The organism is Rathayibacter sp. PhB152, assembly GCF_003751395.1.
Lineage (GTDB): Bacteria > Actinomycetota > Actinomycetes > Actinomycetales > Microbacteriaceae > Rathayibacter > Rathayibacter festucae.
Map to the genome: position 1 here is coordinate 224,401 of NZ_RJUT01000007.1, position 52,209 is coordinate 276,609.

A 52,209-nucleotide genomic window follows, 5' to 3' on the forward strand; every position below is an offset into this window, starting at 1 on the left:
ATGCCGACGATCATGTTCGAGTCGATGAACGGCCCGAGGATCCGCGCGGCCGACAGCGCGACGCGCTCGAGCCGGTCGATCTCGCTGGTGTGATCGGGCACCGGGACGATGTGCGCCGTGATGTCGAAGTGCGCGCGCACCTCCGCCGATAGGGCGCTCGCCCGGTCGAGGGGGGAGCGGATCTGGATGTCCACCAGTCCCGTCGCGCGGGCGTGCGAGAGCAGCCGCGACACCGAGGAGCGCGAGGTGTGCAGCTCGTGCGCGATGGCATCCATCGTCAGGTCCTGCATGTAGTACAGCTGCGCGGCCCGGAGCGCGTCGCGCGTCTTGTCCGGGTGGGTCGCGTGCGTCGTCTCGTCCAGCTCGACGACCGGTCGGACAGGGGTCATTGCCACTCCTTGCACGTATTTCCACCCGTCTTGACCGGATGTGTTGTCGGGTCAAGGATGGCTGTATTCCCTCGCGATATCAACCGTCCATCTGGGGCGGCCACACTCGCACGAGGCATTCGACGCAACACCTACGACACGAAGGCGAGTACGAAGTGGCACAGTCTGTCGGAACTCCCGGAAGCTCCTCTCTCCGCGAGAGCGTCTCCGCACTGCGGGACACCCCCCGCGCGACCGTCCTCGTGATCGGCGGTGGCATCAACGGCATCGGGACGTTCCGCGAGCTCGCGCTGAACGGCGTCGACGTCGCTCTCGTCGAGCGCGGCGACTACGTCTCGGGCGCGTCCAGCGCCTCGAGCCACATGATCCACGGCGGCATCCGCTACCTCGAGAACGGCGAGTTCCGCCTCGTCAACGAGGGCGTGCACGAGCGCAACGGCCTGCTCAAGATCGCCCCGCATTACGTGAAGCCGCTGCAGACCACCATCCCGATCTACTCGACGTTCTCGGGCATCCTGGCCGCGCCGCTGCGCTTCCTCACCCACAAGTCGGGCAAGCCCCAGGAGCGCGGCGCGCTGCTGATCAAGGTCGGCCTGACCCTGTACGACTTCTTCTCCCGCGACGGCGGCGTCGTCCCGCGCCACCAGTTCCACGGCCGCAAGCGCTCGCTGAACGAGCTGCCCAAGCTCGACCCGAAGATCAAGTACACCGCCACCTACTTCGACGCCTCCGTGCACGAGCCCGAGCGCCTGGCGCTCGACGTGCTGCGCGATGCGCTCGTCGGCGGCACGAAGGCCCGCGCGGCCAACTACGTCGAGGCCGTCGGCACCTCCGAGGGCGGCGTGCTGCTGCGCGACCGCGAGAGCGGCGAGGAGTTCGCCTTCCAGGCGGACGTCGTCGTCAACGTCTCCGGGCCGTGGACCGACTTCACCAACACGGCGCTCGGCACGACCACGACGTTCATGGGCGGCACCAAGGGCTCGCACATCGTCCTCGACAACCCCGAGCTGGTCGAGGCCTGCGAGGGCCGCGAGATGTTCTTCGAGCACAGCGACGGCCGCATCGTGCTGATCTACCCGCTCAAGGGCCGGGTCATGGTCGGCACCACCGACATCGAGGCCGACCCCAACGAGCCGGCCGTCTGCACCGAGGAGGAGATCGACTACTTCTTCGACCTGGTGAACCACGTGTTCCCCTCCATCCCGGTCACAAGCGAGCAGATCGTCTTCAAGTTCTCCGGCATCCGCCCGCTGCCCCGTCACGACGACGAGACCCCCGGCTTCGTCTCCCGCGACTACCGCATCGAGCCCTCGACCCTCCCCGGCGGGAAGACCCCCGTGCTGAGCCTGGTCGGCGGCAAGTGGACGACGTTCCGCGCCCTGTCCGAGCACCTCTCGAACGAGGTCTTCAAGCGGATCGGCGTCACCCGCCGCGTCTCGACCGTCAAGACCGCGATCGGCGGCGGCAAGGGCTTCCCGCGCACGGACGCCTCGCGCGCCCAGTGGATCAGCCAGCACCGCTCCGGTCTTTCCTCGGCCCGCACCGGCCAGCTGCTCGAGCGCTACGGCACCCGGGCCCAGGAGGTCATCGAGGCCCTGGCCGACGGCCACGACGAGGCGCTCGACTTCGACAAGGACTTCACCACCGGTGAGATCCGCTACCTCGCCCAGCGCGAGAGCGTCGTGCACCTGATCGACCTCGTCATGCGCCGCACGAACCACGCCTTCACCGGCGGCCTCAGCCGCGAGCTGCTCGAGGAGCTCGCCCAGCACACCGGCGAGGTCCTCGGCTGGGACGAGGCGGAGCGCGCCCAGGAGGTCGACGCGACGATCGAGCACCTGAAGAAGTACAACGGCGTCGATGTCGGCGGCACCTCGGTGCAGGCGCCGACGGCGGTCGCAGCCTCCTAGCGGGGCGACTGGCGCGGATCGACGGGAGTCCCGGTTCGAGGAGTGATCTCGAGCCGGGACTTCCGTCGTCACAACGCACAAACGTGCACGCGGCGTTCCTTGTCCCCGGTACGGGGCGCCGATAACTTCACACCGTCGGGCATCGATGCCCGTCGCGGGCGCGTTCGCGCGTTCCGACCGATGAAAAGGAAAAGGTCAACGTGGACAATCTCGGAGTGGTGTTCCTCGCGGAAGTCGTGGGAACGGCGATGCTCGTGCTCCTCGGCTGCGGCGTGGTCGCCAACGTCGCGCTCGTGAAGAGCAAGGGTCTCAACGGCGGGACCCTGATGGTCAACTTCGGCTGGGGCTTCGCCGTCTTCGCCGGTGTGATCGTCTCCTACAACTCGGGTGCTCACCTCAACCCGGCCGTCACGCTCGGCCTCGTGGCCAGCGGAGCGACGGAGTTCGGTTCGAACGTCCCGGTCAACATCGTCTCGATCCTGATGTACATCCTCGCCCAGATGATCGGTGCGATCCTCGGCGCCGTCTTCTGCTGGCTCGCCTACAAGCAGCACTTCGACCAGGAGCCCGACCCGGCCAACAAGCTCGGCGTCTTCTCCACGGGTCCTGCGATCCGCAGCTACGGCTGGAACTTCGTCACCGAGGTCATCGGCACCTTCGTCCTCGTCTTCGTCGTCATCGGCTTCGGCCGGAATGGTGACGCAGGCGGACTCGCGGCGCTCGGCGCCCTGCCCGTCGCCATCCTGGTGATCGCGATCGGCGCCTCCCTCGGCGGCCCGACCGGCTACGCCATCAACCCGGCCCGCGACCTCGGTCCCCGCATCGCCCACGCGCTGCTGCCGATCAAGGGCAAGGGCTCCAGCGACTGGAGCTACGCCTGGGTGCCCGTCGCCGGCCCGATCGTCGGCGGTGTCCTCGCCGGCCTCGCGTCGACCGCGCTGCTGCCGATCCTCTAGCCGATCCCCCGACCGGACTCGCGGGCCGCTGCGGCTCGCGATCCGCACTCCACTTCACCCGTTACGAAGGAGTAATCATTCATGGCTGACTACGTCATCGCTATCGACCAGGGGACCACGTCGTCCCGCGCGATCATCTTCGACAAGAAGGGCTCGATCGTCTCGACCGGGCAGAAGGAGCACGAGCAGATCTTCCCCCGCGCGGGCTGGGTCGAGCACGACCCGATCGAGATCTGGAACAACGTCCGCGAGGTCATCGGCCAGGCGCTCTCCCGCGCCGACCTGACCCGCCACGACATCGCCTCCGTGGGCATCACCAACCAGCGCGAGACCGCGGTGGTCTGGGACAAGACCACCGGCAAGCCCGTCTACAACGCCATCGTCTGGCAGGACACCCGCACGCAGTCGATCGTCGACCGGCTCGCCGGCGACGAGGGCGCGGACCGCTTCAAGTCGATCGTCGGGCTCCCGCTCGCGACCTACTTCTCCGGCACCAAGATCGTCTGGATCCTCGAGAACGTCGAGGGCGCCCGCGAGAAGGCGGAGGCCGGCGACCTGATCTTCGGCACCACCGACACCTGGGTCCTCTGGAACCTCACCGGCGGAGTCGACGGCGGCGTGCACAAGACGGACGTCACCAACGCCTCGCGCACCCTCTTCCTCGACCTCGAGACGCTCGAGTGGCGCGACGACATCCTCGAGGCCTTCGGGGTGCCGAAGTCGATGCTCCCCGAGGTGTGCTCCTCCTCCGAGGTCTACGGGCAGGTCGAGTCCTCCTCGCTGCTGCGCGAGGTCCCGATCGCGGGCATCCTGGGCGACCAGCAGGCCGCGACCTTCGGCCAGGCGGCGTTCGATCCGGGCGAGGCGAAGAACACCTACGGCACCGGCAACTTCCTGATCTTCAACACCGGCACCGAGATCGTGCACTCCAAGAACGGGCTGCTCACGACGATCGGCTACAAGCTCGGCGACGGCGAGGTGCACTACGCGCTCGAGGGCTCGATCGCGGTCTCCGGCTCGCTGATCCAGTGGCTGCGCGACAACCTGGGCCTCATCGGCTCGGCCCCCGAGGTCGAGGCACTGGCCGCGACGGTCGAGGACAACGGCGGCGCGTACTTCGTCCCGGCGTTCTCCGGTCTCTTCGCGCCGTACTGGCGAGCGGACGCGCGCGGTGCGCTCGTCGGCCTCACCCGCTACGTCAACAAGGGGCACATCGCCCGCGCCGCGCTCGAGGCGACGGCGTTCCAGACCCGCGAGGTCCTGGACGCGGTCAACGCCGACTCCGGCGTTCCGCTGCAGGAGCTCAAGGTCGACGGCGGCATGATCGCCAACAACCTGCTCATGCAGTTCCAGGCCGACATCCTCGGCGTCCCGGTCGTCCGGCCGGTCGTCGCGGAGACCACCGCCCTCGGCGCCGCGTACGCCGCGGGCCTCGCCGTCGGCTTCTGGGAGAACCTGGACGACCTGCGCCAGAACTGGCAGGAGGACTCGCGCTGGACCCCCCAGATGGACCAGGACGAGGCGGCCCGCCAGTACCGCCTCTGGAAGAAGGCCGTCACGAAGACCTTCGACTGGGTCGACGAGGACGTGCAGTAGTACCGCACCACTGAACGACGAGGGCCTGCGCACGTACCGTGCGCGGGCCCTCGTGCGTGGATCTCGAGACGCGCGCTGCGCGGGCCGCGCGGCCAAGAAGCGCGAGGAGCGCCCACAGACATGCTGGTCGAGTAGCGCGCAGCGCGTATCGAGACCCGCCCGGCGGAGCTCCGTCAGAGCAGCGGGCGCCGACGCCCCGTCGCGACCGCGACGAGCGCGAGCACCAGCAGCCAGGCCGGGCCCGCCAGCACGGCCGCGACCGTGGGCGACGCGGACGCCGACAGGGCGGCGAGGGGCACGACGTCCTCGAGGGCGGTGCCGCTCGCGAAGGTCGCGGCGCTGAGCGGCACCAGGGCCGCGAAGAGCACGAAGAGCGGTGCCCGGACGATCGTGCCGACCAGCGCACCCCAGATCGCGCCACCGACACCGGCCACGGGGACGAGGGCCACGACGCCGACATTCGGAGTGACCCTTCCCGCCGAGACGATCGCGACGCCGGCGACTCCGATCGCGACCGCCGCCGTCGCGAGCACCGCACCGGCACCGGCCGCCACCAGGAACCGGGCCGCGAGCGCCGGCCGAAGCCCCGACGAGAGCACGTCGCGTGCGAGGATCCCCTTCTCGAAGGCGCTCGCCGTCCGCAGTGCTCCGAAGGCCGCCGCGCCGACGACGCCGCCCTGCAGCAGCGCCGCCGTGATCGCGTGCTCGAGTGAGGCCGCTTCTCCGGGCGGGAGCGCGCCGAGATCGACCTGCGACACGGCGACGAGGAGGGGGAGCACGGGCAGCAGTCCGAAGACCAGGCCCCAGAGCGGTGTCCGGCTCGCGACCACGCGCCGGAACTCGGCGGTGACGGCGCGGGTGAACGGTGCTTTCGCGGCCGCGTCCGTCACCGCGCCCGCCGCTGCTCGAGGAGCCGTGCGCCGCCGATCGCCAGGAGCGCCCAGGCGGCCAGGACGGCCAGCGCGAGCGGCGCCGGAAGCATCCCGTCGACCGGCGCCCCGGTCGCTCCGGCGACGGCTCCGATCGGGAGCAGCCGCCCGGCGCCGCGGGCGACGCCGAGGAGCGGCACGGCCAGGGCGGCGGGCAGGACCAGCACGATCGGGATGCAGGCGTAGTAGTTCCGCACCGTGTAGCCGACGCCCACGCCCAGCACGCCGCTGAGGGCGCACGCGAGGACGACGCCGAGCGAGGCGGACAGGAGCGATGCGTCGACCGTGACCCGGCGGCCGGCCGTCGCCAGGACCACCGTGGTGATCGGCCACCAGCCCACGACCGCCACGACCCCGAAGACCGCGCCCGAGACCGCGCCGGCCAGCGCCTTCGCCGCCAGGATCGCGTCCCGGCTGCCGAGCAGCAGTGTCCGGTCGAGCGAGTGGTAGTACGTCTCCCGGGTGTAGGCGTAGGACCCGTAGAAGCACGCGCCCAGGGCGGCGCAGGCCGCGAAGCCGAAGACGAAGCGGCTCGCCGGAGCGTCGTCGAGGCTGCTGAGCCGATCCGTCGTGCCGGGCATGCTCAGGGCGAAGACGGGGATCAGGATCGCGTAGACGAGGAGGACCGGGAACGACGAGCCGCTGCGGGAGCGCAGGATCTCGGCCCGTGCGAGCGCGCCGGCCCCGGTCATCGGCCGGCCTCGCCGTCGACGAGGTCGAAGTAGCCGTCCTCGAGACTCCGCCCGCCCGAGCGGGTGAGGTCCTCGAGCGGGCCGTGGAAGAGCATCCGGCGCCGCAGGACGACGACCTCGTCGACGGTGTGCTCGAGCTCGGCGAGCTGGTGGCTGGAGACGAGGACCGTCCGTCCGCGCTCGGCCTCGGCGCGGATCAGGCGCCGCAGCCAGCGGATCCCCTCGGGGTCGAGCCCGTTCGCCGGTTCGTCGAGGACGAGGATCTCGGGATCTCCGGCGAGGGCGGTGGCCAGACCGAGGCGCTGGCGCATCCCGGTCGAGTAGCCGCGGACCGGCCGCCGCGCCGCCTCGGCGAGGCCGACCGTCTCCAGCAGCTCGTCGACGCGGGAGAGCGGTGCGCCGACCGCGCGGCCGACGATCGCGAGGTGCCGACGGCCGGTGATGCCGTTCTCGAAGCCGAGGCCGTCGAGGTGCACGCCGACGACCCGCGCGGGAGCGCGCAGCTCCGCGAACCGGTGGCCGCCGATCCGGGCCTCACCGGAATCGGGGCGCAGCAGTCCGACCAGCCCGCGGAGCGCCGTGCTCTTGCCGGCGCCGTTCGGGCCGAGGAGCCCGACGACCGTCCCCTGCCGCACGGAGAAGCTGAGGTCGTCCACGACGCGGCGGCCGCGGAAGGTCTTGGTGAAGTGCTGGAAGTCGAGCGCAGAGCTCATGGGCGGACCTTTCGAGGGAGGGGGGTCATCGTCGTCGAGCGGTCGTGCCGCCGGCGCCGAACGGTCGGGCGGTCAGGTCGTCGAGGAGCCGGTGCACGGGGTCGACCAGCGTCGGGTAGTCGCCGGAGACCGATCGCGCGAGCACCTTCGCGGCGGCGAAGGCGAGGGCGGGCAGTGCTGCGTCCGAGTGCAGCCGCTCGCCGAGCACCTCGATGAGGGAGCGCCGGGCGTCCGGGGCGGCGAGGCTGTGCACGTAGAGGGTCGCGACGTCGAGGTGCTCGGGTCCGCGCCCCCAGGCCTCCCAGTCGGCGAGACCGAGCGGTGCGACGAGCAGGTTGCCGGGGTGCAGGTCGCCGTGCGCCGTCGTCCAGCACGGGGTGCCGCGCGGGAACCGGTCGCCGAAGAAGCTGTGCAGCAGCCGGTCCACCGTGGCGGGGACGGTCGATTCCCGCAGCGTCGGGACGGCGGCGAGCGCGTCGAGGATCCCGCCGAGCTCGACCCAGACCGCCGGATCGATGTCGGTCCCCGGCGCGAGCTCCGCCGTCGGGGACAGGGCACGACCGGGCAGGCGGGTCATCAGCTCGGCGCGGAGCCGGAACCCCTCCACGGAGGGCGGGTCCCACTCCTCGACGGCGAGCACGACCGGCTTGGGCAGGGCCGGGAGCACGGCGCTGTCCGCCGTGCCGGTCCACCACGTCCCGTGGGCGAGCGCCGAGGGGGAGCTGACGAGGCGGAGCCAGAGCGGCTCACCGCGGCGCCGGACGGGACCGGAGAGGCTCCTGCCTCGCCAGCCGAGGACCGTGTCGCCGTCCCTCACGACGGTGAGCGCGCGCAGGGCGTGCTCGAAAGCGCTCTCGAGCGCACTCCCGGCGGTCACCGGCCGACCCCCAGGCGGCGGAGCGCGTCCCCGGCGACGAGGTCGAGCACCGCGCCACCGATCGTGCCGCCGCCGAGGGAGACCGAGGCGCCGCCCACCGGGGGAGTGCTCGCGGAGTCGGGCAGGGCGAGGGGATAGCCGACGGCGGGCACGTCGTCGAGCCCGGTGAGGGGCGCGAGCGCGGCGATCGGGGCGAGCAGCGGCTCCGCGGGACCGCTGATGACGGCCGTCGACCGCGGGGACCGCACCGCGATCCCGTTGCTGGTCAGCCGCACCGGGATGCCCGGCACGATCCTCGGGTCGGCCGAGGTCCGCACGAGGAAGGCCTCGCCGTTGCGGACGACGTAGCCGGCCTCGATGCGCTCCTCGAGGGGGAGGGCTGCGACGCCGACGAGAGCGGCGGCGAGGACAGTGGACGCGACGGCGACCCGGAGTGCTCCGACTCGCGCCTCCTTCGCGGCTCGCGCGAACCGGACGACGGAGACGACGAGCGCGCCGAGGAGCGCCGCGGCGAACACCAGCGCGATTGCCGCCCCCGGCTCGGTGAGGATCAGGACGGGGACGCTGCGGACGTAGGCCCAGCCGACCAGGAGCAGGGCGAAGCCGCGGCAGCCGACCCCGAACAGGACGAGCCAGGGCGAGGCGCGTGGCGCGGTTCCACCCAGCAGGCGCAGGACGGCGTCGCCGACGGCTCCGATTGCGGCTCTGCGCAGGAACGGCCGGTCGAGGACCGCGACCAGGGCGAGATAGCCGTCGAGGTGCACCAGGGGGATGAGGTTGGTGACCGCGCTGAGCGCGGCCGCGACGACGAAACAGGCGAGAGCAGGCCGGCCCGTCGGCGCCCAGAGCAGTGCGGTAGCGGCGCTCGCCGCGAGGACGAGGTGCACCGCCGGGCCGGCCAGCGCGACCGCCGCGCGGGAGCGCCGGTCGCCCAGGCGCCAGCCGTCGGTGACGTCGCAGAAGAACGCGGGCGCGAGGTAGAAGATCATCACCCCGGCACGCCGCGGCCGTCCACCGAAGGCCGCGAGGGACACGGCATGACCGGCCTCGTGCACCGCTCCCGCGAGCAGGAACGCGACCGAGACCGCGAGGAGCGAGGGCAGGGGCAGCGGCTCGCTGAGGACGGCGGCGATCTCCGCCGAGTGCGCGATCGCGCTCGCGGTGCCCAGGAGCAGCACGGCGCCGACCGCGGCGACGGCGAGCAGTCGGACCGGCCGCCTCCGCAGGAGCCGCGCGAGCGCGAGCGCCGGCTGCGTCGCATCGAGCAGGGTCAGCTGCAGACTCGCCGGCGGCCGGAGCTGCAGCCGGCGCGACCGGGGCTCGCGGCGCTCCGAGCCGACCAGGAGCCCGGCCGCCGCGAACTCGCGGAGCAGAGCGGCCGTCTCCTCGTCCGTCAGCGGCGTGCTCCTGGTGCCGTCCGTCTCGTCCGTCTCGTGCGCGCTCGGGCGGAGCCCGGCGGCGAAGGTCGCCACCGCGGGGCCGACCCGTGCGCGCGGGACGCCCCGCACCGAGAGGATCCACGGAGCGCCGGGCGCGATCGGCTCGTCGATCGTCACGGTGTCCGCCAGCCGGGGCGCGGGATCGCTCATGCCCGGACCAGCTGCAACAGCGTCGAGTCCTCGGTCTCCACCAGCGCCGTCCTCGCGACGAGCCGGAGTCCCGCGCGCTCGGCCTCCACCGCGACCTGGTCGGCGTCGACGACGTTCACCCGCGAGCGGAAGAAGCGTGCCGCCGCACGCCCCTCGGAATCGAGACCGAGCTGCACGACCTCGACGTCCCGGTGGAGACCGTCGGGGGTGACGGCGGACGTCACGACGGCCGCTCCCGGTCCGCCGGACGGCCCGGGCACGGCGCGGATGCGCGAGCTGCGGCTTCCGGCGATGTAGGCGTGGTCGGGGCTCGACGCGGTGATCAGGAGGACGCCGTCCGCTCCGAGGTGCTCGCGGGCGGCTCGGAAGAACGCGTGCCGGCCGGCGCGGTCCAGGAGAGCGACGGACGTCGCCCCGAGGACGACGGCGCCGAACCGGTCCGGAAGGTGGAAGCAGGTCATGTCGCCGACCAGCGCCCGGGAGCCGTCGGCGATCCTGGCGGCGGGCAGCGCCGCGATCCGCGACCGGAGGATGTCGATCATCGTCGGCGAGAGATCGAGGCCGACGACGGGACGGCCGAGGCCCAGGAGGGGCACGGTGAGGCGTCCGCCGCCGCAGGCGAGCTCGAGGATCGGCCCCTCGGTCCGGCGGACCGCCGCGAGCAGGGGGCTGATCTCGCTGCGGTCGTCGGCGGTGAAGTGCTCGTAGACGACGGACCCGGCGGGTCCGTAGAGGTCCTCAGGAGTCGCGGGGACGGTGGTGAGGGCGCCGAGGAGGGCGGCGCTCGCCGCGGTGAGCGGCTGTGTGTCCGAGGGGTGCTGCATGGTCGCTCCAGGGGTGAGGGCGGTTCCGGGCGCTCGCGCGCCCGGAACCGCCGGTTTGAATCGCTCAGGTCGCGACCAGGACGATGCCGCCGAGGGCGACGAGGATCTTGAGTCCCGTGTCGGCGACCCGCCAGCCGTCGGCCGGGGCGACCGCGGGTTCGATCTCCTCGAACAGATCTGCTCTCGTCATTGCTCACCTCCTTCGAGGTGTGCTCGGGATCGGGACATCGGGCGCTAGGTCAGGACGATGGCGCCGAGCCCGAGCCCGACGGCGATTCCGAGCTTGGCGGCGATGTACCAGTCCGAGTCGGGCGCCGCCATCGATTCGATCTCCTCGAATCGCAGGTCTGCCGATGGGTGCATGTCTTCTCCTCTTCCTGAGGGGCTGATGGGGTGCGTCGTCTCGTGCTCGTTCCTGGTCAGGTGAGCATTCCGATGAAGACGGCCGCCACGGCGAGGCCGGTGATGAAGCCCGCCGCCGCCGACTCCCAGTCGGGAGCGACCGCCGCCTCCAGCTCGTGGAACGCGAGTTCGTTCTGTGTGTTCATGTGTTCACCTCCTTCGTGACGTCGAGGGGCCTGCGCCGGCAGGAACGCCGCGCGCAGGAGTCGGAGGGCGTCGTCGAGCGCCAGGCCGGGCAGCGCCGAGCGGCCCCAGCGGGCGACGATCGCGAGTGCCGCGTCGCGGAGGGCGCGGTCGTCGACGGCGGGGACGGGAATGCCCCACCGCTCGGACCACTGGGCGCTGCCGACGACGGGATCGGCGTCGAGCCCGAGGGGAGCGGCGAACCACTGCCAGACGGCCCGTCGCCGCGCGCGACGCTCCGGGGAGTCGCGACTCCACAGGACGGGCAGCAGCGGCATCGTCGCCGGTACCTTCCGCAGGCCCGCGCGACTGCTCACCTCGTTCGCGAGGTACCAGTGCGTCGCCGCGAAAGGATCCGCGGTCGCCGAGCGCAGCACGCCGTGACTGCCGGCGCTCGCCGCAGCGAGCGTCGCGCGGTCGGCGCGGCGGACGAGCCCGGCGCTCTCGGCGACGCGGCCGCCGGCCTCGCCCAGCGACCCCAGCAGTCGCCTCGACCGATCGTCGGCGGAGCGGTCGGCGGGCGACCCGGACCGCGAGCCGATCAGCCGCAGGGCCGCCTCCGCCGCGCCCTCGAGCACGGACGAGCGGGTCAACGTCGCCGTGAGCTCGGCGTCGAGCACGGCGGCATCGGCCCGGAGCGCTTCGCCGACCACGACGGAGCGGAGGCCGCCGATCTCGCGGCAGGCCGCGGCGCTCGTCTCGCTGCCGGGCCCGATCGTCGTGGGCACCAGGACGAGACGGGGCACCTCCGTCGACGCGGGGAGGTCCGGTGCGAGAAGGCCTCCGTGCCTGCCCAGCAGTCCGTCGAGGCGCGATCGGAGGGCGCGGTCGACGGCGAACAGGCGCGCCAGCGCCGCCACGTCGTGCAGCCTGCCGCCGCCGATGCCGACGAGGCGGTCGGGACGGACAGTGCGTAGGTCGCGGTCGACGGCGTCGAGCAGACGACCCTGCTCGGACGCGACGTCGAGGACGACCACCGGTCCGCGCAGTCGCTCGGGCTCGACGGCTCCGCACCGGACGAGCGTGCTGTCGAGCACGAAGAGGGTCCGCCGGGAGCCGGTGATCGCCGCATCCGACGCCAGACCGGACCGCAGATCGGTGCTGCGGACGCTCATGCGTCGAGCGCCGCACTGATGAGGCGCGGGATGTCTGCGAGGTCGTGGTCGCTGGACACCGCCGCAGGGAGGAACTGGATCCCGCCCGGCGCGGGATGCACGACCGCTCCGCGCTGCCGGATGTCCTCCACCAGGCCGAGGACCTCCTCGGCGTGGGCGACCCCCTCGATCCGCAGGGCCCGGAAGGACCCGGCACCGGAGGATCCGAGCACCCGCGGATGCGCGGACAGCGCGGCGACGGCCCGGTCGAGGCCGGTGCTCACGCGCGGGAAGCCGTCGGCTCCGAGCAGCTCGGGGAGCAGCGCGAGGCTCTGCAGGACGGCGGCGCAGACCGCGGGGGTCCCCGCCTGCGTCTCCGCATGGACGAACGGGGCATCCGCGGCATCGATCTCGGCGAGGAGCCGCTCGCCGACGACCACGGCGGCCGCCGCGAGCGTGCCGTTCGTCAGCGCCTTCGAGAGGACCACCGCGTCGGGCGCGAACGGCCAGCGCGAGGAGGCGAGGAACGGGCCGGTGCGGCCGAAGCCGGTCGCCACCTCGTCCGCGACGACGGGGACGCCGTCCTGGGACGCGCGCTCGAGCACCGCGAGGAGTGCGTCCGAGAGCGGGAGAGCGCCGGAGCCGAGGACGGGCTCCACGACGATGCCGCAGATGCGCCGTCCCTCGCGGCGGAGGAGCGACTCCAGGGCGTCCGGGTCGTCGTGCGCCACGTGCCGGACCCCCGAGCGGTCGACGCCGTAGAGGTCCTGGCCCAGCTCGTCGCCGCTCAGAGCGTGGGCGCCGTAGGTGAGCCCGTGGTAGCTGCCGGACAGGCCGACGACCAGCCGGCGCTCCGGTCGCCTGAGGAGCGCGGCGCGCTGGCGGAGCAGCTTCATGACCGCATCGTTCGCGCTGCCGCCCGAGGTGGTGAGGAGGACGCGCCGGAAGGAGGCGTCCGGGAGCGAGTCGCCGACGGCCGAGAGCAGTGCCGAGGCCGCCCGCTCCGCCCAGGGGTGACTCCGCCGGAAGAGGGAAAGGTAGGAGGCCTCGGTCAGAGCCGCGGCGATGGCGGCGGTGAACTCCGGCCGGCCGTAGCCGAACGGCACGTTCCACAGCCCGCTGGTGAGGTCGATCGCCTCGACGCCGTCGGCGAAGCGGACGCGTGTCCCCGACGCGCTCACCGCCGCAGCGGTCGTGGCCGCCGTCGTCGGAGAGACCAGGGGCACGACGACCGGCGAGGCCGTCACGCTCCTCTCCGGAGGTGGACGCCCGCGTGCTCGAACCGCTCGACGAGCCGTGCGACGAAGGCCTCGTCGGCCGGCGTGCGCGTCTCGTCGTCCGGGCCGTCGCTCAGCAGCCGCTCGACGACGACCGCGGTGGCGGGTGCGAGGGCGAACCGCCGCAGAGTCCGGGGCTCCACCAGCACGCGCTTGTCGCCCCGGTGCAGGAGGATCAGATCGGAGCGCGTGAGCGTCGCCACCTCCCCGTCCGGTCGGAGGGACGTTCCGAGCCCGGCCACCGACCACGCCGGGCCGGTGTCGTCGGCGGCGGCGAAGGCGAGGCCGGCGCGGTACAGCGCCAGCCAGGGGCGGCGCGCGATGTCGTCGGCGACATCGCCGCCCAGCACGGCGAGCCGGTCGAGCGGACGGTGTGTCCGGCCGAGGGCGGCCGCCAGACCGTCGGGGTCTCGGGCGTCGCCGAGGACCAGCCCGTCCGGACCGAGCCTCGCGACCCCGTCCTGGTCGACATCGACGGCGGAGACGGGTCCGGCAGCGGGGTCGTCCGTCAGCGGCAGACCGCTCACGGCGACCGCGGCTCCCAGGAGCTGCGGGACCAGCCTGCCGGAGGCGCGGGCGGCGTCGGCGTCCTCCAGATACGCCTGCCAGCCGTGCGCATCGCGGAGCCGTGCGGTCGTCGCACCGGTGACCGGGAGGAACGCGATCGAGGCGTAGTCCTCCGTCTGGACCCGCAGCTCGCCGAACCAGGCGACGTCTCCCGGCTCGTCGAGTCCACCGCGGTAGGTGAGGACGGCCACGCCGTCGCAGGTCGGGGCCTCGCAGGTCACATGGTCGTCGGTCGCGCTCTCGGCCGGGAGGAGCAGGACGTCCTCCGGCCCGAGCAGTGGCTCCACCGCTCCTCGCCACCGCCGGTCGGCGAGGCGCACGACCCGTCGAGCGTCGACCCGATCACCCGTCACCCACTGGAGGACGGCCCGGGCGACTCCGCGTCGATCCACCGCGGTCGCTCGCGTGCCGGCGTCGGCGGAACGGGACGGAGTCGAGAGCGCCGTTCGCGAGCCGCGGTCGCCGGAATCGGGGGAGCGCGTCGCGTCTCCGTCGGAGCGGATCGGTCGTGGGTCGTAAGCCATACGCGGATGGTAACCGACCGAAGCTCACGTCTGTCAAGCGCGACTCGCCGACCGGCTCGACGATCGCTGCTGTGCGCCACTGGCGGGGCTCGGCACGCGCCTCCGGCCCCTCCTGTCTGCGTCGGTGCTAGACATACCGGTATGAAAATCGCAACAGCAAGCAGGCGACTCCTGGGACGGCAGTGGCTGTCGTGAGATCCCGTTCCGACCTCGTCGTCCTCGTCGTGCTCGGTCTCTACGGCCTCGTCCGGGTCGCCCTCGACGCCCCTGCGGTCATCGCATCGCCGAGCGCGCTCGGGATCGTGTCGCTGTGCACCTCCGCCGTGCTCCTCGTCGTGGCGATCGCGGCGCTCGCCCTCGAGCTGCGGCACAGACGGAGGAAGCGTGCCGCTGCGACCTCGCCCGCCGCCGCCCAGACGGGCCGAGAGGCCGGCGGCGGGCAGTAGAGCCGGAGGCGTCGGCCCGCCGACCCGCGTCAGCGCCCACCGTGCGCCGATCTCTCATCAGGCTGGTCGAGTAGCCCCGCAGGGTCGTATCGAGACCCACCCTCCTCCGAAGGCCGGTTTGCAGTCTCGTCCTCGGGCGCGGGTGGATCTCGACACGCCCGCTGCGCGGGCTACTCGATCAGCATGGACACCGTGCAGCGAGTCCACGCATGCTGGTCGAGTAGCCCCGGAGGGGCGTATCGAGACCTCACGTCCTCAGCGCGGCGGGTGTGCAGACCCGTCCTTCCGGCACAGGTGGATCTCGATACGCCCGCGGTGCGGGCTACTCGATCAGCATGGACACCGTGCGGCGAGTCCACGCATGCTGGTCGAGTAGCCCCGGAGGGGCGTATCGAGACCCACCGTTCTCAGAAGGGCGGTTTGCAGGCTCGTCTTCCGGCGCAGGTGGATCTCGATACGCCCGCTGCGCGGGCTACTCGATCAGCAGGGTGACTTCTGGGCGGGCGACGGACCGCTCCGCAAGTGCCGGGACGCCGGACCGCGGCCGCTCAGCCGACCAGCCCCGCGATCGCGTCCAGCTCGTCCAGCGAGCCGATGCGCCGCACCCCGAGCTCGACGGCCTCCGCCGGCAGCTCGCGCCCGTGCTCGGGCCCGCCGACCCGGTCGAGCCACACCCCGCGCAGCCCGGCGCGCGCCGCGCCGATCGCATCGGTGCCCAGCCGGTCGCCGACGTACAGCGCGTCGGCCGGAGCGACGCCGAAGCGCTCGCACGCGACGTGGAAGATCCGCGCGTCCGGCTTCGTCACGCCGACCTCGCCCGACGCCACGAGGTGCTCGACCCGCTCCGTCAGACCGATCGCGTCCGTCTTCATCGTCTGGAAGTCCACATCGCCGTTGGTGATGACACCGATCCGGACGCCCGCCGCCTCGAGTCGATCGAGCACGGGCAGGGCGTCGTCGTGCAGCGTCCACGCGGCGACGTAGTGCCCCAGGTAGCTGGCGAACCACTCGCTCGCCTGCTCCGGCGTCAGCTCGACGCCCGCGTCCGCGGCGAACGCGACGGCGCGAGCGCGGCGCTGACCCTCGTAGTCGAGCTCGCCGGCGAGGTAGCGGTGGTAGTGCTCCTCCTCCAGCGCGTACCAGCGCCGCTGCAGCGCGCCCGCCTCGCCCGCGTACGCGTCGCCGAGCGTGGCCGCGTACGCGACGATCCCCTCGCGCACCGCGCGGGCGTGCGCGAAGAGCGTGTCGTCGAGGTCGAAGAGGGCGAGCCGGATCATCGAGGGCTCAGCGGCTGCGGCGCAGGAAGCCGACCCGCTCGTACACGGTCGCGAGCGTGCGCTCGGCCGTCTCCGAGGCGCGGTCCGCCGCGCGGGAGAGCACCCGGTCCAGTTCGGCCGGGTCCTCGAGCAGCTCGGCGGTGCGCGCGCGGATCGGATCGAAGGTCGCCGCGACGACCTCGACCAGGCCCTTCTTGAGATCGCCGTAGCCGCGGCCCGCGTACTCCTGCTCGAGCGACTCGATCGTGCGGCCGGCGAGGACGGAGTAGACGGTGAGCAGGTTCGAGACGCCCGGCTTCGCCGCGCGGTCGAAGCGCACCTCGGACTCGGTGTCGGTGACGGCGCGCATGATCTTCTTCGCGGTGACCTTCGGCTCGTCGAGCACGCTCAGGAGGCCCGCGTCCGACTCCGCGGACTTCGACATCTTCGCGCCGGGGTTCTGCAGGTCGTAGATCTTCGCCGTCTCCTTGGCGATGTACGGCTCCGGGATCGCGAACGTCTCGCCGAAGCGCGTGTTGAAGCGGCCCGCGAGGTCGCGGGTCAGCTCGAGGTGCTGGCGCTGGTCCTCGCCGACCGGCACGGCGTCGGTCTGGTACAGCAGGATGTCGGCGGCCATCAGGATCGGGTAGGTGAAGAGGCCGACCGAGGCCGCCTCCGCGCCCTGCTTCGCCGACTTGTCCTTGAACTGCGTCATCCGGCTGGCCTCGCCGAAGCCGGTCACCGTGTTCAGGATCCAGGCCAGCTCGGCGTGCGCCGGGACGTGCGACTGGATGAACAGCGTCGAGCGCTCCGGGTCGATGCCGGCCGCGATGTACTGCGCGGCGGTGGCGCGGGTGCGCGCGCGCAGCTCGGCGGGCTCCTGCGGCACGGTGATCGCGTGCAGGTCGACGACGCAGAAGTGGGCGTCGAAGTCGTCCTGCATCGCGACCCACTGGGTGAGGGCGCCGATGTAGTTGCCGAGGTGCAGCGAGCCGGAGGAGGGCTGCATGCCGGAGAAGATGACGGGCTTCGCGCCCGGAGTGCTGGGGGTCATGGTGAGGCCTCGTGAGTGACGGCGGCGCGGTCGGCGCCGGGGGAGAAGGGGGTCAGAGCTCGTAGTCGACGACGACGGGGGCGTGGTCGGACCAGCGGGTGTCCCACGCGCTGGCGCGGTCGATCTCGTAGCTGCGGGCCAGGGCGGCGAGCTCCGGAGTCGCGAGCTGGTAGTCGATCCGCCAGCCGGTGTCGGTGTCGAACGCCTGGCCGCGCTGCGACCACCAGGTGTAGGGCCCGGGCACCTCGCCGGCGAAGCGGCGGCCGAGGTCGACCCAGCCCATCCCGGCTCCGGCGTTGTAGCCCTCCTCGCCCTCGGCGCCGACGAAGCGGTCGAAGTAGGCGCGCTCCTCGGGGAGGAAGCCCGCCTTCTTGACGTTGCCCTTCCAGTTCTTGATGTCGAGGGTGCGGTGGCCGACGTTGAGGTCGCCCATCACGACGGCGAGCGGGTTGTGCGCCTGCAGCTGGGGGAGTCGCTCGATCATCGCGTCGAGGAAGCGCATCTTCTCGTCCTGCTTCGGCGTGCCGACGCCGCCCGAGTGCACGTAGGTGGAGACGACGGTCACGGTGCGGTCGCCGACCTCGTAGTCGGCCTCGAGCCAGCGGCCCGCGGAGTCGAAGTCGTCGGCGCCGAGCGCGACCCGGTGGATCGTCGCGCGCTTGCGGGAGGCGAGCGCGACTCCGGCGCGGCCCTTGGCGGTCGCCTCGTCGTGCAGCACGTCCCACTCGTCGCCGAGCAGCCCCGTGAGGTCGTCGGTGGAGGCGCGGACCTCCTGCAGGGCGAGGACGTCGACGTCGCGGGCGGCGAGCCAGTCGCCCATGCCCTTGCGGAAGGCGGCGCGGACACCGTTGACGTTGACGGAGGCGATGCGGAGCGGCTTTCGAGTCACCGGAGCAGTCTACGGAGGACCGCCGACACGGAGCGGCACGCGGGGGAGCGGCGATGCGGTGCACCCCGGACACGCAGAAGCCGGCGGCCCCGCCCCGCGCCGCCCCCTCGGAGGAGAGGGGCGACGCGAGGACGGGACCGCCGGCGGGACCGCTCAGGACGGTCGGTCGGTGCCGATCAGACGGCGACGGGGCGGGCCGTGGCCGGCTCCGGGACCTCGGCGACGATCGGCGCGCGCTTGATGCTCTTCGCGATGATCACGCAGACCGCCGTGACCACCATGCCGACGAGGATCGCGACCAGGTAGAGCAGCGGCTGCCCCACGAGTCCGGTCACCCAGATGCCGCCGTGCGGGGCGCGCAGCGTCGAGCCGAACAGCGCGACGAGGGCGCCGGTGACGGCCGAGCCGATCATGGCGGAGGGGATCACGCGCAGCGGGTCGACCGCGGCGAACGGGATCGCTCCCTCCGAGATGAAGGAGGCGCCCAGCAGGTAGGCCGCCTTGCCGTTCTGGCGCTCGGCGTCGGTGAACAGGCGCTTGCGGAGCGAGGTCGCGAGGGCAAGGCCGAGCGGCGGCGTCATGCCGGCCGCCATCACGATCGCCATCACCTTGAACTGCACCGAGTTCGGGTCGCCGTCCGCGGGGACCGAGGCGAGACCGGTGGTCGCGAAGGCGTAGGCCACCTTGTTGACCGGGCCGCCCATGTCGAACGCCATCATCAGGCCGAGGATGATCCCCAGGATGATCAGGTTGCCGCCGGTGAGGCCCGAGAGCCAGGCCGACAGTCCCTCGCTCAGCGCGCGCAGCGGGGCGCCGAGGACGACGAACATCAGGAAGCCCGTGATGAAGGTCGCGATCAGCGGGATGATGACGACCGGCATCAGCGACTTGAAGGCCGCCGGCAGCTTGATCCGCGAGATGTAGAGCGCCGCGTAGCCGGCGATGAAGCCCGACGCGAGGCCGCCGAGGAAGCCGGCGCCGACGGTGACCGCCACGGCACCGCCGAGGAAGCCGGGCGCGATGCCGGGGCGGTCCGCGATGCCGAAGGCGATGAAGCCCGAGAGCACCGGCACCAGGAACGCGAAGGTCGCGCCGCCGATCAGGAACATCACTCCGGCCCAGTCGGTGATGTTCGCGATGTTGAAGCCGTTGTCGATGATCTGCTGCGGCGTGTAGCTGACGATCTGGTAGCCGCCGAAGAGGAACGACAGCGCGATCAGCAGACCGCCCGCCGCGACGAACGGGATCATGTACGAGACGCCGGTCATCAGGTTCTGGCGGATGCGCGTGCCGACGCCGACCTTCTTCGGGGCGGCGGGCGCCGCGGCCGGAGTCGAGCGGGCGGCGGACGGAGCCGTGCCGGTGCCGCGCAGGGCGAGCGCCCGGTCGAGCACCTCGTCCGGCTTCGACAGCGCCTCGGCGACGCCGACCTGGAGGATCGGCTTGCCGGCGAAGCGGTCCTTGCCGCGGATCTCGAGGTCGGCGGCGAGGATGACGACGTCCGCGGCGGCGATGTCGCTCGCGGTCATCTCGTCCGAGCCGGCGGCGCCCTGGGTCTCGACGTGGATCGGGTAGCCGCGCTTCTTGGCGGCCTGCTCCAGCGCCTCGGCCGCCATGTAGGTGTGCGCGATGCCGGCGATGCAGCTCGTCACCGCGACGAAGCGCGGGGCGCCCGTCGAGGCGGCGGCGGGAGCGTCCTGGACCTTCGCGGCGGCGCGGTCGATGACGTCCGCGGCCTTGGCGAGCGCCTCCGAGGTGCCGACCTCGAGGGTCGGCTTGCCGGCGAAGCGGTCCTTGCCGCGGACCTCGAGGTCGGCGGCGAGGATCACGACGTCGGCGTCGGCGATCGTCTGGTCGGACATCGGGTCGGAGCCGGCCGCGCCCTGGGTCTCGACCTGGATCTGGTAGCCCTTCTTCTTGGCGGCCTGCTCGAGGGCCTCGGCGGCCATGTAGGTGTGCGCGATGCCGGCGATGCAGCTGGTGACGGCGACGATCTTCACGAGACGACGACCTCTCGGGCGATGATGTCCGCGACTTCCTGGCCGCTGGACGCGGCGCGGAGGGATCCGGTGAAGGACTCGTGGATCAGCTTGCGGGCGAGCTGGGCGAGGATCTTGAGGTGGGCCTGGTCGGCACCGTCGGGGGCGGCGATGAGGAAGATCAGGTCCGCCGGGCCGTCGGGGGCGCCGAAGTCCACACCGGACTTCGCGATGCCGACGGCGACGCTGGGCGAGACGACGTGCGAGGAGCGGGCGTGGGGGATCCCGATGCCGCCGGGCATGCCGGTGGCCATCTGCGACTCGCGGTCGCGGACGTCGGCGAGGAAGCCGTCGAGGTCGGTGACGCGGCCGGCGTCGGCGAGCGTCTTCGCGAGCTGCGCGGTGGCGTCGTCCTTCGTGGCGGCGGTGAGGTCGACGATGACCGTCGACGCCTCGGTGAGAGCAGTCATGCGCTCAGTTCTCCAATCGGGAGGGTGGGGTCGGGGTTCTCGACGACGGAGACGTCGTCGAGGCGGAGGGAGTCGGGACCCGGGGCTTCACTGCCCGGGAGGGTGACGGCGGCGGTGCCCCAGGCGACGGCCGTCCGCAGACGGTCCGCCTCCGAGGCGTCGGTCGCCGACAGGTAGCCCGCGAGGGTGCTGTCGCCGGCGCCGACGGTGCTGAGGGGCACGACGGGGGGTGCGCCCGCCCACCACGACGAGTCCGCCGTGACGAGGAGGGCGCCGTGCTCTCCGAGGCTCACGAGCGCTCGCGCGTCCGGGAGGCGGAGGAGTGTGCGGGCTCCGTCGACGACGTCGCCGACGGTCGCGAGGGAGCGGCCGAGGAGCTCCTCGAGCTCCTCGAGGTTGGGTTTCACCAGCGTCGCGGTGCCGGCCGCGATGATCGCGGTCAGCGGTGCTCCGGAGGTGTCGACGGCGAGGGGGACGCCGAAGTGGGTGGCGAGGCGGCCGAGCGCGGGGTAGAAGTCGTCGCCGAGTCCGGGCGGGACGCTGCCGCAGGCGACGAGCCAGCGCGGGGCGGAGACGACGTGGTCGCAGATCAGGTCGGAGAGCGCCTTTGCCTCCTCCGGGGTGACGGCCGGGCCGGGCTCGTTGATCTTGGTGGTCCGGCCGGTCGCGTCGTCGACGACGGTGATGTTGGTGCGGATCGGCTCGGCGATCGCGGCGCTGGCGGAGGCGACTCCGGCCGCCTCGAGCATGGTGCGCAGGTCGAGGCCGGTGGAGGCGTCGGCCGGGTAGATCGCCGTGGCCTCGACGCCGTTGCGGGCGAGGGCCCTGGCGACGTTGACGCCCTTGCCGGCCGGGTCGCGGCGGACGCCGTGGGCGCGGTTGACCTCGCCGACGGCGAAGCCGCTCGTCGAAAGGGTGACGTCGATGCTGGGGTTGGCGGTGACGGTGACGATCATGCGCGGACGACCTCCGGGCCTGCCGATTCGATGTCGTCGGCGAGCTCGTCGTCGACCCCTCGATCGGTGATGACGGTGTCGATCGCGGACAGCGGGGCGACGTGCCCGAAGTCCTGGCGGCCGAACTTGGAGTGGTCGGCGAGGACGACGACCCGGCGCGCGGCGGCGATGAGCGCGGTCTTGACGACGGCCTCGTCGAGGTCGGGGGTGGTGAGCCCCCGCTCCCGGCTGATGCCGTTCGTGCCGATGAAGGCGACGTCCACCGAGACGGTGGGGATCACCTGGGCGACCCACGGCCCGACGGCGGCCTGCGTGACGCCGCGCAGGTGCCCGCCGAGCAGGTGGAGGTCGATGTTGGGCCGGCCGACGAGCGCCACCGCGACGGGGAGGGAATGGGTGACGACCGTCAGCCGGCGGTCCAGGGGGAGCAGCTCCGCGAGGCGGACCGTGGTGGTCCCGGCGTCGATGGCGATCGAGCCGCCGTCGGGGACCTCGGCCAGCGCGGCGGTGGCGATGCGGTCCTTCTCCGCGGCGAGGTGGCCCTCGCGGGCGGCGACCTCGGGCTCGATGCCCAGGCGCTCGACGGGGATCGCGCCGCCGTGGGCCCGGCGCAGCAGGCCGCGCTTCTCGAGACTGGTGAGGTCCCGGCGGATGGTCTCGGGCGTGACCGCGAGGGACTGCGCGAGGTCGCGGACCTCGACCCGCCCGTCGGTGCGGGCGCGGTCCAGGATCGCCTGGTGCCGCTCCGGTGCGTACATGTGGACTCCGTCGTCTCGCGAGATGCTACGCCTCGTCCGCGATGTCGGTGTCGACCTCGGATCTGCGTTTACATCTTTTTAGACCCGTTCGTGTCCGTTGTCAACAGAAACGGACATGTTCGACAGACGTCGTTCCGCGCCAGGGCTCCGGCGGCCGCATCGGCGTCGAGGGGAGCGTGGGTCGCGGCGTCAGGCGGCCGCGTCGGCCAGCTCGTCCTCGAGGCGCGAGAGCTGCTTCTCCAGGCGGCGGCGCTTGAGCAGTGAGGCGTCCGGCAGGGCGGCGCGCAGGCGCTCGCGCTCCGCCTCGGCGAGGGTGCGGCGGGCGAGGCGCAGCTGCTCCTCGCGCTCGCGCTCGATCTCGTCCGGCGTGCGCTTGCGCGCCGAGATGCCGGCGTCGCTCATGCCGACCGAGATCCAGGAGGCGACGATCAGGATCACCTGGCAGACCAGGTTGAACCAGATCAGCAGACCGATCAGGACGGCGAAGGAGGCGAGCAGCGGGTTGCGCGAGGCTCCGCCCAGCAGCTGGGTTCCGAGGACCTTGAGCGCGCCGAGCGCGATCCCGCCCATCAAAGCGCCGACCCAGAGGTTCTTCCACGGGATCGGGATGCCGCTGAGGATCCGGAACGAGCCGGCGAGCGTCGCGGTGTCGAGCGCGAGCATGATCAGCAGGCCGACGACGGTGCCGGTGACCCGGCCGAGGGTGGAGTCGCTGCCGATCCCGAGGACGTCGAACGCGACGTCGACGAACGAGGTCGAGAAGACCGAGAGCGCCGCGGAGACGACGAGGACGGCGCCGAACACGAGCGCGAGCCCCGCGTCCTTGAGCTTGAGCAGCACGAACAGCACGGTCGGACCGGGCAGGGAGAACAGGATCCGCACCGCCTGCCGGAGGCTGCCGAGGAAGTTGAGCGCCGTCCAGAGCAGACCCGCCGCGGCGATCACTCCGGTCCAGCCGAGGATCGTGGAGTCGAGCAGCGTGTCGATGGACACCAGCGCGTTCTTGTCCCCGATCAGCCCGGGCACCGAGCTGGTGAGCAGCTGCAGCAGCGAGTCGCGCAGCGCCGCGTTGTCGCGCAGGACGAAGCCGAAGACCGCGAAGAACACGAACAGCGCGGCGAAGATCGCGAACAGCGCCTGGAACGCGAGCCCCGACGCGAACAGCGGCCCGCCGCTATCGGAGTAGTGCAGCATCACCCGCACCGGCCTCGTCCGCATGATCCGCTCGAACAGCGCCGGGATGCCGCGCGGTGCCTCGGTCGCCGCCTCCGTCATGCCCTCCAGCGTAGGGGCGCCGGCGGGCCCCCGGGGCACGGCGGCCCCGGGGGCCCGCCGCGCCCTCGGGCCCGCCTGCCCCTGACCTCCACCCGACTCTCTCGACGCCCCCGCCGAACCTCCGCCGAACCTCCGGCTCGCGAAACCGCCTCCGGCTCGCGGAATTGCTCACTTCCGGCGTGCCGGAGTCGTTTTCGCGAGCCGAACGATCGGCGGCCTGCTCTTCGGCTCGTGAAACGGCCTCCGGCTCGTGGATTCGCTCGCTTCCGGCGTGCCGGAGTCGTTTTCGCGAGCCGAACGATCGGCGGCCTGCTCTCCGGCTCGTGAAACGCCCCTCGGCTCGTGGATTCGCTCGCTTCCGGCGTGCCGGAGTCGGTTTGGCGTGCCGAACTATCGGTGGCCTGCTCTCCGGCTCGTCAAACCACCTCCGGCTCGTGGAATCGCTCGCTTCCGGCGTGCCGGAGTCGGTTTCGCGTGCCGAACTATCGGCGGCCTCCTCTCCGGCTCGTGAAACGCCCCTCGGCTCGTTGATTCGCCTGTTTCTCGCGTGCCGAATCTGTTTTCACGTGCCCGACGTTCGGCCCTCCTCTGTCCGGCTCGCGAAACCACCCTCGGCTCGCGAAACCGGTCGTTTTCGGCGTGCCCGAGTCGCTTGCACGTGCCGACGGTCGGCCGCGGGGTGTTCGGCTCGTGGAACGACCTCCGGCTCGTGGATCGGGCACTCTCGAGGTGCCGAAGCTGTTCTCGCGTGTCGAACGGCCGGCAGTCTCAGCTCCGGCTCGTGAGACCAGCTCCGGCTCGCGAAACCAGCTCCGGCTCGTGAGACCGCCTCCGGCTCGTGGAATCGCTCACTTCTGGCGTGCCGGAGCCGGTTTCGCGTGCCCGAGGGGCGGCCGCGGAACCTCCGGCTCGTGGAACGACCCTCGGCTCGTGGAATCGCTCGCTTCCGGCACGCCGGACGGGTTCTCCCGTGCCGGGATCGGCTGCGGCGTTCTCCGGTTCGCGGATCGGGTCTCAAGCACCTGGGATCGCGTCGGCCGGACGGGTCGGAGCGGGTCCGGCGAGCCGAGGCGGGTGCCGCGCGGGGGCGCGGCTGCCGTGCAGGCGCGGACTCAGCGCTGAGGGCCGCGCGCGCGGACCGCGAGGATGCTGTCGCGCGTGCGCGGCCAGTGATGCATCACATCGGCGTAGGTGAAGCGGAGGGTCGTGTAGCCGCGTTCGGCCGCGGCTCGGTCGCGGTCCCGGTCCCGCTGGAAGGCCTGCGGGTCGTCGTGCCAGCTGCGGCCGTCCACCTCGATGAGCAGCCAGCCGTCGATCAGCAGGTCGACTCGGCCGACCCCCTCGATCTCGACCTGGATCTCGCAGACAATCCCGAGGAGCTGCAGGCGGACCCGGGTGATCGACTCCGTTCCGGACTCTGCGCGGGCGTTCACCAACTCCGCGACGACGGCGAATCGGCGTGGGAGCGACGCCAGCACCTGGGTGAGGGCGTCGTGCCGCACGAGGCGCAGTCGGAGGCAGGAGTCGGCGACCGCGACGGCGAACTCGAGAGGCTGGCAGAGGAAGACCTGCGTCAGCGCGTCGATCCGGGTCTCCCGGATCGAACGGTACTCCGCCCGTCGTACGCGCCGACTCCAGTGCGTGACCACGTCCTCGCCGAGTTCGCGAGGCCGAGGACGCGAACTGGAGGTGATCGCGAGGTGGAGTCGGGTGTCGGGCGGGCGGAAGGCTCCCGCCTCCGCGAGCAGCGAGATGCAGGACAGCGAACCGCACGCCTCGGCGGCTCGGAGCTCCTCCGGCGAGGCCTGCGGCGACGCGTACCAGCCGCGGCGGATGCGGCGCAGCGCCCCCGATCGCACGGCGGCGGTGGCGTCGACGCCGATCGCGTGAAGGTAGCCGATGTGGTGCACTCCGTACTGCATGCGCCGACTCTGCCCGGCGAGGAGGGCGCGCGGACGGCCGACCGCTCACCCGGGGGACAGTCCGCACGGGTCCTCGCCTGTGGAGGAGTCGTCAGGAGAGCCACCCGCTGACCCGAGGGAGGTTCGGCTCGTGGAACGGCGTCCGGCACGCCGGATCCGCCCAGACGGGCGCGCCGGAGGTGTTTCTGCGTGCCGGGGCTGGACCGCGTGGAGGTTCGGCTCGTGGAACGGCGTCCGGCACGCCGGATCCGCCTGTTTCGGGGGTGCCGGAGCTGCTTCCACGTGCCGGAGGTGCACCGCCGGGCCCGGGAACGACGAACGGCCCGTCGGATCCGAGGATCACGACGGGCCGAACAGGGGAGGAGGCGTCAGGCGCGGCCGCGGATGACGGCCTGCTTCACCTCGGCGATCGCCTGAGTGATCTGGATGCCGCGGGGGCAGGCCTCGGTGCAGTTGAAGGTCGTGCGGCAGCGCCAGACGCCCTCCTTGTCGTTGAGGATGTCCAGGCGCGCTCCGCCCGCGTCGTCGCGCGAGTCGAAGATGAAGCGGTGCGCGTTCACGATCGCGGCGGGGCCGAAGTACTGCCCGTCGGTCCAGAACACCGGGCAGGACGACGTGCACGCGGCGCAGAGGATGCACTTGGTGGTGTCGTCGAAGCGGGCGCGGTCGGCGACCGACTGCACGCGCTCCTTGCCCTTCGTGGGCGGAGTGTTCGCGATCAGGAACGGCTGCACCTCGCGGTAGGAGGCGAAGAACGGCTCCATGTCCACGACGAGGTCCTTCTCGAGGGGCAGGCCCTTGATCGCCTCGATGTAGATCGGCTGCGAGATGTCGAGGTCCTTGATCAGCGTCTTGCAGGCCAGGCGGTTGCGGCCGTTGATCCGCATCGCGTCGGAGCCGCAGATGCCGTGCGCGCAGGAGCGGCGGAAGGTCAGCGACCCGTCCTGGTCCCACTTGATCCGGTGCAGCGCGTCGAGGACGCGGTCGGTCGAGAACATCTCGACGTCGAAGTCCTGCCAGCGCGGCTCGGTGTCCTGCTCCGGGTCGAAGCGGCGGATGATGAACGTGACGGTGAACGCCTCCGGGGCCGCGGGGGCGGCGGGGGGCTGCTCGAGAGTGGCGGACGACACGACTAGTACTTCCTCTCCATCGGCTGGTACCGGGTGATCACGACGGGCTTCCAATCGAGGCGGATGTGGTCGCCCGCGTCGGAGGAGTGGGCGTCACCGGAGAGGTACGCCATCGTGTGCTGCATGTAGTTCTCGTCGTCGCGCTTGGGGAAGTCGTCGCGCATGTGGCCGCCGCGGCTCTCCTTGCGGTTCCGGGCGGAGTAGACGACGACCTCGGCGAGGTCGAGGAGGAAGCCGAGCTCGACCGCCTCCAGGAGGTCGGTGTTGAAGCGCTTGCCCTTGTCCTGCACCGAGATGTTGCGGAACCGGTCGCGCAGGCGCTGGATGGTGCCGGTGACCTGCTCGAGCGACTCGTCGGTGCGGAACACCTGGGCGTTCTTGTCCATCTCGTCCTGCAGTTCCTTGCGGATCGAGGCGATCCGCTCGGTTCCGGTGGCGCCGCGGAGCGAGGCGAGCATGTCGCGGATCGCGCCGGCCGGGTTCTCGGGCAGGGGGGTGAAGTCGACGGTCTGCGAGTAGTCGGCGGCGTTGTTGCCGCTGCGCTTGCCGAAGACGTTGATGTCGAGCAGCGAGTTGGTGCCGAGGCGGTTCGAGCCGTGCACCGAGACGCAGGCGCACTCGCCGGCGGCGTAGAGGCCGGGGACGACGGTGGTGTTGTCCGAGAGGACCTCCGCCTTGACGTTCGTCGGGATGCCTCCCATCGCGTAGTGCGCGGTCGGCATGACCGGCACCGGCTCGACGACCGGGTCGACGCCCAGGTAGGTGCGGGCGAACTCGGTGATGTCCGGGAGCTTCGTCTCGAGCACCTCGGCGCCGAGGTGGGTGCAGTCCAGCAGCACGTAGTCCTTGTGCGGGCCGGCGCCGCGGCCCTCCGCCACCTCCTGGACCATGCAGCGGGCGACGATGTCGCGCGGCGCGAGGTCCTTGATGGTGGGGGCGTAGCGCTCCATGAAGCGCTCGCCCGAGGCGTTGCGGAGGATCGCACCCTCTCCTCGCGCTCCCTCGGTGAGGAGGATGCCGAGCCCGGCGAGGCCGGTCGGGTGGAACTGGAAGAACTCCATGTCCTCCAGGGGGAGGCCCTTGCGCCAGATGATGCCGACGCCGTCGCCCGTGAGGGTGTGCGCGTTCGACGTCGTCTTGTAGATCTTGCCGAAGCCGCCGGTCGCGAAGATGATCGCCTTCGCCTGGAAGACGTGCAACTCGCCGGTCGCCAGCTCGTAGGCCACGACACCCGAGGGCTTGTTGACTCCGTCGACCTCGGTCATCACGAGGTCGAGCACGTAGAACTCGTTGTAGAAGTTGATGCCCAGGCGGACGCAGTTCTGGAACAGCGTCTGCAGGATCATGTGGCCTGTGCGGTCCGCCGCGTAGCAGGCCCGGCGCACGGGCGCCTTGCCGTGGTCGCGGGTGTGCCCGCCGAAGCGGCGCTGGTCGATCTTGCCGTCCTCGGTGCGGTTGAACGGGAGGCCCATGTTCTCGAGGTCGATGACCGCGTCGATGGCCTCCTTCGCGAGGATCTCCGCCGCGTCCTGGTCGACGAGGTAGTCGCCGCCCTTGACGGTGTCGAAGGTGTGCCACTCCCAGCTGTCCTCCTCGACGTTCGCGAGGGCGGCGGCCATGCCGCCCTGCGCAGCACCGGTGTGCGAGCGCGTCGGGTAGAGCTTGGAGATGACGGCGGTCTTCGCCTTGGGCCCGGCCTCGATCGCGGCGCGCATGCCCGCTCCGCCGGCTCCCACGATCACCACGTCGAACTGGTGGTAGTGGACGCCGTCGGCGCCGAGGGTCTGGGTGAAGGCGCTCTGATCAGCGCCGCCGCTGTGGACGTGGCCTGGTGTGCTCACTGGGTGACTGCTCCGTTGAACGGGGTGGAAGGGCGGGAGTGGGGGAGGGGCGCTCCCGGTGGCGTGGCGGTGCCGCGCGGACGGACCGCGCGGCACCGGGCGCCTAGGCGGCGCAGAAGGAGGGCAGCAGGCTCGGGTCCCCGCCGGTGGGGCAGGGGTTGAAGCCGAAGACGACGTAGGTGCCGAGCGCGATCAGCGCGACGACCGAGACGACGATGCCGCCCTTGAAGACGCGGGCCAGCAGCGGCGAGGTCGCGTAGTCGTTCACGAGCGTGCGCATGCCGTTGCCGCCGTGGATGAGCGCGAGCCAGAGCATCGCGACGTCCCACCACTGCCAGAACGGGTTGGCGAGCTTGCCGCCGACGAAGCCGAAGTCGATGGCCTTGATGCCGTCGCCGAGCAGCAGGTTGAAGATCAGGTGCCCGAAGATCAGGACGATCAGCACGACGCCGGAGGCGCGCATGTAGATCCAGCCCCACTTCTCCCAGTTGGTGCCGGAGGAGCGGGTCGGGACGTGCGGAGTCCGCGGTGCGGCGACGGTGCTCAATGGGCACCTCCCTCGCTGAAGACGTTGATGAGGTGGCGGGGCGCGAAGCCGAGCATCAGCACGACCCACAGGCCGATGACGACCCAGAAGAGCAGGCGCTGGTTCCGGGTGGCCCAGCTCCAGAAGTCGACGAGGATGATGCGCAGGCCGTTCATGGCGTGGAACGCGATCGCGGCCACGAGGCCGGTCTCGCCGAGGCCCATGATCGGGTTCTTGTACTGGGCGATGACCGCGTTGTACGCCTCGGGGCTCACGGCGATGAGGGCCGTGTCGAGGACGTGCACGAGGAGGAAGAAGAAGATGGCGACACCGGTGATCCGGTGCAGCACCCACGACCACATGCCTTCGCGACCGCGGTAGAGGGTTCCGGCCGGACGGCGGATCTTCCCCTGCTTCCGGGGTGCGAGGGTTTGAGCAGCTGAAACTGACACGAACAACCCTCCCTGGTTGACTGCTCCGTCGGCCTGACCGGACCCGCGACTCGAGGACGCGGGCGGGGCGGAGGAGCGGCGAGAACACTCGCTCCACGATTCTAAGCGCCGGGCCCGGTCGCCGCGGCTTAGGCGAGCCTTAGCTGCCGCGGGCCATCGACACCGGTGCACCGACCGTCGCGTAGTGCGCGAGGAGCTCGTCCGTGAGCGCGCTCCAGGTGCGGTGCAGCACGCGGCGCCGGCCCGCCTCGCCGAGCCTCGAGCGGAGCCCCGGATCGTCCAGCAGCCGCTCGACCTGCCGACGCAGATCGGAATCGCTCTCCGGCGCGTAGAGCAGCCCGTCCACGCCGTGCTCGATCAGATCGGTCGGGCCGCCGGCGTGCGGGGCGACGACCGCCGTGCCCGAGGCCTGCGCCTCCTGCACGGTCTGGCCGAACGTCTCCTCGGTGCCGGTGTGCACGAAGACGTCGAGGGCCGCGAAGACCGCGGGCAGTCGCTCCCCGTCGAGCCGTCCGAGCATCCGCGCCGAGGAGCCGAGCGCCGCCGCGACCCGGGAGGAGGAGGGGCCGTAGCCGCCGACGACCAGGTCCGCGCCCGGAAGGGAGGAGAGGGAGGCCAGCCGCTCGACGCGCTTCTCGGGGGAGAGGCGGCCGATGTAGCCGACGAGCGCGTCGCCGGGGGCGACCGGCGCCCGCACCTCGGCGGCGTAGGGGGAGGAGCGCATCCGCGGGTGGAAGCGGTCGCTCTGCACGCCGCGCCCCCAGAGCGCGGTGCGCTCGATGCCGGCCGCGGCGAGGTCGTCGAGCGCGCTGGTCGACGGGGCGAGCGTCAGGTCGGCGCCCGCGTGGATCTGGCGGATCACCCGCCAGGCCAGGGCCCGGGCGCCGCGGATCCCGTAGCGGGCGGCGAAGCGCGGGACGTCGGTCTGGTAGATCGCGACGCTGGGCACTCCGAGCCGGTTCGCCGAGGCGATGGCCCGCGCCCCCAGAAGGAAGGGCGAGGCGACGTGCACGACGTCGGGTTCGAAGGCGGCGAGCTCGCGGGTGAGCGCGAGCGTCGGGATCCCGACGGGGAAGTCGCGGTAGGCGATCGCCGGGTGCTCCACGACGCGGTGGCCGGCGTAGTGCCCGGGCGCCCCCGCGGCAGGACAGACGACGAGGGCCTCGATCCCGCGCGCCGCGAACTCGTCGAGGACCCGGAGGACGCTCGTGGTGACACCGTTCAACGACGGGAGGAAGCTCTCCGTGACGACCGCGACTCTCACCCTCCGGACGCTACGGGCGCCGTGTGAACGCGGGAGCGCGCCCGGGTGAACGGACGGACACGTCCGGGCGCCCTTGTATCCTGCGGACATGACATCACCTGAGACCGATGGCCGCGCCCCGCTCGACCGCTTCTACAGCGTGATCCCGGCAGGCGGGATCGGCTCGAGGCTGTGGCCGCTCTCCCGGGCCGACGCCCCGAAGTTCCTGCACGACCTCACCGGCTCGGGCCAGACCCTGCTCCGCGACACCTGGGACCGCCTCGCCCCGATCTCGGGTGCCGACCGGATCATGGTCGTCACCGGCCGTGCGCACCGCGCCGCGGTGGAGCAGCAGCTCGAGAGCCTCGAGGACCTGAACGTCGTCCTCGAGAGCGAGCCGCGCGACTCCTCCGCCGCGATCGGCCTCGCCGCCGCGATCCTCGAGCGCCGCGAGCCCGGCGTGATCATCGGCTCGTTCGCGGCCGACCACGTGATCAGCGGTCAGCACCTCTTCCACGACGCGGTGGCCGAGGCGGTCGTCGCCGCCGACGCCGGCTTCATCGTGACGATCGGCATCACGCCGACCGAGCCGGCGGTGGGCTTCGGCTACATCCGCACCGGCGACCACCTCGGCATCGAGGGCGCCGCGCACACGCTCGCCGTCGACTCCTTCGTCGAGAAGCCCGACGCCGACACCGCCCGCACCTACGTCCAGAGCGGTCAGTACCTCTGGAACGCCGGCATGTTCATCGCCCGCGCCGACCGCCTGCTCGAGGAGCTCGGCCGCTCGAAGCCGAAGCTGCTCGCGGGTCTGCTCGAGCTCGCCGAGGCGTGGGACACCCCGGAGCGCGGTGCGGTCGTCGACCGCATCTGGCCGGGCCTGGAGAAGATCGCGATCGACTACTCGGTCGCCGAGCCGGCCGCCGCGGAGGGCAAGCTCGCCGTCGTCCCCGGCCACTTCTCCTGGGACGACGTCGGCGACTTCGCGTCGATCGCGAAGCTGCACGCGAGCGGCCTGCGCTCCGACCTGGCGATCCTCGGCGAGGACGCCCGCGTTCTGGCCGACTCCGCGACCGGCATCGTGGTCAGCGGCGGCAACCGCACCATCGCGCTGATCGGCGTGAAGGACATCGTCGTCGTCGACACCCCCGATGCCCTCCTGGTCACCACCACGGAGAACGCCCAGAAGGTGAAGGGCGTCGTCGACGCCCTCCGCCTCTCGGGCCGCACCGACGTCCTGTAGCCCGCGGCCCGCTCTCCTCATGCTGGTCGAGTAGCCGCGCAGCGGCGTATCGAGACCCGACGTCCTCAGCAGGGCGGGCCTGCAGACTCGCGTTCTGGCGTGGGCGGATCTCGATACGCGCGCTCCGCGCGCTACTCGATCAGCATGGTCGTGCGACGGCATGTCTGAGCGGAGTCGCGCCCTTCCCCTGCTGGTCGAGTAGCCGCGCAGCGGCGTATCGAGACCGCCGTCCCCAGCAGGGCGGCTCTGCAGGCTCACGTTCTGGCGTGGTCGGATCTCGATACGCGCGCTCCGCGCGCTACTCGATCAGCATGGGGTGGACGCGCGCCCGAGGAAGTGGAGCCCTCACCTGCTGGTTGCGGAGCCATCCAGGAGGGCCACCTCCCGGACGCCCTCGCCCGCAGGGTCGAGGGCCGCGAGCCGGAATCGCGTGCCAGCGATTCCGGCCAGCCCGACGCGACCCGCTCTGCGGAACGCACCACTCCTGGTGGCCGACCGCGGGGGAGGAGCCGCTCGCGGCTCCTCCCCAAGATCAACACTGTGTAACGCTTCCCGAGTTGGCCCTCCGCGGCGGCTGAGCGTTCCGACACCTTGGGTAACGTGAGGTCATCGATGCCCTGCAGTGCCGATCGTGCGCGCGGGGCCGAATCTTGGAGGACGAATCTTGACTATCACCACGCGTAAGGCCGCGTTCGGCGGTCTCGCCGCTCTGGGCGTCACCGCGCTTCTCGCCGGTTGCGCCTCCGCCCCCGAGGAGGGCGGCTCGAGCGCCGCCGCCGGTGGCGACTTCCTGCCCTGCATGGTCTCCGACGCGGGCGGGTTCGACGACAAGTCGTTCAACGAGCTCGGCTACAACGGCCTCGTGAAGGCGTCCGAGGACCTCGGCGTCACCCCGAAGACCGTCACCTCGGAGTCCGAGACGGACTACGCCCCCAACCTCACGAGCCTCGTCGACCAGGGCTGCAACCTGATCATCACCGTCGGCTTCGCTCTCGCGGAGGCCACCTCGGCCGCGGCGGAGGAGAACACCGACATCGACTTCGCCATCATCGACGACGCGTCGATCGACCTGCCGAACGTCAAGCCGATCACCTTCGACACCTCGCAGTCGGCGTTCCTCGCCGGCTACGCGGCCGCGGCGTACTCGAAGACGGGCGTCGTGGGCACCTACGGCGGCCAGCAGTTCCCGACCGTCACCATCTTCATGGACGGCTTCGCGGACGGCGTGGCGTACCACAACGAGCAGAAGGGCACCGACGTCAAGGTCGTCGGCTGGGACGTCGCCGCGCAGACCGGTTCGTTCACCGGAGGCTTCGCCGCCGGTGTCGAGGCCAAGTCGGCCGCGCAGTCCCTGATCGACCAGAACGCCGACGTCATCCTCCCGGTCGGCGGCCCGATCTTCCAGTCGGCCATCGAGGCCATCCGCGACTCCGGCAAGGAGATCGCCATGGTGGGTGTCGACGCCGACCTGTACGAGACCTACCCCGACGGCGGCGACCTGTACCTGACCTCGATCCTCAAGGGCATCGAGGCCGGCACGACCGACGTCACCTCCACCGCGGGCGCCGACGCCTTCGACGCGACCCCGTACGTGGGCACGCTCGAGAACGACGGCGTCGGCATCGCGCCGTTCCACGACTTCGAGTCGAAGGTCCCGGCCGACCTGCAGGGCGAGCTGGACACCATCAAGGAGGGCATCATCGACGGCTCGATCACCGTCGAGTCGCCGTCCGCTCCCGCCGCGTCCTGATCTCCGGATCGTCCGCAGCGCACTGACGAAGAGGCCGGTGGGCCCGAGTTCTGCTCGGGCCCACCGGCCTCTCGTCGGCTGTCCCGCCGGTCCCCGCGCACTGGCACGTCGCACCGAAAGTTAGATTGGACCCATGAAGCTCGAACTGCGGGGCATCACGAAGCGCTTCGGCGCTCTCGTGGCCAACGATCACATCGACCTCACCGTCGAACCCGGTGAGATCCACTGCCTCCTCGGCGAGAACGGCGCGGGCAAGTCGACGCTGATGAACGTGCTGTACGGCCTGTACCAGGCGGAGGAGGGCGACATCCTGCTGGACGACGTCGTCCAGCGCTTCTCCGGTCCCGGTGACGCCATGAAGGCGGGCATCGGGATGGTGCACCAGCACTTCATGCTCGTCCCCGTCTTCTCGGTCGCCGAGAACGTCATGCTGGGCCACGAGGAGACGAAGTCGGGCGGCCGGCTCGATCTCGCGGCCGCGCGCGCCCGCGTCCGCGACATCTCCGACCGCTTCGGCTTCGACGTCGATCCCGACGCGATCGTCGAGGACCTGCCCGTCGGCGTGCAGCAGCGGGTGGAGATCATCAAGGCGCTCTCCCGCGACGCGAAGGTCCTCGTCTTCGACGAGCCGACCGCCGTGCTGACCCCGCAGGAGACCGACGAGCTGATCGCGATCATGCGCCAGCTGCGCGCCTCCGGGACCGCGATCGTCTTCATCACCCACAAGCTCCGCGAGGTCCGCGAGGTCGGCGACCGCATCACGGTCATCCGCCTCGGCCAGGTGGTGGGGGAGGCCGCGCCCACGGCGAGCAACGCCGAGCTCGCGTCGCTGATGGTCGGCCGCGCGGTCGAGCTCACCGTGCAGAAGGAGCCGGCCCGGGCCGGCGACGAGGCCCTCGTCGTCAGCAACCTGACCGTCCGCGACGGGAACGGGCAGGCCGTCGTCGACGACGTCTCGTTCGAGGTCCGCCGCGGCGAGATCCTCGCGATCGCCGGCGTGCAGGGCAACGGCCAGACCGAGCTGACCGAGGCGATCATGGGGCTGCAGGAGCGGGTGGAGGGCACGGTGACCCTCGACGGCCGCCGGCTCGACGGCCTGTCCGTCCGCCGGGTGCTCGACGCCGGCGTCGGCTTCGTTCCCGAGGACCGCACCGAGGACGGTCTCGTCGCCGAGTTCACCATCGCCGAGAACCTCATGCTCGACCGCAGCGACAGCGGCCCCTTCGTCAAGGGCCTCGGCCTGCGGCTGAAGGAGCTCGAGAAGTTCGCCGAGGAGCGCGTCCGCGAGTTCGACGTCCGCGCACAGGGCATCACGACCCACGTCGGCCGTCTCTCGGGCGGCAACCAGCAGAAGGTCGTGCTCGCCCGCGAGCTCAGCCGTGAGCTGCGGCTGTTCATCGCCGCGCAGCCGACCCGCGGTATCGACGTCGGCTCGATCGAGTTCGTGCACAAGCGCATCGTCGAGACCCGCGACACGGGCGTGCCCGTCATCGTCGTCTCGACCGAGCTCGACGAGGTCGCCGCGCTCGCCGACCGCATCGCGGTCATGTACAAGGGCGGCATCATCGGGATCGTCCCCGCCGACACTCCCCGGGAGACCCTGGGGCTCATGATGGCCGGGCAGTCGCCCGCCGAGAAGGGTGCGGCCGCATGAGCGACGCGCAGTTGCCCGCCGTCGATCCGGACGCCGAGTCCGAGAGGGCGTCCGGCCTCGAGCCGGGCCAGAAGCCGGGTCAGGAGGCGCGGCCCGGTCCGATCGAGAGCGGGGCCTCGCGGGTCCTCCGCGAGATCCTCTCCGGCACCGCCCTGATGTCGGTGCTGGCCGTGCTGCTCTCGCTGATCGCGGGCGGCGTGCTGATCGCCGCCACCGATCCCGAGGTCCAGTCGGCCGCCGGCTACTTCTTCGCCCGGCCGCTCGACACGCTGCAGGCGATCTGGCAGTCGGTCGCGGGAGCGTACTCCTCGCTCTTCCAGGGCTCGGTCTACAACTTCCGCCGCGAGGGCTTCGCGAACGGCATCAAGCCGCTGACCGACACCCTCGCCTTCGCGACGCCGCTGATCGCGGGCGGCCTCGGCGTCGCCCTGGCCTTCCGGGTCGGGCTCTTCAACATCGGCGGCCGCGGCCAGATGCTGATCGCCGCCGCCTGCGCCGGCTGGGTCGGCTTCTCCTTCGACCTGCCGTTCGGCGTGCACCTGATCATCACGCTCGCCGCGGGGATCCTCGGCGGTGCGCTCTGGGGCGGGCTCGTCGGCCTGCTCAAGGCGCGGACCGGCGCGCACGAGGTGATCCTCACGATCATGCTCAACTACGTGGCGTTCTACTTCGTCTCGTATCTGCTGCGGACGCCGGGCGCGCTCCAGGCGCCGGGCTCGAACAACCCCAAGTCGCCCGGGATGAAGGACACGGCGGTCTTCCCCGACCTGCTCGGGTCCGGCTACTCGCTGAACCTCGGCTTCGTCTTCGCGATCCTCGCGACCGTCTTCGTCTGGTGGCTGCTCAACCGCTCGAGCATCGGCTTCAAGTTCCGCGCGGTGGGCGAGAACCCGCACGCGGCCCGGGTCGCGGGCATCGACGTCAAGAACAGCTACGTGTACGCGATGCTGCTCTCCGGCGGTCTCCTCGGCCTCGCCGGCAGCGCGCAGGTGATGGGCACCGTCACGACCGGCTTCACCGCCGGGATCGACGCGGGCATCGGCTTCGACGCGATCACCGTCGCGCTGCTGGGGCGCTCCCGTCCCTGGGGCGTCTTCTTCGCCGGCATCCTCTTCGGCGCGTTCAAGGCCGGCGGCTACTCGATGCAAGCCGCCGAGGGCGTGCCGATCGACGTGGTCCTCGTCGTGCAGTCGCTGATCGTCCTCTTCATCGCCGCGCCGCCCCTGGTGCGCGCGATCTTCCGCCTCCCGACGCCCGGGGTCGCCCCGAAGCGCCGCACGCGCCGCACCACGGAGGTGTCCGCATGACCACCGCAGTCACCCGTGCCCCCGGGACCGCGTCCCGGGTCGCCGTCCGCAGCTGGAAGGCCCCGATCGCGTTCGGGATCTTCTCGCTGCTGGCCGTGATCCTGTTCGTGGCCCTCGGCCGCGACGGCACCAGCTCGTTCCGCCTGGCCTCCGGCAACGACTTCTTCGCCCTGCCGGACCTGCCGTTCCCGACCCGCGCCACCGGCGTGGTCGTGGCGGTCGTCCTGGTCGGTCTGACGGCGGTCGCCGTCGCGTTCACCCGCTCGGCCCGCCGCCTGCCGCTCTGGCTCTCGGCCCTGTTCGCGCTCGTCTTCCTGGTCGGCTTCCTGGTCTGGGCGTCCGCGGGCGCGACCCTGCCGCTGCCGGGTCTGCTGCTCGGCACCGTCGGGCTCGCGACTCCGCTGATCTTCGGCTCGCTCGGCGGCGTCATCTCGGAGCGCGTCGGCGTGGTCAACGTCGCGATCGAGGGCCAGCTGCTCGCCGGCGCCTTCACCGCGGCGATGGTCGGCTCGCTGACCCGCCAGCCGGTGCTCGGCCTGCTCGCGGCGATGATCGCGAGCGTGCTGGTCTCGTTCGTGCTCGCCGCCTTCGCGATCAAGTACCTGGTCGACCAGGTGATCGTCGGAGTGGTCCTCAACGTCCTCGTGACGGGGCTGACGAGCTTCCTCTACTCGCAGGTGCTGACCAGCGACGCCGCCGTCTTCAACTCGCCGGTCAAGTTCGACCGGCTGCCGATCCCGGGGCTCAGCCAGGTGCCGATCCTCGGCCCGGTGCTGTTCAACCAGACGATCATCGTCTACCTGATGTACTTCGCGATCTTCGCCGTGTGGTGGGGGCTCTTCAAGACGAAGTGGGGCCTGCGGCTCCGCGCGGTCGGCGAGCACCCGCAGGCCGCGGACACGGTCGGCATCAACGTGGCCAGGACGCGGTTCTGGAACGTCTCGCTGGCCGGCGCGATCGCCGGCATGGGCGGGGCGTACTACACGCTCGACGCGGTCGGCGCCTTCGGCAAGGAGATGACGGCGGGCGCGGGCTTCATCGCCCTGGCGGCGGTCATCTTCGGCCGCTGGGACCCGATCAAGGCCACCCTCGCCTCGCTGCTGTTCGGCTTCGCGACCAACCTGCAGAACGTGCTCGGCGTCATCGGCTCGCCGGTGCCGAGCGAGTTCATGCTGATGCTGCCCTACGTGGTGACGATCTTCGCGGTCGCCGGCCTGGTCGGGCAGTCGCGGGGTCCGGCCGCCGCCGGCAAGCCCTACTTGAAATCGTGAGGACGGAACCGATGACCGACATCGACTGGGACGCGCTCCGCACCGCCGCACTCGACGCGATGGGCAAGGCCTACGTGCCGTACTCGAAGTTCCCCGTGGGGGTCGCCGCCCTGGTCGACGACGGCCGGGTGATCTCCGGCTGCAACGTCGAGAACGCCTCCTACGGCCTGACCCTCTGCGCCGAGTGCGCGCTGGTGTCCTCGCTGCACATGACGGGCGGCGGCCGGCTCGTCGCCTTCACCTGCGTCGACGGCAAGGGCGGCGTGCTGATGCCCTGCGGGCGCTGCCGTCAGCTGCTCTTCGAGCACTCCGCGGACGGGATGCTCCTGCAGACCGTGTCGGGCGTGAAGACGATCGACGAGGTCATCCCCGACGCGTTCGGTCCGCGCACCCTCGAGGCGTACGCGGCCGAGTAGTCCCGCCCCGCCGCCTCCCGCTCCCACTCCTGAACCGAGGACCCCGCATGACCCCGTCCACCCCCGTCGAGGCGTTCGACGCCGTCGACGTCATCCGCACCAAGCGCGACCGCGGCACGCTCTCGACCGCGCAGATCGACTGGCTGATCGACGCCTACACCCGCGGCTACGTCCAGGGTGAGCAGATGGCCGCCTTCGCGATGGCCGTGCTGCTCAACGGGATGGACCGCGACGAGATCCGCGATCTGACCCTCGCGATGATCGCGAGCGGCGAGCGGATGAGCTTCGACGGCCTCGGCAAGCGAACGGTCGACAAGCACTCCACCGGCGGTGTCGGCGACAAGATCACGCTGCCGCTGATGCCGCTGGTCGCCTCCTTCGGCGTCGCGGTGCCGCAGCTCTCGGGCCGCGGCCTCGGTCACACCGGCGGCACGCTCGACAAGCTCGAGGCGATCCCGGGCTGGCGCGCGGACCTCAGCAACGAGGAGATGTTCGAGCAGTTGCGGACCGTCGGCGGCGTGATCTGCGCGGCGGGCTCCGGTCTCGCCCCGGCGGACAAGAAGCTCTACGCCCTGCGCGACATCACCGGCACCGTCGAGGCGATCCCGCTGATCGCCTCCTCGATCATGTCGAAGAAGATCGCGGAGGGGACCGACGCCCTGGTCCTCGACGTCAAGTTCGGCTCCGGCGCGTTCATGACCGACATCGAGCGCTCGCGCGAGCTGGCCCGCGCCATGGTCGATCTCGGCAACGACGCCGGCGTCCGCACCACGGCGCTGCTGACCAACATGAACGTGCCGCTCGGCCTCGCGATCGGCAACGCGAACGAGGTCCGCGAGTCCGTCGAGGTGCTCGCCGGCGGTGGCCCCGCGGACGTCCGCGAGCTGACCCTCGCGCTCGCCCGCGAGATGCTCGCGCTGGCCGGGCAGCCCGACGCGGACGTCGAGGGCGCGCTCGACGGCGGTGCGGCGATGGACACCTGGCGTGCCGTCATCCGCGCGCAGGACGGCGACCCGGACGGCGCTCTCCCGGTCGCCCGTGAGACGCACGTCGTGCTCGCCGAGCGCGACGGCGTCCTGGTCGAGCAGCAGGCGCTGCCCTTCGGCATCGCGGCCTGGCGCCTCGGCGCGGGGCGCGCGCGCCAGCAGGACGCGGTGCAGCACGCCGCCGGCATCGACCTGCACGCGAAGCCCGGCGACCGGGTCCGCGCCGGTCAGCCGCTCTTCACGCTCTCCGCCGACGAGCCGTCCCGCTTCTCCCGCGCGCTCGAGGCGCTGGACGGCGCGTACCGCATCGGCGACGAGGGCGACGCGGTCCTCGACGGCGGCCCACTGGTGGCGGAGCGCATCGCCTGACCGTCGCCGCCGCTCGGGTCGAGCTCCGGCTCGCGGAACGGCCTCCGGCACGTCGGATCCACGGATTCCGGCGTGTCGGAGCTGTTTCCGCGTGGCGGGGGTGGGGCGGACGTCCGGCTCGTGGAGTCGAGTCCGGCTCGTGGACTCCGCTGGTCAGGGCGTGCCGGAGCTGCTTCAGCGTGCCGAGGGTGGTCCGGGTGCAGGTCCGGCTCGTCCAATCGAGTCGGGCTCGTGGAACTCGAAGGTTCCGACGTGCCCGAGTTGTTTCCGCGTGCCGGAGGTGAGCAGAGAGGAGCTTCGGCTCGTGAAACCGGCCCGGGCTCGTGAGATCCGCTGGTTCAGGCGTGCCGGAGGTGACTCCGCGTGCCGGAGGTGAGCCGAGTGGATGTCCGGCTCGTGGAACCGGCCCCGGCTCGTGGAATCCGAAGGTCTCGACGTGCCGGAGTTGTTTCCGCGTGCCGGAGGTGGCCCGGTCTGCGCGCGCACCCTGCCTGACCCGGACGGGGTGGTGGACTCGGCGGAGGGCGGCGCGGGCGGCACCGTAAGGTGGTCGGCGAACCGTCGTCCCACCGGAGGAGCACCGTGACCGACAGCACCGAGATCGGCAGCAGCCACGAGGAGTACCTCCTCCCGGGCGAGGGCATCCTCATCGACGACCTGCCCAAGGTGTCGCTGCACGACCACCTCGACGGCGGACTCCGTCCCGAGACGATCGTCGACATCGCCGCGCAGACCGGCGTCGCCCTGCCCGCCGAGGACCCGGAGGCCCTCGAGCACTGGTTCACGAGCACGGCCGACTCCGGCTCGCTCGAGGACTACATCGCCACCTTCGAGACCACGATCGCCGTCATGCAGACCGCTTCGTCGCTCGAGCGCGTCGCCCGCGAGTTCGTGCTCGACCTCGCCGCCGACGGCGTGGTGCACGGCGAGATCCGCTGGGCGCCCGAGCAGCACCTCCGCTCCGGTCTCACCCTCGATGCGGCCGTCGAGGCCGTGCAGGAGGGACTCGAGCAGGGCGTCCAGGAGGCGGCCGCGCACGGCTCGCGGCTCGGCGTCGGCCAGCTGATCACCGCGATGCGGCACACCGACCGCTCGCTCGAGATCGCCGAGCTCGCCCTGCGCCACCGCGAGCGCGGCGCGATCGGCTTCGACATCGCCGGAGCCGAGGCGGGCTTTCCCGCGTCGCGGCACCGCCCCGCTTTCGAGCTCCTCGCCGCGGCGCACTTCCCGACGACGGTGCACGCGGGCGAGGCCGACGGACTCGACAGCATCCGCTCCGCGCTCCTGGACGGCCGCGCGCTGCGCCTCGGCCACGGCGTCCGGCTCGCGGAGGACATCCGCATCGAGCGCCAGGACGACGATGCCAGCTACGTGACTCTGGGCGAGCTCGCCGAGTGGGTGAAGGACCGGCGGATCGCCCTCGAGCTCAGCCCGTCCTCGAACCTGCAGACCGGGGCGATCGCCGCGTGGGGCACCGAGCTCGCCGACCACCCGTTCGACCTGCTCTACCAGCTCGGCTTCCGCGTCACCGTCAACACCGACAACCGCCTGATGAGCGGCACCACGCTCAGCCGCGAGCTCGCGCTGCTCTCGGACGCGTTCGGGTACGACCTCGACGACCTCGAGGCGTTCCAGGTCAACGCGGCCGAGGCCAGCTTCCTGCCGCTGGACGAGCGTCGCGAGCTGATCGAGACCATCAGCGCCGGCTTCGAGGCGGCCTGAGCATGCCCCTCGACCCGCTCTCCGACGCCGCGGTGGCACTGCGGCACCCCGCTGCCAGCTGGCGCGAGGCGGTCATGGAGGCGGGCCGCGCCCTCGAGCGCAGCGGCGCGGTCGACCCGGCCTACTCCCGCCGGATGGTCGAGCAGGTCGACGTGCTCGGGCCCTACATCGTGATCGCCCCCGGCCTCGCCCTCGCGCACGCCCGCCCCGGCAACGACGTGCTCGCGGACGGGATCTCGGTGGTCACCCTCGCCGACCCCGTCGCCTTCGGCCACAGCACCAACGACCCGGTCTCGGTCGTCATCGGCATCGCCGCCACCCAGGCGCACGGCCACGTCGGCTTCGTCTCCGGCCTCGCCGACGTCCTCAGCAAGCCGGACGCGGTCGCGGCCCTCGCCGCCGCCCGCACCGTCCGCAGCATCAACGCCGTCCTCACCGACGACATCCCGCATCACGGAAGAAGCGCATGAAGATCGTCACCCTCTGCGGCGCCGGAATCGGCACCTCCGCCATCCTCAAGCTCGGCGCCGAGCGCGCCCTCGAAGCCCTCGACCTCGAGGCCGAGGTCGTCGCCTCCGACCTCGCCTCCGTCGACGCCCTCGCCGCCGACGCGCAGGTCATCCTCACCTCCCGCGAGCTGATCGGCAGGATCGGCAAGACCTTCGCCGAAGTCGTCGTCATCGACAACTACCTCGACCAGACCGAGATCACGGCGAAGATCGAGCGGGCGCTGGGTTGATCCGCCGATAGGCGGATCAACCGAGTGCCGCTTTCTGAGCCGCTCCCCGCGCGGCTCAGCGCAGTCGGCTTCTCGATGTGGTGCGTTTCGTGGAGCGGGTCGCGTCGCGCTGTCGAGAATCGCTTGGCACGCGATTCTCGATCGCGCGCTCTGCCTCGAAGGTGCTCGTTCCTGGTGGGTGCGAGGTCGGTCCGGGTCGCGAGATGCCACTTGTGTGCGCGACACGCCGGGGGAGGCGTGCACAAGTGGCATCTCGCGAGGCGGGCGGCGGGGCGGCGGGTCAGGGGGCCAGCAGGGTGAGGGTGCGGGTGAGGAGGGCTCGGGCGCGGGCGGGGGAGAGGCGGGTCGGCTGCTCGGCGGCGCGGGCGACGGCGATGCCGTCGAGGACAGCGAGGAGGAGCGCGGCGTCGTCGGGGCCGAGCGGCGCCGTGGGGTGCGCGGCGTGCAGCAGCTCCAGGACGACGTCCTCCGTGCGCGACCAGCCGGCGGTGTGCAGGGCGCGGATCTCGGGGTCGGTGCCGGCGCGTGAGGCGAACGCGGTCCAGACGACGGCGTCGGGGACGTCGGCGTCCTCGACGCAGGCGATCGCCTCGCAGAAGGCGCGGAGACGAGCGTCCGCCGACGGCTCCTCCTCCCGCAGGTCGAGCATCCGCCGGCGGAACCGCTCCTCCACCGCTGCCATCGCGCCGGTCAGCAGCGCCTGCTTGGTCGGGAAGTGGTGCTGGACGGCGCCTGCCGAGACGTCTGCTTCAGCGGCGACGGTCCGGATGCTGAGCTGATCGGCCCCGCGCGTCGAGAGGACGGTGACGACCGCCGAGAGGATGTCGCTCCTGCTCTCGCGCCGATCGGCCACGTGCGCTCCTCTCGATCCGTCCGCTCGAGCAGGCTACGCTCTCGACCATGACCAATACGACTGTATTGCCGGTCCCCGAGACGGCGGGAGGGCGCATCGACTCGCTGGACATCGTCCGCGGCGTCGCGATCATCGGGACCCTCGGCACCAATATCTGGCTGTTCTCCCACCCCTGGGGACTGCTCGGGATGCTCAGCGAGCCGGTGACACCCGGGACGTCCCCGGGCGCGCAGACCGTGCAGCTGGTGCTGATGGCTCTGGCGCAGGGGAAGTTCCTCGCCCTGCTCTCGCTCACCTTCGGCATCGGGCTGGCGATCCAGCACGCGTCGGCGGTCCGCCGGGGTCGGCGCTGGCCCGGCCGCTACCTCTGGCGGGCGACGCTGCTCCTGCTCGACGGGGCGGTCAACTACGTGCTGATCGCGGAGTTCGATGTGCTGATGGGCTACGCGGTGACGGGGGCCGTGGTGGCGTGGCTGCTGCTCACCCGGCCGCGGACGCAGCGGCGCACGGTGGTCGTCCTCGGCGCGCTGCACGTCCTGCTGATCTCGGCGCTCGTGGCGCTCGTGGCGACGCAGCCGGGTGCCGGTCAGGGTCCCACCGGTCGCAGCCCGTACGCGGACGCCTCCTTCCTCGGCCTCGCCCTCTTCCGGCTGCAGAACACGGGAGTCTTCCGGGCGGAACCCGTGCTGATCGGCGTCCTCAGCCTGGCGATGTTCCTGCTCGGCGCCCAGCTGCTGCGCGCCGGCCTCTTCGAGGAGGAGGGCCGGCGACTGCGGCGGCGACTGATGGTCCTCGGCGCGCTCGCGGCCCCTGTCGACCTGGCGCTCGGCCTCACCGGGAGCGCGGCCGGTCTGCTGGCCGAGCGCTATCTCGCCGCTCCGCTGGTGGCGCTCGGACTGCTCGCCCTCCTCGCCGAGCTCGGCCTGCGCCGGGGGAGCGACGGCTGGGTCGCGCGTCGCGCTCGCGAGGTCGGCCGGGTCGCTCTGAGCGCCTACCTCCTGCAGAACCTGCTCGGGGGTGCTCTGTTCTACGGCTGGGGTCTCGGGCTCGCGGTCACCGCAGCCCCGTGGCGGGTGCCGGTGACGATCGGCGCGTTCGTCCTGATCGCGGCGATCGTCGTGCTCGCCGCGCATCTCTGGCTCCGCCGCTTCGCTGTCGGCCCGGTCGAGTGGCTCTGGAGGCGCGGCGAGCAGCTGGGGAGTCGTCCCTCCCGCTGACGATGTGGTGCGCCAGGTCCCGCGCCAGGACGGCGGGGTCGGAACGTCCGTGCGATTCTCCGACGTGGCTCCGTCTCCGAGCCTCTTCACCGAATCGAGAGGACTGAAGTGCGCACTCGAATCCGCTGCACGATCGCCGGGCTCACCACCCTCGGGCTCCTGGCGGGAGGTGCTGTTCTGGGAGCGGGACCCGCCCTCGCTCGGACCCCGTCCTCCCTCCCGTCGGCGGCCGCCGCCTCCTCTGCGACCCCGGAGTGGAGCGCGACCAGGGTCTACACGGGCGGACAGCAGGTGACCCGCCAGGGGAAGCTGTACACCGCCGGCTGGTGGACCCGGGGCGAGGACCCGCTGCTGGTCTCCGGTGCGGTCGGGACGGGCAGGGTGTGGCAGCCCACCGCCGGCGTGAGCGCGCCGTCCGCCACGCAGGCGCCCGCGCCGACGCCGACCGCCGTGCCCGCTCCGGTGTCGACGCCGACCCCCGTGCGCGCCCCGGCGCCCGTCGCCGCCGCGGTGCCCACCGCCGCGCCCGCGCCGGCAGCCGCCGCGTCGGACCCGTTCCCCGGCGTCGCGGCCTGGAGTGCGTCGGCGACCTACACCGGCGGCCAGCAGGTCGTGCGCGACGGGAAGCTCTACACCGCCGGCTGGTGGACCAGCGGCGCGGACCCCCGCACCGAGTCCGGCGCGATCGGCTCCGGGAAGGTGTGGCAGCCCGCGAGCGCGGTCGCCCCCGCCCCGATCTCGACTCCGGCCCCGACCTCGACCCCGGCCCCGACGACGACTCCGGTCCCCGCGACGACGGCGGTGCCGACGTCGGCGCCGTCCGCCGCCGCGGATCCCGCGAAGGGCCCCGGCAGCGCGGCGCCCGTCACCGGAACGTCCCCTGCCGTCCTGCGCTCCGGCTACAAGGACATCACCATCAACATGGACTGGAACACCCACCAGCTGCGCACCGCGGTCGACGGCCGGGTCGTCCCGCTCGTGGGTCCGGACTCCTGGGCGAGCCGGACCGGCAGCAGCGCGGTCACGCTCGCCTTCGCCTCCGGCGCCGGGGACGCCCCGAACTGGGCGGGCGTCACGGCGGACGAGTTCCGCAGCTCGATCGACCAGCTGGTCGCTGCGGACGTGGACTACGTGCTCGCCACCGGAGGAGCCTCGGCGGTGTTCACCGCGAACGCCGCGCAGCTCGACTCCTTCATCAGCCGCTACGCCTCGAAGAACCTGATCGGCATCGACTTCGACATCGAGCGCGGGCAGACCGCCGCTCAGATCCGGGAGCTCGCGGACGCCGCTGCCGCGGCCGAGGTGAAGTACCCGGACCTCCGGTTCCAGTTCACCCTGCCCACCGCGGCGGCGTCGGACGGATCGAGGTACAGCCTGACCGACGTAGGAGTCACGACCGTCGAGGCGATCAAGGCCTCCGGCCTGCAGCACTACACCGTCAACCTGATGGCCATGGACTACGGGTCGGCGACCGCCGCGAACGCGGTCATCGACTCGACGACCGGGAGGACCGACATGGGGGCGTCCGCCGTCCAGGCCGCTCGGAACGTGCACGAGAAGCACGGCATCCCCTACTCGAAGCTCGAGCTGACCGCGATGATCGGCGTCAACGACGTAACCGAGGAGGTCACCTCCGTCGCGGACTTCGAGACGATCGCCGACTTCGTGAAGACGCAGGGCCTCGCCGGTCTGCACCACTGGTCCGTCGACCGGGACACTCCCTCCACCGTGGGCGTGGTGTCTCCGCTGGGCTCCGGGACGGCCATCCCGTCAGGGGCGTTCGCCGCGGTCGTCAACCGCGCCGGCTGACCCCCGCCCGTTCGCTGCGCCGCCCCGCCGACCCGTGGGGCGGCGCTGCGGCGTGCCCCGGACCCGGTCCTCGCCGTCCGTGTCGCTCGTCCTTCGCTGAATCCGTCCTCTCCGCCCGCCCCCTTCCCAGGAGCCGATCCACCCATGTCCTCGATCCCGTCCGACTCCTCCTCACCCGGTCTCCGGCACGCCTCGCGGCGTCCGCGTCCGCTGCTCCGCCGACTCCTGTCCGTCCTCGCGGCGGCCGTCGCCGTCGTCCTCGGGCTCACCCTGTCGACGGTCGCGGCGGCGTTCGCGCTCGCCGCGTCCCTGCCCTTCGCGATCGTCGTCTGGGTGGTCCTGTCCCTGCTTCTCGTCTTCCTGCTGGTCTCGGCCGTGCAGCGCCTGCTCCCGCGTCGGCCTCGGCCGGTCCGCCGGTCGGTGCGCCTGCGCACCCCGCTGATCGTCGCCGCGGTCGCGACCGCGGCCGTCGGCGCGCTCGCCGGGGGAACCGTCCTCGCGCCGGTCGGCGGGTCGTCCGTCGGCTTCGGCCCGGTGGCCCCGCAGTACTGGGACCTCTCCACCGGCTCGCACGTCGCGTACTGGAAGACCCCCGCTCCCACTCCCGGGGGATCCGAGGTCCCGATCGTGTACGTGCACGGCGGCCCCGGCGGCTATGTCTCCGCCCTGGACTTCGACTTCCTGCCCGCCCTCGCCGAGACCGGCCACGACGTCTACCTGTTCGACCAGCCGGGCGCCGGCTACTCCGACGACCTGCCGATCCACGACTACTCGCTGGAGCGGTCCGTCGCCGACATCGACGCCGTCCGGGAGAAGACGGGCGCGGATCGCGTGATCCTCGTCGGCCACTCGGCCGGGGGCTACCTCGCCGCCGCCTACACCGCGGAGCACCCCGAGCACGTGGAGAAGGCGGTCCTCCTCTCCTCCGGGACCTACGACCCGTCGGAGGACGGACGGCGCGCGGTCGCCGAGGCGCAGGCGGCAGCCGACGCGCGGCCGGTCGAAGACCCGGCAGAGCCGGCGGAGACCGCAGCGGAGGAGCCCACTCCTCTCCCGCTGGGCGCTCAGCTGCGCGCGGCCGCCGGAGTGGCGCTTCTGCGGTCGGTCGGCCCGGACGCCGCCGTGAACCTGCTCCCGCAGGACGCCGGCAGGCGAGTGGCGGCGGCGTCGCTGGGCGAACCCGGCGGCATCAACTTCTTCTCGAACCTGCTGCTGACCGACGACTTCCTGGCGCACTGGGCGATGACGCTCGAGCAGCTCCGCACGGTGAACGTGCCCACGCTGGTCGTGCGAGCGCAGGACGACTTCGTCGACTGGCGCGGCCAGCACGCCCTTGCCGAGGCGATCCCCGGCGCGCAGACGGTCTACATCCCCGAGGGCGGGCACGCCCCGTGGGTGCGGGCTCGCGAGCGCAGCCTCGCCGCCGTGTCCGACTTCCTCCTCGACCGGGCGCAGCCGATCTACACCGGCGACACCGACCCCGCGCTGGCGGACGTCCCCGACCGCGGCTGACCATCGCTCAGCGCAGGAGCTCGGCGGCTCCTGTCCGGAGGGCGTCGAGGCGGGCGGCGACCGCGCCGCGCCGGGCGTCGGCGTCCGTCTCGTGCGACCACGCATCGAGGTAGAGCTTCACCTTGGGCTCGGTGCCGCTCGGCCGCGCAATCAGACGGGCGCCGTCGAGGGTGAACCGCAGTGCATCCGTCGGCGGCAGCGCTCCACCCGCCGCGAGCAGGTCCTCCGTGCGCTGCACGGCCAGACCGCCGATCGCGGCCGGCGGAGCGCTGCGCAGCCCCGCCATGATCCGGCCGATCTCGGAGAGGTCGGTCACCCGGAGCGAGATCTGCTCCGAGCCGAAGAGGCCGAAGCGCTCGGCGAAGGCGTCGAGCTCGTCGGCGATCGTGCGGCCCTCGGCGGCGAGCGACGAGGCGAGATCGAGGAAGGCGAGCGCCGCCGAGATCCCGTCCTTGTCGCGGACCGTCTCGGGGTTCACGAGGTAGCCGAGCGCTTCCTCGTAGCCGAAGACGAGGTCCTGAACGCGCGAGATCCACTTGAAGCCGGTCAGCGTCTCCGCGAACTCCAGCCCGTAGTCGCGGGCGACCGCACCGAGCGCGGGGGAGGAGACGATCGAGCAGGCCAGCGCGCCGCCCGTCCGGCCCGCGATGCGGGCGCGCTCGGCGGCGCGCCAGCCGAGCAGCGCGCCCACCTCGTTGCCGGAGAGGCGACGGAAGCCGTCCTCGAGCGACGCGTCCGGGATCGCCGCGGCGAAGCGGTCGGCGTCGGGATCGTTGGCGACGATCAGCTGGGCGCGGCCCGAGCGGGCGGTCGCGAAGGAGAGGTCGAGCGCGCCGGCCTCCTCGGGGTTCGGGAACGCCACCGTGGGGAACGCGGGATCGGGATCGATCTGCTCGACGACCACGGCCGGCTCGTCGAAGTCGGCGGCGGAGAGCACCCGGTGCGCGGTCTCCCAGCCCACGCCGTGCATCGCCGTGTAGACGACGCGGAGCGGCGCCGACTGCCGTCCGACCGCCGCCGTCGCGGCGATGTAGGCGTCGACGACGGACTCGTCGGCGATGCGGTACTCGCCCCGCGGCAGCTCGGTGACGCGGCGCTCGGTCGCGACCGCGAGGATCCGCTCGGCGATCGCGGAGTCGACCGGCGGCACGATCTGCGAGCCGTCGTCGTCGCCGCCGAGGTAGACCTTGTAGCCGTTGTCCTGCGGCGGGTTGTGGCTCGCCGTCACCATCACTCCGGCGTCGGCGCCGAGGTGGCGGACGGCGAAGGCGAGCACGGGAGTCGGCAGCAGGCGGGGGAGCAGCACGGCGTCGGCACCGGCGCCGGCCATCAGGGCGGCCGAGTCCTCGGCGAAGACGCGGGAGTTCCTCCGCCCGTCGTAGCCGATGACGATCAGCGGGCGCTCGAGGCCCTGGGCGAGCAGGTGGTCCGCCAGCCCGACGGCCGCCTGCGAGACGAGGACGCGGTTCATCCGGTTGGATCCGGCCGCGATCGCGCCGCGGAGCCCGGCGGTGCCGAAGGCGAGGCGCTCGTGGAAGCGGTCCGCCAGCTCGGCGGCGGCGGCGGGGTCACCGGCCGCGTCGGCCGACAGCAGGTCGACGAGCTCCTGCCGCGTCTCCGGGTCGGGGTCCTGGGCGAGCCAGTCCTCGGCGCGCGCGCGGACGTCCGCCGTCACAGCGTGCCCGTGATCCCGGCCAGGAGACGGGCGAGGTCGTCCTCGGCGTTCCGTCCGGCCTCGAGGACCTCTTCGTGGCTCAGCGGCGTCTTCTGGATGCCCGCCGCCAGGTTCGTGATCAGCGACATGCCCAGCACCTCCATTCCGGCCTCGCGCGCCGCGATCGCCTCGAGGGCCGTCGACATGCCGACGATGTGGCCGCCGATGATCCGGGCCATCTGCACCTCGGCCGGGCTCTCGTAGTGCGGGCCGCGGAACTGCACGTAGACGCCGTCGTCGAGGTCCGCGCGGGTCTCCCGGGCCAGCGCCCGCAGCCGGGCCGAGTAGAGGTCCGTGAGGTCGACGAAGGTCGCGCCCTCGAGCGGGGAGTCGGCGGTGAGGTTGATGTGGTCGCTGATCAGGACCGGGGTGCCGGGGGTCCAGTGCTCCTTGATGCCGCCCGCGCCGTTGGTGAGGATCATCACCGAGGCGCCGGTCGCTGCGGCGACCCGGACGCTGTGCGCGACCCGGCGCACGCCGTAGCCCTCGTAGTAGTGGGTGCGGGCTCCGATGATCAGCGCGCGCTTGCCGGTCGGCAGCAGCACGGAGCGCAGGCTCCCGCCGTGGCCGTGCACGGCCGACTTCGTGAAGCCGACGATGTCGGTCGCCGGGACCGTCGCGGTCGTCTCGCCGATCGCATCGGCGGCCTTGCCCCAGCCGCTGCCGAGCGTGAGGGCGATGTCGTGCTTCTCGACGCCGGTCGCGTCGGCGATCTGGGCGGCGGCCTCGGCGGCGATCGCGAAGGGATCGGCGTCGGCGGAGTCGAGCGGATTGGGGGTCTGGTCAGCCATTCCCCCACCCTATCCACGCGCGACGCGGGGACGGGCGAGGCCCGCGGACCCTCCCGGACCCGCGTCGATTGGGCGAACTCCCAGCACGGGAGGACAATGGGAGGCATGCCTTACGAGTTCGAGCGCACGCAGCGGATCGCCGTCCTCGGAGGGGGACCCGGCGGCTACGAGGCCGCCCTCGCCGGAGCCCAGCTGGGCGCCGAGGTCACCCTCGTCGAGCGGGTCGGCGTGGGCGGCTCGGCCGTCATCACGGACGTCGTGCCGTCGAAGTCGCTGATCGCGACCGCCGAGGCCACCAATGCGATCGGCGAGGCCGCCGACCTCGGTGTGCAGTTCTTCACCCGCCACGAGCAGACCAACAAGCCGGTCCGCCCCGAGGTCGCGGTCAACCTCGCCACCGTCAACAAGCGCCTCCTCGGGCTCGCCCGCCAGCAGTCCGAGGACATGCGCGCGAACCTCGTGCACCACGGCGTGCGCATCGTGCAGGGCGACGGACGCCTCGACGGCTCGAACGCGCTGATCGTCGCGACCGCGCCCGGCGACGAGGGCATGGACTTCGACCGGATCGAGGCGGACACCATCGTCGTGTCCGTCGGCGCGAGCCCGCGCATCCTGCCCTCCGCCGCGCCCGACGGCGAGCGGATCATGAGCTGGACCCAGCTCTACAACCTCAAGACGGTGCCCGAGCATCTGATCGTGGTCGGCTCGGGCGTCACCGGCGCGGAGTTCGCCTCCGCGTATCGCGCGCTCGGCGCCAAGGTCACGCTGATCTCCTCCCGCGACCAGGTCCTCCCCGGCGAGGACGCGGACGCCGCCGCCGTGATCGAGAACGTCTTCAAGCGCAACGGCATGGTCGTGCTGTCCAAGTCGCGCGCCGACCGCGTCGAGCGCACCGAGACCGGTGTCCGCGCCGTGCTGTCCGACGGCCGCGTGGTCGAGGGCTCGCACTGCCTGATGGCCGTCGGCTCGATCCCGAACACCGCCGGCATCGGCCTCGAGGAGGCGGGCGTCCAGCTCACCGAGTCGGGCCACATCCGCGTCAACCGCGTCGCCCGCACCAGCGTCCCCTCGATCTACGCGGCCGGCGACTGCACCACCTTCCTGCCCCTCGCCTCCGTCGCCGCGATGCAGGGCCGCACCGGCGTCTTCCACGCCATGGGCGACGCGGTGAACCCCACCGAGGTGCGCAACGTCGCGGCGAACATCTTCACCCAGCCCGAGATCGCGACCGTCGGCTGGAGCCAGAAGGAGATCGAGGAGGGGCTCGCCCAGGGCGAGATCTACAAGCTCCCCCTCGCCGCCAACCCCCGGGCCAAGATGATGGGCATCCGCGACGGCTTCGTGAAGGTCTTCGCCCGCACCGGCTCCGGCACCGTCATCGGCGGCGTCATCGTCGCCCCCAAGGCCAGCGAGCTGATCTTCCCCCTCGCCCTCGCCGTCGAGCACCGCCTCACCGTCGACCAGGTCGCCCGCGCCTTCACCGTCTACCCCAGCCTCACCGGCTCCATCTCGGAGGCGGCGCGCGCCATGCACATCGTCAGCTGACGCTGACGATGTGCGCGTCCATCTCTGAGCCGCTCCCCGCGCGGCTCAGCGCAGTCGGCCTGTCGACGTGGCGCGTTCCGCAGAGCGGGTTCCGTCGCGCTGCCGAGAAACGCTGGCACGCGTTTCTCGGTCGCGGCGCTCTGCCCTGCGGGTGAGCGGCTCCGGCGGGTGCCCGCCCATGCTGATCGAGTGGCGCGTGGAGCGTGCGTATCGAGATCTGGCGATGCCCGAGGCGCGGTGTCAGCGGTGGTGGTGGGAGCGGCATTCAACCGCACTGCTGATCGAGGGAGGGTCTCGATACGCCGCTGCGCGGCTACTCGACGAGCATGGGGCGGACGCGGTTCCTGCGGTCGCGCATCGGCCGTCCATGCTGATCGAGTAGCGCGCGGAGCGCGCGTATCGAGATCCGACGCTGCCCGAGGCGCGGCGTCAGCTGCGGTGCGAGCGTCATTCAACCGCACTGCTGATCAAGGGAGGGTCTCGATACGCCGCTGCGCGGCTACTCGACATTGAGAATGGTGGTGTGGCGCGGGAGGGTGTCTGACCTTCTACTCGACGGACCGCCTCGCGGGGTGTGTCCACTGCTGGATCT

Annotated in this window: 47 protein-coding genes (1 of these 47 only partly in view); 18 read left to right on the top strand and 29 right to left on the bottom strand. The window is 72.0% G+C overall.

The features are described 5' to 3' along the window. Window positions 1-389: the beginning of a sugar-binding transcriptional regulator gene (locus EDF36_RS16940; RefSeq protein ID WP_123445261.1), read on the bottom strand. The gene continues 610 nt to the left of window position 1, outside the view; only the first 389 of its 999 coding nucleotides appear in the window; its start codon is at window positions 387-389; the stop codon falls past the left edge of the window. Between the two features lie 155 nt (window positions 390-544). Between EDF36_RS16940 and EDF36_RS16945 the strand changes: the two genes are divergently transcribed. From EDF36_RS16945 to glpK, 3 genes are all read left to right on the top strand, one after another. Further along, entirely contained in the window at window positions 545-2,299 is a 1,755-nt protein-coding gene (locus EDF36_RS16945; RefSeq protein WP_260300760.1) for a glycerol-3-phosphate dehydrogenase/oxidase, read from the top strand. A gap of 248 nt (window positions 2,300-2,547) precedes the next feature. After that, on the top strand, window positions 2,548-3,255 hold the full coding sequence (locus EDF36_RS16950; RefSeq protein ID WP_397459913.1) for an MIP/aquaporin family protein: 708 nt from the start codon (window positions 2,548-2,550) through the stop codon (window positions 3,253-3,255). Window positions 3,256-3,336: 81 nt separating this feature from the next. Continuing rightward, window positions 3,337-4,851 carry a glycerol kinase GlpK gene (gene glpK / locus EDF36_RS16955; RefSeq protein ID WP_123445264.1) on the top strand — a complete coding sequence of 505 codons (1,515 nt, stop codon included), beginning with the start codon at window positions 3,337-3,339 and terminating at the stop codon, window positions 4,849-4,851. A 173-nt stretch (window positions 4,852-5,024) separates the two neighbouring features. On the opposite strand, the gene EDF36_RS16960 is transcribed toward glpK, so the two are convergent. The 11 genes from EDF36_RS16960 to EDF36_RS21390 all read right to left on the bottom strand — a co-directional run bounded on the left by EDF36_RS16960 (window position 5,025) and on the right by EDF36_RS21390 (window position 14,285). Continuing rightward, window positions 5,025-5,741, bottom strand: coding sequence for a hypothetical protein (locus EDF36_RS16960; RefSeq protein ID WP_123733883.1), 717 nt, complete (start codon window positions 5,739-5,741; stop codon window positions 5,025-5,027). Then, window positions 5,738-6,472 carry a hypothetical protein gene (locus EDF36_RS21385; RefSeq protein WP_185020528.1) on the bottom strand — a complete coding sequence of 245 codons (735 nt, stop codon included), beginning with the start codon at window positions 6,470-6,472 and terminating at the stop codon, window positions 5,738-5,740. The genes EDF36_RS16960 and EDF36_RS21385 overlap by 4 nt, the downstream gene beginning before the upstream one ends. Then, window positions 6,469-7,185, bottom strand: coding sequence for an ABC transporter ATP-binding protein (locus EDF36_RS16970; protein ID WP_123702532.1), 717 nt, complete (start codon window positions 7,183-7,185; stop codon window positions 6,469-6,471). Before EDF36_RS16970 ends, EDF36_RS21385 begins: the two co-directional genes overlap by 4 nt. 25 nt (window positions 7,186-7,210) lie before the next feature. After that, window positions 7,211-8,062 (bottom strand): phosphotransferase, encoded by an 852-nt coding sequence (locus tag EDF36_RS16975; RefSeq protein WP_123733884.1) that lies wholly within the window; start codon window positions 8,060-8,062, stop codon window positions 7,211-7,213. Beyond that, entirely contained in the window at window positions 8,059-9,651 is a 1,593-nt protein-coding gene (gene mpaP, locus EDF36_RS16980) for a daptide biosynthesis intramembrane metalloprotease (RefSeq protein ID WP_123733885.1), read from the bottom strand. Before mpaP ends, EDF36_RS16975 begins: the two co-directional genes overlap by 4 nt. Then, a complete protein-coding gene (mpaM, locus tag EDF36_RS16985; protein ID WP_123702538.1) occupies window positions 9,648-10,475 on the bottom strand; it encodes a daptide-type RiPP biosynthesis methyltransferase in 828 nt (275 codons plus the stop codon). Before mpaM ends, mpaP begins: the two co-directional genes overlap by 4 nt. Before the next feature lie 64 nt (window positions 10,476-10,539). Further along, window positions 10,540-10,665 (bottom strand): hypothetical protein, encoded by a 126-nt coding sequence (locus tag EDF36_RS21885; protein ID WP_260300761.1) that lies wholly within the window; start codon window positions 10,663-10,665, stop codon window positions 10,540-10,542. A gap of 44 nt (window positions 10,666-10,709) precedes the next feature. Beyond that, the gene (locus tag EDF36_RS21890) at window positions 10,710-10,838 is read right to left on the bottom strand and encodes a daptide-type RiPP (protein ID WP_260300762.1); all 129 of its coding nucleotides are present in this window, start codon (window positions 10,836-10,838) and stop codon (window positions 10,710-10,712) included. Between the two features lie 56 nt (window positions 10,839-10,894). Continuing rightward, window positions 10,895-12,175, bottom strand: coding sequence for an iron-containing alcohol dehydrogenase (locus EDF36_RS16990; RefSeq protein WP_123733886.1), 1,281 nt, complete (start codon window positions 12,173-12,175; stop codon window positions 10,895-10,897). After that, window positions 12,172-13,401 (bottom strand): daptide-type RiPP biosynthesis aminotransferase, encoded by a 1,230-nt coding sequence (gene mpaD, locus EDF36_RS16995; RefSeq protein ID WP_221181682.1) that lies wholly within the window; start codon window positions 13,399-13,401, stop codon window positions 12,172-12,174. The genes EDF36_RS16990 and mpaD overlap by 4 nt, the downstream gene beginning before the upstream one ends. Further along, window positions 13,398-14,285 carry a hypothetical protein gene (locus EDF36_RS21390; RefSeq protein WP_185020529.1) on the bottom strand — a complete coding sequence of 296 codons (888 nt, stop codon included), beginning with the start codon at window positions 14,283-14,285 and terminating at the stop codon, window positions 13,398-13,400. Before EDF36_RS21390 ends, mpaD begins: the two co-directional genes overlap by 4 nt. Before the next feature lie 428 nt (window positions 14,286-14,713). Here EDF36_RS21390 and EDF36_RS17005 point away from each other — a divergent pair, with 428 nt between their 5' ends. Beyond that, the gene (locus tag EDF36_RS17005; protein WP_148060085.1) at window positions 14,714-14,968 is read left to right on the top strand and encodes a hypothetical protein; all 255 of its coding nucleotides are present in this window, start codon (window positions 14,714-14,716) and stop codon (window positions 14,966-14,968) included. 548 nt (window positions 14,969-15,516) lie between these two features. Here the strand turns inward: EDF36_RS17005 and EDF36_RS17010 are convergent. The 14 genes from EDF36_RS17010 to EDF36_RS17080 form a co-directional block, all read right to left on the bottom strand. Continuing rightward, window positions 15,517-16,245 (bottom strand): HAD family hydrolase, encoded by a 729-nt coding sequence (locus tag EDF36_RS17010; RefSeq protein ID WP_123733888.1) that lies wholly within the window; start codon window positions 16,243-16,245, stop codon window positions 15,517-15,519. 7 nt (window positions 16,246-16,252) lie between these two features. After that, window positions 16,253-17,278, bottom strand: coding sequence for a tryptophan--tRNA ligase (trpS, locus tag EDF36_RS17015; protein ID WP_123733889.1), 1,026 nt, complete (start codon window positions 17,276-17,278; stop codon window positions 16,253-16,255). Between the two features lie 52 nt (window positions 17,279-17,330). Beyond that, window positions 17,331-18,167, bottom strand: a complete 837-nt coding sequence (locus tag EDF36_RS17020) for an exodeoxyribonuclease III (RefSeq protein WP_123733890.1) — start codon at window positions 18,165-18,167, stop codon at window positions 17,331-17,333. A 176-nt stretch (window positions 18,168-18,343) separates the two neighbouring features. Next, the gene (locus EDF36_RS17025; RefSeq protein ID WP_221181683.1) at window positions 18,344-20,167 is read right to left on the bottom strand and encodes a PTS fructose-like transporter subunit IIB; all 1,824 of its coding nucleotides are present in this window, start codon (window positions 20,165-20,167) and stop codon (window positions 18,344-18,346) included. Then, window positions 20,164-20,616, bottom strand: coding sequence for a PTS sugar transporter subunit IIA (locus tag EDF36_RS17035; RefSeq protein WP_123733891.1), 453 nt, complete (start codon window positions 20,614-20,616; stop codon window positions 20,164-20,166). Before EDF36_RS17035 ends, EDF36_RS17025 begins: the two co-directional genes overlap by 4 nt. Beyond that, a complete protein-coding gene (locus EDF36_RS17040; RefSeq protein WP_123733892.1) occupies window positions 20,613-21,572 on the bottom strand; it encodes a 1-phosphofructokinase family hexose kinase in 960 nt (319 codons plus the stop codon). The genes EDF36_RS17035 and EDF36_RS17040 overlap by 4 nt, the downstream gene beginning before the upstream one ends. Continuing rightward, window positions 21,569-22,330: a DeoR/GlpR family DNA-binding transcription regulator gene (locus EDF36_RS17045; RefSeq protein WP_123445281.1), complete on the bottom strand. Its 762-nt coding sequence runs from the start codon at window positions 22,328-22,330 to the stop codon at window positions 21,569-21,571. Before EDF36_RS17045 ends, EDF36_RS17040 begins: the two co-directional genes overlap by 4 nt. A gap of 189 nt (window positions 22,331-22,519) precedes the next feature. Then, window positions 22,520-23,605 (bottom strand): YihY/virulence factor BrkB family protein, encoded by a 1,086-nt coding sequence (locus EDF36_RS17050; RefSeq protein ID WP_123733893.1) that lies wholly within the window; start codon window positions 23,603-23,605, stop codon window positions 22,520-22,522. A 1,112-nt stretch (window positions 23,606-24,717) separates the two neighbouring features. Next, window positions 24,718-25,527 (bottom strand): endonuclease domain-containing protein, encoded by an 810-nt coding sequence (locus EDF36_RS17055; protein WP_123733894.1) that lies wholly within the window; start codon window positions 25,525-25,527, stop codon window positions 24,718-24,720. A gap of 368 nt (window positions 25,528-25,895) precedes the next feature. Then, window positions 25,896-26,657: a succinate dehydrogenase iron-sulfur subunit gene (locus tag EDF36_RS17060; RefSeq protein WP_123445284.1), complete on the bottom strand. Its 762-nt coding sequence runs from the start codon at window positions 26,655-26,657 to the stop codon at window positions 25,896-25,898. 2 nt (window positions 26,658-26,659) lie between these two features. Next, a complete protein-coding gene (gene sdhA / locus EDF36_RS17065; RefSeq protein WP_243582900.1) occupies window positions 26,660-28,402 on the bottom strand; it encodes a succinate dehydrogenase flavoprotein subunit in 1,743 nt (580 codons plus the stop codon). A 199-nt stretch (window positions 28,403-28,601) separates the two neighbouring features. Then, entirely contained in the window at window positions 28,602-29,045 is a 444-nt protein-coding gene (locus tag EDF36_RS17070; RefSeq protein WP_123702562.1) for a succinate dehydrogenase hydrophobic membrane anchor subunit, read from the bottom strand. Next, window positions 29,042-29,476 carry a succinate dehydrogenase, cytochrome b556 subunit gene (gene sdhC / locus EDF36_RS17075; protein ID WP_123445287.1) on the bottom strand — a complete coding sequence of 145 codons (435 nt, stop codon included), beginning with the start codon at window positions 29,474-29,476 and terminating at the stop codon, window positions 29,042-29,044. Before sdhC ends, EDF36_RS17070 begins: the two co-directional genes overlap by 4 nt. Before the next feature lie 139 nt (window positions 29,477-29,615). After that, entirely contained in the window at window positions 29,616-30,740 is a 1,125-nt protein-coding gene (locus EDF36_RS17080) for a glycosyltransferase family 1 protein (protein WP_123445288.1), read from the bottom strand. Between the two features lie 88 nt (window positions 30,741-30,828). On the opposite strand from EDF36_RS17080, the gene EDF36_RS17085 reads away from it, so the two are divergent. The 10 genes from EDF36_RS17085 to EDF36_RS17130 all read left to right on the top strand — a co-directional run bounded on the left by EDF36_RS17085 (window position 30,829) and on the right by EDF36_RS17130 (window position 42,176). After that, window positions 30,829-31,962 carry a mannose-1-phosphate guanylyltransferase gene (locus EDF36_RS17085; RefSeq protein WP_123702565.1) on the top strand — a complete coding sequence of 378 codons (1,134 nt, stop codon included), beginning with the start codon at window positions 30,829-30,831 and terminating at the stop codon, window positions 31,960-31,962. A gap of 664 nt (window positions 31,963-32,626) precedes the next feature. Next, window positions 32,627-33,712 carry a BMP family protein gene (locus EDF36_RS17090; protein WP_123733896.1) on the top strand — a complete coding sequence of 362 codons (1,086 nt, stop codon included), beginning with the start codon at window positions 32,627-32,629 and terminating at the stop codon, window positions 33,710-33,712. A gap of 133 nt (window positions 33,713-33,845) precedes the next feature. Beyond that, on the top strand, window positions 33,846-35,366 hold the full coding sequence (locus tag EDF36_RS17095) for an ABC transporter ATP-binding protein (RefSeq protein WP_123733897.1): 1,521 nt from the start codon (window positions 33,846-33,848) through the stop codon (window positions 35,364-35,366). Beyond that, the gene (locus tag EDF36_RS17100) at window positions 35,363-36,673 is read left to right on the top strand and encodes an ABC transporter permease (protein WP_123733898.1); all 1,311 of its coding nucleotides are present in this window, start codon (window positions 35,363-35,365) and stop codon (window positions 36,671-36,673) included. The genes EDF36_RS17095 and EDF36_RS17100 overlap by 4 nt, the downstream gene beginning before the upstream one ends. Next, window positions 36,670-37,944, top strand: a complete 1,275-nt coding sequence (locus EDF36_RS17105; protein WP_123733899.1) for an ABC transporter permease — start codon at window positions 36,670-36,672, stop codon at window positions 37,942-37,944. The genes EDF36_RS17100 and EDF36_RS17105 overlap by 4 nt, the downstream gene beginning before the upstream one ends. Before the next feature lie 11 nt (window positions 37,945-37,955). Continuing rightward, entirely contained in the window at window positions 37,956-38,360 is a 405-nt protein-coding gene (locus EDF36_RS17110; protein WP_123445294.1) for a cytidine deaminase, read from the top strand. 47 nt (window positions 38,361-38,407) lie between these two features. Beyond that, window positions 38,408-39,715, top strand: a complete 1,308-nt coding sequence (locus EDF36_RS17115) for a thymidine phosphorylase (RefSeq protein ID WP_123733900.1) — start codon at window positions 38,408-38,410, stop codon at window positions 39,713-39,715. A 600-nt stretch (window positions 39,716-40,315) separates the two neighbouring features. After that, window positions 40,316-41,437: an adenosine deaminase gene (locus tag EDF36_RS17120; protein WP_123733928.1), complete on the top strand. Its 1,122-nt coding sequence runs from the start codon at window positions 40,316-40,318 to the stop codon at window positions 41,435-41,437. A 2-nt stretch (window positions 41,438-41,439) separates the two neighbouring features. Further along, window positions 41,440-41,907, top strand: coding sequence for a PTS sugar transporter subunit IIA (locus EDF36_RS17125; protein WP_123702574.1), 468 nt, complete (start codon window positions 41,440-41,442; stop codon window positions 41,905-41,907). Next, on the top strand, window positions 41,904-42,176 hold the full coding sequence (locus tag EDF36_RS17130) for a PTS sugar transporter subunit IIB (RefSeq protein WP_123733901.1): 273 nt from the start codon (window positions 41,904-41,906) through the stop codon (window positions 42,174-42,176). The genes EDF36_RS17125 and EDF36_RS17130 overlap by 4 nt, the downstream gene beginning before the upstream one ends. Before the next feature lie 280 nt (window positions 42,177-42,456). On the opposite strand, the gene EDF36_RS17135 is transcribed toward EDF36_RS17130, so the two are convergent. Beyond that, the gene (locus EDF36_RS17135; RefSeq protein ID WP_123733902.1) at window positions 42,457-43,029 is read right to left on the bottom strand and encodes a TetR/AcrR family transcriptional regulator; all 573 of its coding nucleotides are present in this window, start codon (window positions 43,027-43,029) and stop codon (window positions 42,457-42,459) included. Between the two features lie 47 nt (window positions 43,030-43,076). Between EDF36_RS17135 and EDF36_RS17140 the strand changes: the two genes are divergently transcribed. From EDF36_RS17140 to EDF36_RS17150, 3 genes are all read left to right on the top strand, one after another. Next, window positions 43,077-44,246, top strand: a complete 1,170-nt coding sequence (locus EDF36_RS17140) for a DUF418 domain-containing protein (protein ID WP_123733903.1) — start codon at window positions 43,077-43,079, stop codon at window positions 44,244-44,246. 108 nt (window positions 44,247-44,354) lie between these two features. Further along, on the top strand, window positions 44,355-46,055 hold the full coding sequence (locus EDF36_RS17145; RefSeq protein ID WP_123733904.1) for a carbohydrate-binding protein: 1,701 nt from the start codon (window positions 44,355-44,357) through the stop codon (window positions 46,053-46,055). Between the two features lie 144 nt (window positions 46,056-46,199). Beyond that, a complete protein-coding gene (locus EDF36_RS17150) occupies window positions 46,200-47,567 on the top strand; it encodes an alpha/beta hydrolase (protein ID WP_123733905.1) in 1,368 nt (455 codons plus the stop codon). 7 nt (window positions 47,568-47,574) lie between these two features. Here EDF36_RS17150 and EDF36_RS17155 read toward each other — a convergent pair whose 3' ends face one another. Beyond that, on the bottom strand, window positions 47,575-49,242 hold the full coding sequence (locus EDF36_RS17155; protein ID WP_123733906.1) for a phospho-sugar mutase: 1,668 nt from the start codon (window positions 49,240-49,242) through the stop codon (window positions 47,575-47,577). Then, the gene (locus tag EDF36_RS17160) at window positions 49,239-50,072 is read right to left on the bottom strand and encodes a purine-nucleoside phosphorylase (RefSeq protein ID WP_123702589.1); all 834 of its coding nucleotides are present in this window, start codon (window positions 50,070-50,072) and stop codon (window positions 49,239-49,241) included. The genes EDF36_RS17155 and EDF36_RS17160 overlap by 4 nt, the downstream gene beginning before the upstream one ends. Window positions 50,073-50,177: 105 nt before the next feature. Between EDF36_RS17160 and EDF36_RS17165 the strand changes: the two genes are divergently transcribed. After that, the gene (locus EDF36_RS17165; RefSeq protein ID WP_123445304.1) at window positions 50,178-51,617 is read left to right on the top strand and encodes an NAD(P)H-quinone dehydrogenase; all 1,440 of its coding nucleotides are present in this window, start codon (window positions 50,178-50,180) and stop codon (window positions 51,615-51,617) included. The last annotated feature ends 592 nt before the right edge of the window (window positions 51,618-52,209 follow it).

What these genes read in the sequence shown, in the direction of transcription:
- EDF36_RS21385 (WP_185020528.1), bottom strand. Translation starts at nt 6,472, where the DNA reads ATGACCGGGGCCGGCGCGCTCGCACGGGCCGAGATCCTGCGCTCCCGC.
- EDF36_RS17095 (WP_123733897.1), top strand. Translation starts at nt 33,846, where the DNA reads ATGAAGCTCGAACTGCGGGGCATCACGAAGCGCTTCGGCGCTCTCGTG.
- EDF36_RS17040 (WP_123733892.1), bottom strand. Translation starts at nt 21,572, where the DNA reads ATGATCGTCACCGTCACCGCCAACCCCAGCATCGACGTCACCCTTTCG.
- EDF36_RS16970 (WP_123702532.1), bottom strand. Translation starts at nt 7,185, where the DNA reads ATGAGCTCTGCGCTCGACTTCCAGCACTTCACCAAGACCTTCCGCGGC.
- mpaP (WP_123733885.1), bottom strand. Translation starts at nt 9,651, where the DNA reads ATGAGCGATCCCGCGCCCCGGCTGGCGGACACCGTGACGATCGACGAG.
- EDF36_RS17125 (WP_123702574.1), top strand. Translation starts at nt 41,440, where the DNA reads ATGCCCCTCGACCCGCTCTCCGACGCCGCGGTGGCACTGCGGCACCCC.
- EDF36_RS17110 (WP_123445294.1), top strand. Translation starts at nt 37,956, where the DNA reads ATGACCGACATCGACTGGGACGCGCTCCGCACCGCCGCACTCGACGCG.
- EDF36_RS17150 (WP_123733905.1), top strand. Translation starts at nt 46,200, where the DNA reads ATGTCCTCGATCCCGTCCGACTCCTCCTCACCCGGTCTCCGGCACGCC.
- EDF36_RS16950 (WP_397459913.1), top strand. Translation starts at nt 2,548, where the DNA reads ATGCTCGTGCTCCTCGGCTGCGGCGTGGTCGCCAACGTCGCGCTCGTG.
- glpK (WP_123445264.1), top strand. Translation starts at nt 3,337, where the DNA reads ATGGCTGACTACGTCATCGCTATCGACCAGGGGACCACGTCGTCCCGC.
- mpaM (WP_123702538.1), bottom strand. Translation starts at nt 10,475, where the DNA reads ATGCAGCACCCCTCGGACACACAGCCGCTCACCGCGGCGAGCGCCGCC.
- EDF36_RS17115 (WP_123733900.1), top strand. Translation starts at nt 38,408, where the DNA reads ATGACCCCGTCCACCCCCGTCGAGGCGTTCGACGCCGTCGACGTCATC.
- EDF36_RS17160 (WP_123702589.1), bottom strand. Translation starts at nt 50,072, where the DNA reads ATGGCTGACCAGACCCCCAATCCGCTCGACTCCGCCGACGCCGATCCC.
- EDF36_RS21890 (WP_260300762.1), bottom strand. Translation starts at nt 10,838, where the DNA reads ATGCACCCATCGGCAGACCTGCGATTCGAGGAGATCGAATCGATGGCG.
- EDF36_RS17035 (WP_123733891.1), bottom strand. Translation starts at nt 20,616, where the DNA reads ATGACTGCTCTCACCGAGGCGTCGACGGTCATCGTCGACCTCACCGCC.
- EDF36_RS17050 (WP_123733893.1), bottom strand. Translation starts at nt 23,605, where the DNA reads ATGACGGAGGCGGCGACCGAGGCACCGCGCGGCATCCCGGCGCTGTTC.
- EDF36_RS17165 (WP_123445304.1), top strand. Translation starts at nt 50,178, where the DNA reads ATGCCTTACGAGTTCGAGCGCACGCAGCGGATCGCCGTCCTCGGAGGG.
- EDF36_RS17140 (WP_123733903.1), top strand. Translation starts at nt 43,077, where the DNA reads ATGACCAATACGACTGTATTGCCGGTCCCCGAGACGGCGGGAGGGCGC.
- EDF36_RS17100 (WP_123733898.1), top strand. Translation starts at nt 35,363, where the DNA reads ATGAGCGACGCGCAGTTGCCCGCCGTCGATCCGGACGCCGAGTCCGAG.
- EDF36_RS16990 (WP_123733886.1), bottom strand. Translation starts at nt 12,175, where the DNA reads ATGAGCGTCCGCAGCACCGATCTGCGGTCCGGTCTGGCGTCGGATGCG.
- trpS (WP_123733889.1), bottom strand. Translation starts at nt 17,278, where the DNA reads ATGACCCCCAGCACTCCGGGCGCGAAGCCCGTCATCTTCTCCGGCATG.
- EDF36_RS17085 (WP_123702565.1), top strand. Translation starts at nt 30,829, where the DNA reads ATGACATCACCTGAGACCGATGGCCGCGCCCCGCTCGACCGCTTCTAC.
- EDF36_RS17130 (WP_123733901.1), top strand. Translation starts at nt 41,904, where the DNA reads ATGAAGATCGTCACCCTCTGCGGCGCCGGAATCGGCACCTCCGCCATC.
- EDF36_RS21885 (WP_260300761.1), bottom strand. Translation starts at nt 10,665, where the DNA reads ATGACGAGAGCAGATCTGTTCGAGGAGATCGAACCCGCGGTCGCCCCG.
- EDF36_RS17045 (WP_123445281.1), bottom strand. Translation starts at nt 22,330, where the DNA reads ATGTACGCACCGGAGCGGCACCAGGCGATCCTGGACCGCGCCCGCACC.
- EDF36_RS17105 (WP_123733899.1), top strand. Translation starts at nt 36,670, where the DNA reads ATGACCACCGCAGTCACCCGTGCCCCCGGGACCGCGTCCCGGGTCGCC.
- EDF36_RS17055 (WP_123733894.1), bottom strand. Translation starts at nt 25,527, where the DNA reads ATGCAGTACGGAGTGCACCACATCGGCTACCTTCACGCGATCGGCGTC.
- EDF36_RS17010 (WP_123733888.1), bottom strand. Translation starts at nt 16,245, where the DNA reads ATGATCCGGCTCGCCCTCTTCGACCTCGACGACACGCTCTTCGCGCAC.